This window comes from Salinivibrio sp. IB868, assembly GCF_001995655.1.
Classification (GTDB): domain Bacteria; phylum Pseudomonadota; class Gammaproteobacteria; order Enterobacterales; family Vibrionaceae; genus Salinivibrio; species Salinivibrio siamensis.
The window spans coordinates 1-57,671 of the sequence record NZ_MUEW01000014.1 but is presented as its reverse complement, the minus strand read 5'-3'; the positions used below and the strand labels follow the sequence as shown (position 1 = coordinate 57,671).

Sequence of the window (57,671 nt, the reverse complement as noted above, 5' to 3'; positions counted from 1 at the left end):
CTGCCTAACGGTACAGGCCGTGACATCCGTGTTGCTGTGTTCACACAAGGTGCGAACGCTGACGCGGCGAAAGAAGCGGGTGCTGATATCGTAGGTATGGAAGATCTTGCTGAGCAAGTGAAGAAAGGCGAAATGAACTTTGACGTCGTCGTCGCTTCACCAGACGCAATGCGCGTTGTTGGCCAGCTAGGTACCATCCTAGGCCCACGTGGCCTGATGCCAAACCCGAAAGTGGGTACTGTCACGCCTAACGTTGCTGAAGCGGTTAAAAACGCGAAAGCAGGTCAGGTTCGTTACCGTAATGATAAGAACGGCATCGTTCATACCACCATCGGTAAAGTTGACTTTGACGCAGACAGCCTGAAAGAAAACCTGGAAGCGCTGTTGGTGGCACTGAAGAAGGCGAAGCCAACTTCAGCTAAAGGTACTTACATCAAGAAAGTTAGCCTTTCAACAACCATGGGTGCTGGTGTTTCTCTAGACCAGAACTCTTTGGAAGCAAGCGTTAACTAATTGCGACAAGCGAGTGAGTAGTTTATACTCTCTCGCTTGACAATTTTATGGCTGAGTTTGCTTCGGCAAACTTCGTCCAAGACCGTAGGCGTTCATTACGAACTTAATATTTCCTACGTAGACGGTGCCAGAACATGATAGATTTCTCGTCTTTCTTGGATCTGCACCGTACAAGCTCTCTCTGCAAGGCTGTAGAGAGTGGTGTTAAACAATCCAGGAGCAAATCCAAATGGCTTTAAACCTTCAAGACAAAAAAGCAATTGTTGCTGAAGTCAACGAAGCTGCCAGTGGAGCCCTGTCTGCAGTAGTTGCTGATTCTCGCGGTGTTGCCGTTGACGCAATGACTTCTCTACGTAAAAAAGCGCGTGAAGCGGGCGTTTACATGAAAGTTGTGCGTAACACACTGGCTCGCCGTGCAGTTGAAGGCACTGAGTATGAGTGTCTGCAAGACACTTTTGTTGGCCCAACTCTGATTGCGTTTTCTAACGAGCACCCAGGTGCCGCTGCGCGTCTTTTCAAAGACTTCGCAAAAGAAAACAAAGAGTTTGAGGTTAAATCTGCTGCATTCGAAGGCGCGATCACTGACCCAGAGGTACTGGCGACACTGCCAACGTACGACGAAGCAATTGCACGCCTAATGATGGGCTTGAAAGAAGCTTCTGCCGGCAAGCTGGTTCGTACTATCGCCGCTGTTCGCGATCAAAAAGACGCGGCCTAATCGCCCGTTTAATTTGGTTGCTTAATCCTTTTATTGTTGACTTTAAAGAGAATTGTTATGTCTATCACTAACGAGCAAATCCTAGACGCAATTGCAGACATGTCTGTAATGCAAGTTGTTGAGCTTATCGAAGCTATGGAAGAAAAATTCGGCGTATCAGCGGCAGCAGCCGTTGTTGCTGGCGGTGCTGCTGAAGGCGGCGCGGCTGAAGAGCAAACCGAATTTGACGTTATCCTAACTGAAGCGGGTGCGAACAAAGTAGCCGTTATCAAAGCGGTACGTGGCGCAACTGGTCTAGGCCTGAAAGAAGCGAAAGCGCTTGTTGACGGCGCGCCTGCACCTCTGAAAGAAGGTGTTGAGAAAGAAGAAGCTGACGCGCTTAAAGCTCAGCTAGAAGAAGCTGGTGCTTCTGTTGAAGTTAAGTAATTTATACTTAATTTCCTAGCCTGAAAAGGCATTGGCTGGTGGCTAAAAAGCCACCGGCCTTTTTGCGCTGTAGGGCAGTAGTGAAATTTTCACCCCGTTTTATCACTGCTGACCATGCAAAAAAAATCAAAGCAAGCGCTTTGATTTTCCTACACTAAACGGTGGTTGTTTAGTCACTGTCCCTTGTACTGGACAGTTTGGGTCACTTATCAGCGAGCTGAGGAACCCTATGGTTTACTCTTATACCGAGAAAAAGCGTATCCGTAAGGATTTTGGTAAGCGTCCGCAAGTTCTGGACGTGCCATACTTGCTGTCGATCCAGCTTGAATCTTTTAAGAACTTTATCGAGCAGGATCCAGAAGGGCAATACGGTCTTGAAGCTGCCTTTCGCTCTGTCTTTCCAATTCAGAGCTACAACGGCAATTCCGAGCTGCAATACGTTAGCTATCGTCTCGGTGAGCCAGTTTTCGATGTCAAAGAATGCCAAATTCGCGGCGTAACCTATTCGGCCCCACTACGCGTCAAACTGCGCTTGGTGATGTTTGATAAGGATGCCCCGGCTGGTACCGTTAAAGACATCAAAGAACAAGAAGTCTATATGGGCGAAATTCCGCTCATGACTGAAAATGGTACCTTTGTCATCAATGGTACTGAGAGGGTTATCGTATCCCAGCTGCACCGTAGTCCGGGCGTCTTTTTCGACAGCGATAAGGGTAAAACCCATTCCTCAGGAAAAGTGCTATATAACGCACGCGTGATCCCATACCGTGGTTCATGGTTGGATTTCGAATTCGATCCTAAGGATATCGTATACGTTCGTATCGATCGTCGTCGTAAGCTGCCAGCTTCGATTATTCTGCGTGCGCTGGAATACACCACTGAAGAGATCCTAGACCTGTTCTTCGAAAAAGTTGTTTTCGAAGTAAAAGGCAAGTCTCTGGTGATGGAACTGGTGCCTGAGCGTCTACGTGGCGAAACCGCCAGCTTTGATATCGAAGCGGACGGTAAAGTCTACGTGGAGCAGGGTCGTCGAATCACTGCGCGTCATATCCGTCAGTTGACGAAAGATAACGTTGATCACATCGAAGTGCCAGTTGAGTACATTGCGGGCAAGATTTCTGCGCGTGAGTATGTCAATCAGGACACAGGTGAAGTGATTGTCTCGGCTAACCAAGAGGTCAGCCTGGAGACACTGGCGCAGTTGTCGCAAGCAGGTCACAAACGTATCGAAACCCTGTTTACCAATGACCTGGACCATGGCCCGTACATGTCCGATACCTTGCGTATCGACAACACCACGGATCGTCTCACGGCGCTAGTCGAAATCTATCGCATGATGCGTCCTGGCGAGCCGCCAACGCGTGAAGCAGCCGAGCAACTGTTTGAGAGCCTGTTCTTCTCAGATGACCGCTATGATTTATCATCTGTTGGTCGTATGAAGTTCAACAGCTCGTTGGGTCGTGACGACCTCACCGGGCCTGGCGTACTGAGCAAAGAAGACATCATCGAGGTGATGCGTAAACTTATCCATATCCGTAACGGTATTGGTGAAGTGGACGATATTGATCACCTGGGTAACCGCCGTATTCGCTCTGTGGGTGAAATGGCAGAAAACCAGTTCCGTGTTGGTTTGGTACGTGTAGAGCGTGCCGTTAAAGAGCGTTTGAGCTTGGGCGATCTCGATAACGTGATGCCACAAGACTTGATTAACGCCAAGCCTATCTCTGCGGCAGTGAAAGAGTTCTTTGGTTCTTCGCAGCTGTCACAGTTTATGGACCAAAACAACCCATTGTCTGAGGTGACGCATAAGCGTCGTATCTCTGCCTTGGGTCCAGGTGGTCTGACGCGTGAGCGCGCCGGCTTTGAAGTGCGTGACGTTCATGCGACGCACTACGGTCGTCTTTGTCCGATCGAAACACCGGAAGGGCCGAACATCGGTCTGATTAACTCACTGTCTGCGTTTGCGCGTTGCAACGCTTATGGCTTCCTCGAAACACCTTACCGGAAAGTCGTTGACGGTAAAGTGACGAATCAAATCGATTACTTGTCAGCAATTGAAGAAGGTCACTACGTCATTGCGCAGGCAAACGCCGCGTTAAATGAAGATGGCTCATTCACTGACGAACTGATCACGGCGCGTAAGACAGGCGAATCAGGCTTGCACCCACGAGACCATGTCCAGTACATGGACGTTGCGACCAACCAGGTCGTATCGGTGGCTGCTTCTCTGATCCCGTTCCTTGAGCATGACGATGCGAACCGTGCCTTGATGGGCGCGAACATGCAACGTCAGGCCGTGCCAACATTGCGTGCGCAAAAGCCGCTGGTTGGTACGGGTATCGAGCGTAATGTCGCCGTTGACTCGGGTGTTACCGCGGTAGCAAAACGTGGCGGTACCATTCAGTCCGTTGACGCCTCACGTATCGTAGTAAAAGTGAATGAAGATGAATTGGTACCAGGCGAAGCCGGTATCGACATCTACAGCTTGATCAAATACACACGTTCTAACCAGAACACCTGTATTAACCAGCGTCCAACAGTGATGCCGGGCCACGAAGTGGCAAAAGGTGATGTACTGGCTGACGGCCCATCGACTGACTTGGGCGAGCTGGCACTGGGTCAGAACATGCGTATCGCGTTTATGCCGTGGAATGGTTACAACTTTGAGGATTCCATCCTTATTTCTGAGCGTGTTGCTCAGGAAGACCGTTTGACCACTATCCACATTCAAGAGCTGTCTTGTGTGGCGCGTGACACCAAGCTGGGTAGCGAAGAAATCACCGCGGATATTCCAAACGTGGGTGAAGCTGCGCTGTCTAAGCTGGATGAGTCAGGTGTGGTGTATATCGGTGCCGAAGTGAAAGGCGGCGATATCATGGTCGGCAAAGTGACGCCAAAAGGCGAAACACAACTGACACCAGAAGAGAAGCTGCTGCGTGCCATTTTCGGTGAAAAAGCGTCTGACGTGAAAGACTCGTCACTGCGTGTACCGAATGGTGTGTCTGGTACGGTTATCGATGTACAAGTCTTTACTCGCGATGGCGTAGAGAAAGACAAGCGTGCACTCGAAATCGAAGAAATGCAGTTGAAAGAAGCCAAGAAAGACCTGACCGAGGAGTTCTCTATCCTTGAAGGCGGTCTGATGGCGCGTGTTCGCACACTGCTTTCTCAAGCCGGTTATACCGACAACCAGCTCGACGGCATGGATCGTCAGACCATGTTGACGCAAACGCTGGATGATGAAGCACAGCAAACCCAGCTTGAGCAATTGGCTGAGCAATACGACGAAATCAAAGCCGACTTTGATAAGAAATTCGACACCAAGCGTCGCAAGATCACTCAAGGTGATGACCTTGCCCCAGGCGTGTTGAAGATTGTTAAAGTCTACCTTGCGGTGAAACGTCGCATTCAGCCAGGCGATAAGATGGCCGGTCGTCACGGTAACAAAGGTGTTATCTCTAAGATCAACCCGATCGAAGATATGCCTTACGACGAGTCAGGCGAGCCTGTTGACTTAGTGCTGAACCCACTGGGTGTTCCTTCGCGGATGAACATCGGTCAGATCCTAGAAACACACTTGGGTCTGGCGGCGAAAGGTATTGGTGACAAGATCAATCGCATGCTCAAAGAGCAGCAGGAACTGGCGAAATTCCGTGAGTTCTTGCAGAAGGTCTATGATCTGGGTGAGACCCGTCAGGAAGTGGACATCAGTAAACTGACTGACGAGGAAGTTCGCACGTTGATCAATAACCTGCGTGATGGTCTGCCAACCGCGTCTCCTGTCTTTGATGGTGCGCCTGAGCCGGTTGTCAAAGAGCTATTGAAACTGGGTGATTTGCCAGAGTCAGGTCAGCTTGACCTTTACGATGGCCGCACGGGTGAGAAGTTTGAGCGTCCAGTAACCGTGGGTTACATGTACATGCTGAAACTCAACCACCTTGTTGACGATAAGATGCACGCCCGTTCAACAGGCTCTTACAGCTTGGTAACTCAGCAGCCGCTGGGTGGTAAGGCACAGTTCGGTGGTCAGCGCTTCGGTGAGATGGAAGTATGGGCACTGGAAGCATACGGTGCTGCCTATACCCTGCAAGAAATGCTCACCGTGAAGTCGGATGACGTTAATGGCCGTACCAAGATGTATAAAAACATCGTTGATGGCGACCATCGTATGGAGCCGGGCATGCCGGAATCTTTCAACGTATTGCTGAAAGAAATCCGCTCGTTGGGTATCAACATCGAGCTGGAAGACGAGTAAGCCACGCGCTACTCTCTCCGGTAAGAATATGAAGGCGCTGCCGGTCAGCGCCTTTATGGGTCAACTCCTCACAGGAGCCGATTGTGAAAGACTTACTTAAGTTTCTGAAAGCACAACATAAGACCGAAGAATTTGATTCAATCAAGATCGGTCTTGCCTCACCTGACATGATTCGTTCATGGTCGTTTGGTGAAGTGAAAAAGCCAGAAACCATTAACTACCGTACCTTTAAGCCTGAACGTGACGGTTTGTTCTGTGCACGTATCTTTGGCCCGGTCAAAGACTATGAGTGTCTTTGCGGTAAGTACAAGCGCCTCAAGCACCGCGGCGTCATTTGTGAAAAATGTGGCGTTGAAGTTACTCAGACCAAAGTACGCCGTGAGCGTATGGGTCACATTGAGCTGGCTTCTCCTGTTGCCCACATTTGGTTCCTGAAGTCGCTGCCATCGCGCATCGGCTTGCTGATGGACATGCCACTGCGTGACATCGAGCGCGTGCTTTACTTTGAGTCGTACATTGTTATTGAACCAGGCATGACCAACCTCGAGCGTGGTCAGATGATGTCTGAAGAACAATATCTAGACGCACTCGAAGAGTGGGGCGACGAATTTGACGCGCGCATGGGCGCTGAAGCAGTCAAAGCACTGCTGGCGAACATGGATCTGTCGGTTGAGACAGAACAAATGCGTGAGCAGCTCGAAGAGACCAACTCTGAGACCAAGCGTAAGAAGATCACCAAGCGTTTGAAGCTGGTTGAATCCTTCTTGCAATCAGGTAACAACCCTGAGTGGATGATCCTGACCGTGCTGCCTGTGTTGCCGCCGGATCTGCGTCCATTGGTGCCGTTGGATGGTGGTCGCTTTGCGACGTCAGATCTTAACGATCTGTATCGCCGCGTGATCAACCGTAACAACCGTTTGAAGCGCCTGCTTGATCTTGCTGCCCCAGACATCATCGTGCGCAACGAAAAGCGCATGCTGCAAGAGTCTGTGGATGCGATGCTGGATAACGGCCGTCGTGGTCGTGCGATCACCGGTTCGAATAAGCGTCCGCTGAAATCGCTGGCTGACATGATCAAAGGTAAGCAGGGTCGTTTCCGTCAGAACCTGCTGGGTAAACGTGTTGATTACTCTGGCCGTTCGGTGATTACCGTGGGTCCATACTTGCGCCTGCATCAGTGTGGTCTGCCAAAGAAAATGGCACTTGAGCTGTTTAAACCGTTTATCTACGGCAAGCTTGAGACCCGTGGTCTGGCGACCACCATCAAAGCCGCCAAGAAGATGGTTGAGCGCGAAGAAGCCGTGGTATGGGATATCTTGGATGAAGTCATCCGTGAACACCCTGTGCTGCTAAACCGTGCACCAACGCTTCACCGTTTGGGTATCCAAGCGTTTGAACCTGTGCTTATCGAAGGTAAGGCGATTCAGCTACACCCATTGGTGTGTGCGGCCTATAACGCCGACTTCGATGGTGACCAGATGGCGGTTCACGTACCGCTGACGCTGGAAGCGCAGCTCGAAGCGCGTGCGTTGATGATGTCAACCAACAACATTCTTTCGCCAGCATCGGGTGATCCTATCATTGTACCGTCTCAGGACGTGGTACTGGGTCTTTATTACATGACCCGTGAGAAGGTGAACGGCAAAGGCGAAGGCATGTACCTGGCAGGTCCAGGCGAAGCTGAAAAAGTTTACCGTACCGGTCATGCTGAACTGCATAGCCGTGTAAAAGTGCGCATCAAGCAAATCGATATCGATGAGATGGGTGCACGCACTGAGAAAGAAGCGCTCGTCGATACCACCGTCGGTCGTGCCATGCTGTGGACTATTGTTCCGGACGGCCTGCCCTACGAGTTGGTTAACCAGCCGCTAGGCAAAAAGCAAATCTCTAATTTGCTCAACACGTGCTACCGTAAGCTGGGTCTGAAAGATACGGTTATCTTTGCTGACCAAATCATGTACACCGGTTTTGCCTATTCCGCGCTATCGGGCACCTCTGTCGGCATCGACGACATGGTGATCCCACAAGCGAAATACGATCTGATTGAAGCGGCTGAAAGCGAAGTTGCGGAAATCCAAGAGCAATTCCAGTCGGGTCTGGTGACCGCTGGTGAGCGCTATAACAAAGTGATCGATATTTGGGCGGCGGCGAACGAGCAAGTCGCGAAAGCCATGATGGATAACCTGTCTAATGAGACAGTGATTAACCGTGACGGTGAAGAAGAGACGCAAAGCTCGTTCAACAGCGTATATATGATGGCCGATTCCGGGGCGCGTGGTTCTGCCGCACAGATCCGTCAGCTGGCGGGTATGCGTGGTCTGATGGCGAAGCCAGATGGCTCTATCATCGAAACGCCAATCACCGCGAACTTCCGTGAAGGTCTGAACGTACTGCAGTACTTTATCTCTACGCACGGTGCGCGTAAGGGTCTCGCCGATACCGCACTGAAGACAGCGAACTCAGGCTACCTGACGCGTCGCCTGGTTGACGTTGCCCAAGACGTGGTGGTGACCGAAACCGATTGTGGTACCGAAGGTGGTATCCACATGATGGCGGTTATCGAAGGTGGGGACGTAAAAGAAGCCCTGCGTGAGCGTGTGCTGGGTCGTGTGGTGGCTGAAGATGTGCTTAAGCCGGGCACAGAAGAAGTGCTGGCGCCACGTAACACCCTGTTGGACGAGAAATGGTGTGACATTCTTGAGCATCACTCTGTCGACAAGGTAAAAGTGCGCTCTGTCGTGACCTGTGAAACTGACTTTGGTTGTTGTGCGAACTGTTACGGCCGTGACTTGGCACGTGGTCACTTGGTTAACCACGGCGAGTCTGTGGGTGTTATCGCCGCACAGTCTATCGGTGAGCCAGGCACACAGCTGACCATGCGTACCTTCCACATCGGTGGTGCGGCATCGCGTGCAGCAGCAGAAAACAACATCCAGGTGAAGAACAAAGGTTCTATGCACCTGCACAATGTGAAATCTGTGACCAATAGCGACGGTAAGCTAGTGATTACCTCGCGTGCGTCAGAGATGACCATTGTGGATGAGTTTGGCCGTACCAAAGAGAGCTACAAAGTCCCTTACGGTGCCATGCTGAGCAAGCAAGACGGCGAAGCCGTTGAAGCCGGCGACGTGGTAGCTAACTGGGACCCACACACCATGCCAATCATCACTGAGGTAGAAGGTAGCCTTCGCTTCGTGGATATGATTGATGGTGCGACTATGCAGCGTCAAACGGACGAGCTCACGGGTCTGTCTTCTATCGTGGTTATGGATGCCTCTGAGCGCCCATCATCCGGTAAAGACAAGCGTCCTGCGGTGAAGTTGGTGGATGCACAAGGCAACGATGTGATGGTACCTGGCACTGATATGCCAGTTCAGTACTTCTTGCCTGGTAAAGCGATCGTTCAACTGGACGACGGCGCAAGCGTTGGTATTGGTGACACCCTTGCTCGTATCCCGCAAGAAAGCGGCGGTACCAAGGATATCACTGGTGGTCTACCACGTGTTGCTGACCTGTTTGAAGCACGTAAGCCAAAAGAGCCTGCTATCTTGGCAGAGATCACAGGTACTGTTTCCTTCGGTAAAGAAACCAAAGGTAAGCGCCGCCTGATTATCACGCCAGAAGAGGGTAAAGCTTACGAAGAGATGATTCCAAAATGGCGTCAGCTCAACGTATTCGAAGGTGAAAAAGTCGAGAAAGGTGATGTGATCGCAGACGGTCCTGAATCACCACACGACATTCTGCGTTTGCGTGGCATTCACGCGGTAGCAGAATACATCACTAACGAAGTCCAAGACGTTTACCGTCTGCAGGGTGTTAAGATCAACGATAAGCACATCGAGACCATCGTGCGTCAGATGCTGCGTAAAGTGACCATTAAGTCTGCCGGTGATACGGAGTTCTTGGAAGGCGAGCAGGTGGAATACTCACGTGTGATGATTGCTAACCGTGATCTCGAAGCGGAAGGCAAGCAGCCGGCGACCTTTGGTCGTGATCTGCTGGGTATCACCAAAGCCTCGTTGGCGACTGAGTCATTCATCTCAGCGGCATCGTTCCAGGAAACCACGCGCGTGCTGACTGAAGCAGCCGTGGCAGGTAAGCGTGATGACTTGCGTGGTCTGAAAGAGAACGTGATTGTGGGTCGTCTGATCCCAGCCGGTACCGGCTTCGCGTATCACAAAGACCGTCAAGCAAAACGTGCCGAGCCAGAGCAGCCAGTAGCCCCTCAGGTCGATGCAGAGCAAGCTTCGCAAGATCTTGCTGCACTACTGAACGCGGGTCTGAACGACGATAGCTAAGCGTGGAAGCGTTGATAACATCAACGCCCACAGCGAAATAAAAAGGCACCTCTTCGGAGGTGCCTTTTGTTTATCTGGCGTGTGGGGTTGTCAGTGACGACAGCAACAAAAAAGCCGCCTAGGTTGGCGGCGTTATACAGCTGACAGGCAGGTTGACTTACGCACCCGGTGGGTGAGCAAGGCTGTCGGCAATGACGCGAATTAGGGTATCTTCTAACTCAAAACGCTGCTCTAACCACTCGCCAATCGCAGACATATCTTGATCGAAATCCGTGGCGTCATAATCATCATCGTCGAGGTCGATCGCGCTAAATTTATCGTTGTAGTCCAACAGTGGATCGGTCGTATCGACAATACGGAAATAGAGGTTGTCGGTCTCTTTGGTGGCAGAGAAGCCTGTCGACTGCCAACGCTCCATGACCATGTTATAAATTTTGAAGTGACCGGTGGAGATGTAATCGACTAGGTAGTCACAAAAACGGTCAAGCTCGGCTTTGGTTGGCAAGGCTTGCTTCTTTTTCGCGGCCACGCCGGCCACATTGTAATACTCCACCAACAGTTGGCGACGTAGCTCGAGCCAGTAATCGATAACCTCGTCGTAACCGCTCCATTGTGCTTTGGTTCGTTCGAGTTGTCTCAGCATGATCGGTATCCTCGTGATCGATCAGCGAATGAATGGCACTATAAAAGGCCAGCTGAAAATTAACGGGCTGCTCAATCCTTTGCATCACGTTATAAAGCTAGATTGCCAGTATTCAAGTATAGCTGCAAGGCTAAGGAAGTGACCATGTCTCAGAATCAACAAGCCGTCTATGTGTGCGCGATTACCAAGGGCAAACTCTGGCTACCCAAAGGGGAGCTGCCATGTATCCCCTTGTCGCAGTTACCCTTTTCTGGCGGTGAAACCGTAACAGTCGGTGATTATCAGCACACGCCCGTCGTGGGGGTATTTAATTGTAACCCGATGCTTCCCCATGATGAGATGGCGGGTTTACGAGACTTACTTCCCTCCCTGTCAGCCGACTTATTTGCATTAGTGGGGTGTGTGGTTCAGCTCGATTATATGCGCCAGCAGCAAGCATTCTGTGGTCGTTGTGGTCAGCGCACTGCGTTCGACGCTCAGGCGGTGGCGATGCGGTGCGCTAACTGTCAGCGTCACGATTATCCGCGTGTCTCGCCGTGTGTGATTGTGGCGGTGCGCGATGATAAGCGGTTACTACTGGCACAACATCCAAGGCATAAAACCGGGATGTATACCGTGATTGCTGGGTTCGTCGAGCCCGGAGAAACGCTCGAACAGTGTGTGGCGCGCGAGGTCGAGGAGGAGACGGGGATTCAGGTTAAAAATATCCGTTATATGGATAGCCAGCCTTGGGCGTTTCCCTCTAATTTGATGATGGGCTTTTTAGCAGAGTATGCGGGCGGTGAGCTAAAGCCTGACTACGAAGAGCTCAGTGACGCACAATGGTTTGATTGCGACGCCCTACCGCCAGTGGCGCCAAGGGGGACGATTGCCCGACGCTTGATTGAGGCCAGTTGCACCTGGGCGCAGGCATAAAAAAACCCGGCCGTAGGGGAGCCGGGGTAAGATGCGAACATATTGTCTTTCGTAGACCTATTGTCGTTATGGGTCGGTTGTAACATGCGGTTAAATGATCAGCAATCCTTTGCTGCCCCTAGGTGACAGTTTTATGATCCTGTTAACAAAGCTTGGCTTTTGTTGCTACCGCACAGTGATACAATGAGCGCCACTATTCGCACACAGGTTTAACACAATGACCGAATTAAAAAACGATCGTTATTTACGCGCCCTTTACAAGCAGTCAGTCGATTGCACCCCCGTATGGATGATGCGCCAAGCGGGTCGCTATCTACCGGAGTATCGTGAATTGCGTGCGCAAGCGGGGGATTTTTTGTCATTGTGTAAAAACGCCGAGCTGGCTTGCGAAGTCACCATGCAGCCACTGCGTCGTTTCGATTTAGATGCGGCGATCTTGTTCTCAGACATCCTCACCATTCCGGATGCGATGGGGCTCGGGCTGTACTTTGAAACGGGCGAGGGACCCAAGTTTTCCCGCCCCATCACTTGTAAAGCCGACGTGGATAAAATTGGCATGCCTGATCCCGAAGGGGAACTGCAGTATGTAATGAATGCGGTACGTACCATCCGTCGTGAGTTAAACGGTGACGTGCCGTTAATTGGTTTTTCGGGAAGCCCGTGGACCTTGGCGACCTACATGGTGGAAGGTGGCACCTCAAAAGCCTTTACCAAAATTAAGAAGATGATGTATGCCGAGCCTCAAACTCTGCATGCCTTACTCGATAAACTCGCTGACAGCGTGACCAGTTATTTGAATGCGCAAATTAAGGCCGGCGCTCAGTCGGTTATGGTGTTTGATACCTGGGGGGGCGTGCTCACGCCACGCGACTACAACGACTTTTCTTTGCAGTATATGCAGAAAATCGTTGATGGCCTTATTCGCGAAAATGACGGTCGCCGTGTCCCTGTTACCTTGTTCACCAAAAATGCGGGGATGTGGTTAGAGCATATCGCGGCCACAGGGTGCGACGGTGTGGGACTAGACTGGACCATTAACATTGCGGATGCCAAAGCGCGAATTGGCGACAAAGTGGCGCTGCAAGGCAATATGGATCCATCGATGCTCTATGCGAGCCCAGAGCGCATTCGCCAAGAGGTCGCCACCATCCTCGAAGGGTTTGGAGAGGGCACGGGCCATGTGTTTAACCTTGGGCATGGCATTCATTTGGATGTGCCGCCAGAAAACGCAGGCGCCTTTATTGACGCGGTGCATGAACTCTCGCGCCCTTACCACGATTAGTCAAACACGCTCGCCGTCTGGCGAGCGTTGTGCTTTTTAGCCTCAATCGTATAAAGCCTGTTGAACGTGATAACGCATGGCGGGCACCACCTGCTCTTCAAACCACGGATTGCGGCGCAGCCATAAGCTATTTCTGGGAGAAGGGTGAGGCAGTGCAAAGGTATGAGGGGCCCACTTTTGCCAGTGCTTGACGGTCTCGGTCAAAGTTTTGGGTTTATTGGCTAAATAGTACTGCTGTGCATATTGGCCAATCAGCAAGGTTACCGCAACATGAGGAAGGTGCGCTTTGATTGCCTGGTGCCATACGGGGGCGCAGATACGCGCCGGCGGTAGATCGCCCGATTTACCTTTGCCGGGATAACAAAAGCCCATAGGCATGATGGCAAATAAATCCGACTGATAAAACTGCTCACGTGTGACCCCCAGCCATTCACGCAGGCGGTCGCCACTGGGGTCATTAAACGGCAGCCCACTCTCATGGACACGTCTACCTGGTGCTTGGCCGATAATCAGAACGCGAGCGTCAGCACTGGCCTGGATCACCGGCCGAGGGCCGTCTGCTAGCCAATGCTGACACAAACGGCATTCACGTGCTGCGGCTAAAGCCGTGTCTAAATCCGGAAAGAGCATTAGTACCCTTTGTCAAAGTCGACAGTGTGAATCAGAGGCTGGCCTGCATGCCAGCGACGATAATTATCCGCAAAGAGCGCAAAAACCTGCTCAGGAAAACTGACGGCAGCAATATGTGGCGTCACGCTCACGTTGGGGTGTGTCCAAAAGGGGTGCTGCTTCGGCAGCGGCTCTTGTTGCATCACATCCAAGACCGCCAGGCGTAGTTTTTTGTTGTCTAAAGCGTCGAGCAGGGCGAGCTCATCCACGGTCGCGCCACGGCCAACGTTAATAAACAAGAGATGTTGCCCATGCTGCCAAAAAACTGCATTCAGGCATTGGTATGTGGCTGGCGTCGCGGGCAAGGTACTGACCAAAACATCTACCTCGCCCAAGCGTTGCTGTAATGCTGGCAGCGTCAGTGTGTGATCAAAGCTATCGACTGGCCGCCCATCTTGGTTGACGCCAAGTACCGTCATGCCAAAGGCGTGTGCGACGGTCGCGATATGCTGGCCAATCGCCCCTGTGCCTATGATGGCGAGCGTTTGCCCTCGCAATGACTGATAGGGCTGAGGCTGCCAGTGACACTGCGCTTGTTGCTTCGCGTACTGACCAATATGTCGGCTTTCATTGAGCACAAACCCGAAGACATATTCGGCCATCAGTGCCCCGAATATGCCGCGCACGTTGGTGAGTTGATAATGACGGAAAGGGGCTTTAATCAGGGCATCGGTACCGGCAAAGGTCGACTGGAGCCAACGCAAGGCCTTGGCTTTGGGCAATAGCGGGGCCGCAAGCGGCGGATCGGCCAACCAGATACTGGCCTCCTCTGCGGATGAGGTGATAGCGAGATCGGGGAGCTGAGCCGTTTCAATCAACTGGTGATAAGTCTCGGCATGCTCGCTGACAACGTAAATTTTATCCACAAAGGCTCCTTTTTATGGTGGGGGGAATCAAGTACACTGAGCGCATTCTATGAGGATAACACTCCTTCTCGCTATTAAAGATCAACTGGCTATGTTACGAAACCCTTTACAACTACGTTTGGAAAAATGTGAGAATTGGCAGCATATTTGTTTTATGGCTGCGCTGGTGGAGCGTATGGTGCCCAACTATGCCCTTTACTGTGCGCAAACCGAGTTTGCTGATCCCCAAGCGTTTCGCAATATTCTCGATGCAGTGTGGGAGTCGCAAACAGTCAAAACGGCCAAGATTGATTTTGAGCGGCAGCTGGAGAAGCTGGAGCCATTGATCCCGGTGGCTGACGATGAGGCCATTTACCTGACCTACCCGGCAATTGATGCTTGCATCGCCTTGTCTCAGCTTCTTCACGCCCTGTTGGATCGTGATGAAATACTCCCTATTACCCTGAAAGTCTCTCAGCAATCTATCCACAGCGTAGCGCAGCTAGAAGAGGCGCAAACGGGTGAGGCGGTGACGGATGAGAATCAAAAGACGTTTGAAGCGGTTTGCGAAGAATGGGATGCCCAATGGGCCATTTTTCGCGTGCTGAAAAGTGCGGAAAGCCGTGATGTGGAGATGATCAAAAGCATTCGTCAAGAGCTGCGTGAGGCGGGCGTGAGTAACCTTGGGTTAAGTGTCGAGTAAGCACACTTTATCCGAGAAAAGGCGGCGCAAGCCGCCTTTTCTGATCATGACTCATCCGTATGTCGCTGCACCGGTGGTTCATCGTCATCTTGGCTTTCAATCATGTTGTGCTGCTTCTTCCAAGCATCCCAACGCTGATAAGCGAGTTGTTGCATATCGGTGACCGTGTCCGCCTCATCGATGATTTCTCGCCCCGTTAAGTACTCAAACACATCCTCCAAGGTGATAATACCTTGCACCGTGCCATATTCATCGACAATCATCGCCAACTGGGCGCGGCGGATCATCAATATATCAAACGCTTGCAAAACACTGTTGCCGGGAAGGATCACCGCGAGGGGGCGCATGAGATTGCCTATCGGCGTTTGGCCAGCGCCTTGGGTTTTGGCTTCATAGATATTGGACTTGTGGACAAAGCCTAGAATATCGTCACGCTGTTCACCGTAAACCAGTGGGCGAGAGAATGGGCAGTCACCGTGTTCGTCGAGGAAGGTATTCACATCCATCTCGGCAGGAATGCGAAACAGGACCGGGCGCGGTGTCATCAGCTGTGTTGCGGGCAGGTCACGTAACTTCAGCATGTTATGAAGCATTTGCGTTTCGTCCTCACCCATTTCTCCACTTTCTGAGGCCAGCATCGCCATCGCTGAGATTTCGTCCCGCAGTTTAACATGGGTAGTGTCCGCACTAAGTCGCTTGGTAATTTGTTCAGACAGCCAAACGAATGGCGTCAGCGCCCACACCATCCACTTGAGTACCAGCGCCGCGCCAGGTGCCAATTGCGGCCAGAAGTTCGCGCCAATGGTTTTAGGGATGATTTCTGAGAGAAGCAGAATCGCAAGCGTCAATACGGCAGAGAAAACCCCGACCCACGCATCGCCAAACACGTGAGCCGCTTGCGCCCCCGCGCCAGCTGCCCCGACTGTATGGGCGATGGTATTGAGGGTTAAAATGGAGGCCAAAGGGCGATCAATATCCTTCTTAAGCGCATTGAGCCGCTCGGCAGCAGGATGCGCTTGATGGCGCAGGTTCGCTATGTAGCTGGGGGTGATACTAAGCAAAATCGCTTCGAGCACAGAGCAGATGAATGAGACACCAATAGAAAGCGAAATAAAAAGAACCAGAATGAGCATAGGTTTCCGGAGTTAAAAGCCAATCAACACCCTAAAGATCAGGCCATTGGCGGGCTTTTACAACCATTCAACTGAGAAAAAACGCAACAAATTGTGAGATCGCGCTCAGTTTGTGGTTAAAGAGCCTCCATATAGTCTCACCAAGCGCCACAAACCTTTGCCAGCCGGGCTTCTTTTGAATTAGAGTGACTTCGTCTCTAAAAAACCTAGAAGGGAAGACATAATGAACAAGACCCAACTGATCGACCTGATCGCGGAAAAAGCAGACCTTTCAAAAGCACAAGCGAAAACAGCTTTGGAAGCGACTTTGGGCGGTATTGAAGGCGCCTTAAAAGAAGGCGAGCAGGTACAACTGATTGGCTTCGGTACGTTTAAGCTTAACCACCGTGCAGCACGCACCGGTCGTAACCCACAAACGGGTCAAGAAATTCAAATCGCTGCAGCAAACGTCCCTGCGTTTGTCGCAGGTAAAGCGTTAAAAGACGCGGTTAAGTAAGCACGCATGCTGATGTCGCCATAGCCTCCTGCTATGGCGTTTTTGTCTCTGAGCCCGCCATGCGATTTTACCTCTGTATACTTGTCTTAGTAATGGCACTGACAGGCTGTTCTAGCGGTAAGCCGCCAAAGCCCGTCACTCATACTACCGCATTCTCAGCGGGAGATTATCGCGCCGTTTATTGGCTAGATAGCCAACAAGGGCAGGTTATCGGTTTAGCGGAGAAAGCGTGGCAAGGCGATTACGGTCAGTACCGCAGTGAATATGCTTGGCGAGCGGGTAGTCTGCGTGCGTTAAAGCGTGAAGGGAAAAAGCTGGTCGATAACCGCTTGGTGCCCTTTTCGATGCACGTACGGTTTGACGCCAATGGTGAGCCGGTTTTCCAGCGCTATCATCAAGGTGATGCGCTGTTGCCTTTAGACAGTGCGACTTTATCCCGCCTGTATCAAGAAGCGAATCAAATTGAGCACCAAGCGCAGGCGCAATTAGCCAACAATGTCTCGGTGCTGCAAGCGCAGCGACAAGGTGAATATTGGCTTGATTGCGACGACGACCGTCAGCGTTGGGCGTTTCCCGAGACGATGACACCGTCTTTAGTGCAGCGTCTCAACCAGCCTGGCACGTTTGTGATTGCAGGAGGGAGCCCAAGTATCGGTCGCGACCAGATAGACTTTTTGGTACATGTCGAGGGGGAAAAGCGTTGTTTACAGCGCCCTCGCTTACTGGATGAGTAAAGTGAAGAGCGGTGAAAAAATGCGCCTACTTGGCGCATTTTTTATATCATGTGTTGCGACAATTATGCCATTTGCTCGCGTGAAACGGCGCGGTGGGCGATGTCACAGCGGTAGAAACAACCGGGCCAATGAATCAAGGCCGCGAGCGCGTCAGCCCCTTGTTTTGCCGTGGTCACATTCTCACCTAATGCGGTAGCACAGAGTACACGCCCGCCAGCGGTCACGATATCGCCGTCTTTTAGCGCGGTACCTGCGTGAAACACTTTGGCCGTCTCACTATCGGTGGGCAACCCAGTGATACGATCGCCTTTTCGATACTCACCTGGATAGCCGCCAGCGGCTAAGACCACACCCACGGCTGCACGCGGATCCCAGTGAGACTCGACCTTATCAAGGCGTCCCTCTGTGCCCGCCAAGCAAAGCGCAACCAAGTCAGATTGCAAGCGCATCATAATTGGTTGGGTTTCCGGATCGCCGAAGCGACAGTTAAACTCGATCACTTTTGGGGTGCCATCGGCGGTAATCATGAGTCCTGCGTACAAAAAGCCGGTGTAGGGCACACCGTCTTCGTGCATCCCTTTCACGGTGGGCATGATCACCTCTTCCATCACGCGTTGGTGAATCGCATCGGTCACCACAGGGGCGGGTGAGTATGCACCCATCCCGCCGGTATTCAGGCCGGTATCGCCTTCACCAACCCGTTTGTGATCTTGGCTGGTGGCCATGGGGAGCACATGCTCGCCATCCACCATGACGATAAAGCTTGCTTCTTCACCTTGCAGGAATTCCTCGATGACCACACGGTGGCCTGCTTCACCAAATGCATTACCCGAGAGCATATCGCGTACCGCGTCGGTGGCTTCTTGCTCGGTCATTGCCACAATGACGCCCTTACCGGCGGCCAAGCCATCGGCTTTGACCACAATGGGCGCACCTTTTTCAGCGATGTAGGCTAGCGCGGGCTCAACCGTAGAAAAGGTTTGGTAGTCAGCGGTGGGAATACCGTGACGTGCCAAAAAGTCTTTACTGAAGGCTTTTGAGCCTTCAAGTTGTGCCGCTGCTTGAGTAGGGCCAAAGATAGCCAAGCCGTGTTCACGGAAGGCATCGACCACGCCCAAGACCAGTGGCGCTTCTGGGCCCACGATGGTTAAGCCAATCTGTTGCTCGCGCGCAAAGGCCAGCAATCCCTCAACGTCATCAGCAGCAATGGCGATATTGCTGACTTTTTCCTCGTGGGCGGTGCCGGCATTGCCCGGTGCGCAATATACGATTTCAACGTTTGATGACTGCGCGGCTTTCCACGCCAGGGCATGTTCACGGCCACCGCCACCAATCACTAATACCTTCATGTTTTCTCCTTCATACCCACTTAGTGGCGGAAATGGCGCATACCGGTAAAGACCATCGCCATGCCATGCTCATTGGCGGCGGCAATCACTTCTTCATCACGCATCGAACCACCCGGTTGGATCACGCAGGTGATCCCAGCGTTTGCCGCAGCATCAATGCCGTCACGGAAAGGGAAGAAAGCATCGGAGGCCATCACGCTACCGGCCACTTCGAGATGCTCATCGGCCGCTTTAATACCGGCTATTTTCGCCGAGTAGACGCGGCTCATTTGGCCGGCGCCGACGCCAATGGTCATGCTGTCTTTAGCATACACAATCGCGTTCGATTTCACGTATTTTGCCACTTTCCAGCAAAATAGCGCATCGTTTAGCTCTTTGTCTGTGGGCTGGCGCTCAGTGACAATACGCAAATCGTCTAAGCCGACCATGCCTTGGTCGCGGGCTTGGACTAACAAGCCGCCGTTAACCCGCTTGCTATCCCAACCTGTGGTGCGCGTTTGCCATTGACCACACTCGAGAAGACGTACATTCTTCTTCGCTGCGACCACCGCTTTGGCGGCGTCACTGACGCGAGGGGCGATGATCACTTCAACAAATTGACGTTCGACAATGGCGTGTGCCGTGTCGCTGTCCAGTTCACGGTTAAAGGCAATAATGCCACCAAATGCTGAGGTAGGATCGGTTTGATAAGCACGTTGATAGGCGCTGAGTAAGTCTTCACCGATGGCAACGCCACAGGGATTGGCGTGCTTTACAATCACGCAAGCAGGCTGTTCAAACTCTTTCACGCACTCTAATGCCGCATCGGTGTCAGCGATATTGTTATAAGACAGCGCCTTGCCCTGTAGTTGGGTCGCCGTCGCTACCGAGGCCTCTTGCGGTTGAGTTTCAGTATAAAACGCGCCTGCCTGATGGCTGTTCTCGCCATAGCGCATGTCTTGCTTTTTGACCCAATGTTGCGTCAGGGTGCGCGGGAATGGCGAGTCTTGGCTCTCTTCGGCGTGATGGTAGGCAGGGACTTGGGTGCCAAAGTAATTCGCAATCATGGCATCGTAGGCCGCGGTGTGCTCAAACGCGGCAATGGCTAAATCAAAGCGCGTGGTATGTGTCAAAGAGTGCTGATGCTGATCCATCTCGGTCAGCACGCGATCATAGTCTTGGCTGTTCACCACAATGGTGACGTCGGCATGGTTTTTCGCCGCTGAACGTACCATGGTCGGACCGCCGATATCGATATTTTCGATGGCTTGCTCACGTGTGCAGTCTGGGTTGGCAACGGTTTGTGCGAACGGGTAGAGATTCACCACCACCATATCAATTGGTGCGATCTGATGGCTTTCCATCACCGCATCGTCTTGACCGCGTCGGCCCAAAATGCCGCCGTGAATTTTTGGATGGAGGGTTTTCACGCGGCCATCCATCATTTCTGGGAAGCCGGTATGCTCGGAGACTTCGGTGACCGCAAGGCCGTTTTCTGCGAGTAAACGGGCCGTGCCGCCGGTCGAAAGCAGTTCGACACCGCGTTGGGCGAGTGCTTGAGCAAACTCGACCACACCGGTTTTATCAGACACGCTCAGTAACGCGCGACGAATAGGACGCAGATTTTCCATGGCTTAGTTCTCTTCACTGACAGATTGAATGCTTATCAAAGCCCATCGTGTCTATCAACATGGATAAGCTTTATTAAATCGCCAATTGTCAAAGCGGCGATATTCTATCTGATTTTGTTTGCGCAATCGATTGCTATTTGCTGATGGCGACACTTTTATTGTTTTTACACTTCAGCTTTTTCTGGTTCTCATGCAATGCTGGTCATAAGGTCGCGGCTTTGCTACAAAAAGAAGGATCAATCGCATTACGATAGAGGAGCGGTGATGACCAAATTGCTGCAAATTGGCGAGCTTGCCAAGCACTGTGGTGTCTCTACCGACACACTGCGTTTTTATGAAAAATCAGGCTTGCTGGCGCCGAGTGCGCGCACCGAAGGTGGATACCGGCTTTATGCCGATGAGGCCATTAGCCAAGTGATGTTCATTTTGCGCGGCAAAGAGATGGGGTTATCGCTTGATGAAATTCACGAGTTGTCCGACATTCGCGAAGAAGCGACCTTACACACTTGTGCAGAAGTAAAAGGGATCACCCAGCGGCGCCTGAATGAGGTCTCAGAGAAGATAGCGGCGCTTGAGCGGGTCAAGCATGCACTGACACGTTTAAATGCCGCCTGCTGCGGTATGGACGACGATGACGCGACCCATTGCTCGATATTGGAAACCCTGGCGGAGAGTGAGGACTCCAACTCATGCTGCTAAAGAGGGAGCACTTATGCGCAGTCAGAGGCAACAAAAACGGGCTAGCCGGTTGACGGTTAGCCCGTTTTATCACAACCAAACCAATGGTTGATTAGTTCATGCCGTATTTTTTCAGTTTCTTACGCAATGTACCGCGGTTAATGCCCATCATGGTGGCTGCGCGCGTTTGGTTACCGCGCGTGTATTGCATGATGGTATCCAGCAGTGGCTGCTCAACTTCTGCGAGGACAAGCTCATACAGATCGTTGACTTCCTGGCCATTCAATTGCGCGAGGTAGTTCTTCAAGGACGCTTTTACAGAGTCACGAAGTGGCTTTTGCGTAATTTGATCTTGTGAAGTTACAGTCGTTACTGTCAATGTTTCGGAAGTCAGGTTTTGTTCGAACATATTCTGTCAGCTCTTCTCGTATTTATGCAACGTTGTCGAAGTAGCCTTGCAGCGCATCGATCTGCTGTGGTGCATCTTCGATTGCGTTGAAGGTGCGGCGAAAGTCGCCAATTTGGTCATGCTCTTTTAGGTACCAGCCCACGTGTTTACGGGCAATACGTAACCCTTTGAGCTCCCCATAAAACTGATGAAGCTCTTGAACATGACCCAACAAAATTGTCCTAACCTCTTCTAGTGAAGGGGCAGGCAAGTGCTCACCTGTGGTGAGATAGTGGTGGATTTCGCGAAAAATCCACGGGCGTCCTTGAGCAGGGCGACCAATCATTACCGCATCCGCACCCGTGTAGTCGAGGACATACTGAGCTTTTTCTGGTGAGTCAATGTCGCCATTGGCAATCACCGGAATGGATACCGCTGCCTTGGCAGCCTTAATGCTGTCGTATTCTGCTTCACCTTTGTACATACAGGCACGCGTGCGGCCATGCAGTGCAAGGGCTTGGATGCCACAATCTTCCGCCATCCGGGCGATCTCAACACAATTCTTATTGTCCGGATCCCAGCCTGTGCGCGTTTTGAGTGTCACGGGAACATCCACCGCGTTTACCGTGGCTTTGAGGATTTGCTCAATGAGATCAGGCCGCGTTAGCAAGGCAGAGCCTGCTAACTTTTTATTGACCTTCTTCACCGGACAACCCATGTTGATGTCGATAATTTGCGCCCCGTTTTCAACACAAAACTGCGCTGCGTCAGCCATAAGCTCGGGTTCAGCCCCCGCGATTTGCACTGAACGCAGGCCGGATTCGTCAATATGAACCATGCGCTTTTGCGATTTGCTCGTCCGCCACAACGCTGGATTCGACGACATCATTTCGCTAATAGCCATGCCCGCACCATGTGCAAGACATAACTCACGAAATGGTCTATCTGTCACGCCTGCCATTGGGGCAACGATCAAGGGGACATCCAGGGTGTAGGGTCCGATACGCAAAAGCTCTAAATCCTCTTCAGCCGCTCTGAGTCAGCAAGGGCGCGCATTTTACGCATTTTTTCAGCATCTGAAAAGGACAATATTTGAGCATTGATGGCTTGATTTTTACAGCAGTTTTTGTATCGATGGTGTTTCGCTGATTAATCAAGCAGTTCGAGTAGCACGTCAGCCATGGCTTACCGACGACAGTGAATAGGGGCGGTAAGCCAATGGCATCATCATTTGGCCAGTTACTCGGGCAAATGACCGCTGATCCGGCACCACTCTTCGCGCTCGACAATCGGATCGATAGTGAGACTATCACGGTAATGGTTCGCCACGTCATCCGCTTGAGTTTCTAGCACGCCAGACATCGCCAGCTGACCACCGGGTTTGATCAGGCCTTTGATGACACTCGATAATTCACGCAATGGTCCGGCAAGAATATTGGCCACCACCACATCGGCGTTTAAGTCAGCCGGTTGATCGTTAGGAAGATACAGGTGAAGTTGGTCGGCGACACCATTGCGCTCGGCGTTATCTTTTGATGCCAGCAGCGCTTGTGGGTCAATATCAATACCAATCACACGCTCGGCCCCAAGTTTAATCGCCGCAATCGCGAGAATGCCGGAGCCACAGCCAAAATCAATCACGGTTTTGCCGCTTAAATCCAGACTATCAAGCCATTCCAAGCATAGTGCGGTGGTCGGGTGCGAGCCGGTGCCAAAGGCGAGGCCCGGGTCGAGCATCACGTTCACCGCGTTGTCATCAGGTACCTCACACCAAGTTGGACAGATCCACAACCGCTCGCCAAATTGAATTGGCTTAAAGTTATCCATCCATGCGCGTGTCCAGTCTTTGTCTTCCAACTGCTCGACTTTATGAGCAAAGTTTTCAGCCAGCAATGGACTGGCTTGTAATACCGCTAACACCGTGCCCATATCGGCTTGAGCATCGAACAAGGCCATGATGTCTGTTTCGCCCCACAAGCGCGTTTCGCCGGGTAAAGGCTCAAATACCGGGGTGTCTTTGGCATCTAAGAAGGTGACAGATAGGGCGCCCGTTTCTTCCATTAGCAGGTCGCCAATCGCTTCGGCGTTGTCAGACGTTGCATTCAGTTTGAGTTGGATCCAAGGCATGGTGTGTCTCGTGTCGGAAAAGGAATACGTCAATTTTACCAGATCCATACTGTGCTCGCTGCACAAGATGATGACAGCATGATGAGCATTGAGGGTGGGTGGGATTTTTTGCAAGTTAGCGCGGGTTTTATGCAAATAGCCCTTTATTTATTATGGCTATTGACTACATTATTGCTCCGCGACTGGTCGCAAGTTTGGCGGCTTTGCGCCTCACTGTCATGGATAAGCGAAGGATTGGAGAATGAGAGATACGGGACCAGTGACACAAAAAGAGGTGATGTTTAACGGTTTAGGAGAACTGGTATCGAAAACCGATCTTCACGGCAAGATACAATACGCCAATGATGCCTTTATCGAAATATGCGGTTATAGCCGTGATGAGCTAATCGGCAGCGACCATAATCTCGTTCGCCACCCTGATATGCCACCGGCCGCGTTCAAGGACCTTTGGCAGACCATTAAGGCCGGTAAAAATTGGCGCGGTATGGTTAAAAATCGGTGTAAAAACGGTGACCACTATTGGGTAAACGCCTTTGTGTCACCGGTAGTAAAAGACGGGAACATCGTTGGTTATCAATCTGTGCGCAGCGAGCCTAGCCGCAATGAAGTTGCGGAGGCTGAGTCGCTGTATCGCAAGCTGAGAGACAACCCGACACGCCCGCTCCCCCCGGCTCCTCTGATGCAGCGTCTTCAGTTGCGATTCTTTTTCAACCTTTGTTTTGTGTTGGCGTTGGCGCTATGTACTTTAGGTATGGGACTGGCGCTCAGGCAGGGGCAATTCTCTTTGTTCGGCGTGATGGCGACACTGCTGCTGCTCACGGCAGGTATGACTTGGGTGATGCAAACCCGTGTAATTGGCGCAATCAAAGAGACCAGTGAGGCGTTGAAACACTTAGCTTCAGGGAACCTTGTCTCTGGGGATGAACCGGTTCGTCATGATGAATTGGGTGAACTCAATGATAATTACCGCATGGTGAAAGCACGGTTTGGCGCGATCATCGGTCAAGTGGTGGAGAACACCCAAGTGCTCCTCGCACATGCGGATCATCTGGCGGCACGCGGCCGTAGCGTGCAAGACAACATGAGCACGCAATCGTCACAGATCACCCATGTTGCCAGCGCGATGACGCAAATGAGTGCCACCATTGAGCAAGTGGCACAAAACATGAACCGTACTGCCGACATTATCTCCCTCACGCAAGGGCGTGCGAGTGAGGGGGCCGATGTGGTCGGCCGTGCGACCACCAGCATGACTGACTTTATCCAAGAGTTGGAGCAGACCATTGCACACATTCAAGCCAGTGCTGAAGAAAGTCAAAAAATTACTCAGGTGACACAAACAATCAGTGACATTGCCGAGCAAACCAACTTACTGGCTCTGAATGCGGCTATCGAGGCTGCGAGAGCCGGAGAGCAGGGGCGAGGTTTTGCCGTCGTCGCCGATGAAGTACGGAGCCTAGCGCAGCGCACCCAACAGGCGACCCGTGATATAAAAACCATGCTAGAGGGGCTACATACGGGGATCCATCACTCCTCTGAACGAGTGCTAAGTAATAACCACATGGCGCAAGAAACGCTGGCAGTGGTGGCGGAATCGCGCGCGGTACTGGCAGACATCTTTGATAAAGTGAATCAAGTTAAGGTAATGGGGAGTGAAGTGGCGACAGCGGCGGATGAGCAGGCCAATGTGACCAAAGACATGAGTGAGTCGGTGGAGCAAATAAATGGTCAAAGCCACACCGCCAGTGAGCAGGCGACGCAAACGGCAGATATTGCGGCGCAACTGATGAGTCAGTCGTTGTACCTAAAAGAAACCTTGAATGATTTTAAGTTGGCCGGTCAAGCGAGAGATAAAGGTCAGCCTGCAAAGGCTTAAGAGAGCTCGCAAGATAATCACGCTAAAAAGGATAAAAAAACCGCCGATTGACGGCGGTTTTGTGCTTACCTTGAAGCGGTTATATCGCTTCTAGTGCCAAGATGCCATTACGACAAACCAAGCTTTTTCTCGAGGTAATGAATGTTAGCGCCCCCATGTTGGAAGTGCTCGTCATTCATAATATCGAGTTGTAGAGGAATATTGGTTTTAATCCCATCAATGACGGTTTCCGCGAGGGCATTACGCATGCGCGCAATGGCGACATCGCGGTTCTCTCCGTAACAGATAAGCTTGCCGACCATGGAGTCATAGTGGGGCGGTACTTGATAGCCTGCGTACACATGTGACTCCCAACGCACGCCCATCCCACCTGGCGAGTGGAAGCGTTCAATCTTCCCTGGACTAGGGATAAATCGCTCTGGATCTTCAGCGTTGATCCGGCATTCAACCGCATGGCCACGAATTTGGATGTCGTCTTGGGTGAACGACAGAGGTTGACCTGCTGCAATACGCAGTTGCTCTTTGACCAAGTCAACCCCGGTCACCATTTCGGTAACGGGGTGCTCGACCTGAATGCGAGTGTTCATTTCAATAAAGTAGAACTCGCCGTTTTCATATAAGAACTCAAAGGTACCTGCGCCGCGATAGCCAATTTCAACGCATGCGCGGCAGCAACGTTCGCCAATGAATTTTCGCATCTCTGCGGTAATACCAGGGGCTGGCGCTTCCTCAACCACTTTTTGATGGCGACGCTGCATCGAGCAATCTCGCTCACCCAGGTGAATCGCCCCGCCTTGACCGTCGGCGAGCACCTGTACTTCAACATGGCGTGGATTTTCCAGGAATTTTTCCATGTAAACCATGTCGTTGCTGAATGCCGATTTGGCTTCAGCACGGGTCATCGCAATCGCATCAACCAGTTCAGCTTCGGAGCGAACCACGCGCATTCCCCGGCCACCGCCGCCGCCTGATGCTTTGATGATTACCGGATAGCCAATGCGCTTAGCAATGGTTTTGTTTTTTTCCTGATCGCTGCCCAATGGACCGTCTGAACCAGGCACACAGGGCACCCCTGCTTTTTTCATTGCTTCAATGGCCGACACCTTATCGCCCATCAGACGGATGGTGTCAGCTTTGGGGCCGACAAAGACAAACCCTGAACGCTCAACTTGTTCGGCAAAATCCGCGTTTTCGGATAAGAATCCGTAACCGGGGTGAATCGCCACCGCGCCGGTAATTTCAGCCGCGCTGATAATGCGGGGAATGTTGAGGTAACTTTGGTTGCTTGGCGCCGGGCCAATACACACGGTTTCATCGGCGAGCAACACGTGTTTAAGATCACGGTCTGCGGTAGAGTGCACCGCGACGGTTTTAATCCCCAGCTCTTTACACGCACGTAAAATGCGCAGTGCAATTTCACCGCGGTTAGCAATTACAATTTTATCTAACATGCGCCCTCGCTTATTCGATGATCACGAGTGGTTCGTCGAATTCAACGGGCTGACCGTCTTCACATAGAATCGCTTTGACCACACCGCTCTTGTCGGCTTGGATTTGGTTCATCATCTTCATCGCTTCGACAATGCACAGGGCATCGCCTTCATTCACCTGGCTGCCGACTTCAACAAATGCGGCAGACTCAGGGCTTGGAGCGCGATAGAAGGTACCGACCATTGGGGAAAGCACTTGGTGTCCCGTCGGTTGTGGTGCACTTGCAGGCTCAGCAGCCGGCGCTTCAGGGGCGGCTGGCGCGGGGGCCGGGGCCGCTGGTGCCGCGTATTGCGGGGCGGCCATTTGTACCGGTGCAGCAGGGGAAGAGCGGCTGATACGAACTGACTCTTCACCTTCGGCAATTTCTAGCTCGGAGATGCCAGACTCTTCAACAAGTTCGATCAGTTTCTTAATCTTACGGATATCCATGATAGGTCTCTTCTATATGTTTTGTTTTACTCAGCCGCAAACGCTAAATGACGCGCGGCCGCTGTTAAGGCGAATTCATAACCATCAGCGCCAAACCCGCTGAGCACCCCGACGGCTTTGTCTGATAAGTACGAGTGATGCCGGAAGGGCTCTCGGGCATAAACATTCGACAAATGCACTTCGATAAAGGGGATACTCACACCCAGTAAAGCGTCACGCAGGGCTACGGAGGTGTGGGTCAGCGCGGCTGGGTTGATGATGATAAAATCCACGGTCTCCATCGCTTGGTGGATTTTATCGATAAGGCTAGCTTCGCTATTGGATTGAAAGTGTTCAAGATTGAGCCCCAAGGTCGTGGCTTGTGCCTCGAGAGCCGCCATGATTTGGCCAAGCGTTTGGGCGCCGTAATGTTCGGGCTCACGCTGACCGAGCAAATTAAGGTTTGGGCCATTTAACACTAAAACTTGGTTTCTTGTAGACATCTTGACGCTTACTTCTCCTATTCGCTGTTATTGTGCAGCTTAACGCGGATTCCAGCCGATGGACATGTTATGACGGCGCATACCATGCAATTTTGTCCTTACTGACAGCAATTATAGAGACTTCAGCGCAAATCGCAGCAAAATACTGGTCTAATCAGCACAGTTTGTCTGTTAGCGATATCAAAAGGGTTGCTCGTCGGCGGTTTGATGCGGGATGACACCGCAAGTCCCTACTTTTTGTGTGATTGCGAGGGAGGGAAAGAGTTCAGTTTACCGTGTGCTGGGGATCAAAAAAGCCGCCCGAAGGCGGCAAAGGTTGCTAAGCAATCTTTCGTTAGGGTTAAACCACACTTTCTTTTTCTGCGATAAGCTTATCGACCACACTAGGATCGGCCAATGTGGAGGTATCGCCAAGACTACCGGTATCACCGGTGGCGATTTTGCGCAGAATGCGACGCATGATCTTGCCTGAACGGGTTTTAGGCAGTGCATCCGTCCAGTGGATGAAGTCGGGTGTCGCAATGGGGCCAATCTCTTTGCGCACCCACTCTTTGACTTCCTTGTGGAGTTCGGCGCTGGGCACTTCACCCGCATTGAGGGTGATATACGCATAGATCGCTTGGCCTTTGATATCGTGTGGCACACCAACAATCGCGGCTTCGGCAATTTTATCGAATGCGACGAGCGCCGACTCGATCTCTGCCGTTCCCATCCGGTGCCCCGAGATATTGAGGACATCATCGACACGGCCGGTTATCCAGTAATAGCCATCTTCATCGCGACGCGCCCCATCGCCGGTAAAGTACATCCCTTTAAAGGTGGAAAAGTAGGTTTGCTCAAAGCGGTCATGATCACCGAAGACGGTGCGCATTTGTCCTGGCCACGAGTCAAGCATGACCAGATTACCCTCGGTGGCACCGTCGAGTATATTGCCCATGTTATCCACTAATGCAGGCTGTACGCCAAAGAAAGGACGGGTTGCTGAGCCTGGTTTCAACGCGGTGGCGCCCGGTAGCGGGGTAATCAAGATCCCACCGGTTTCTGTTTGCCACCAAGTGTCGACAATCGGACAGGCTTGGTTCCCTATGGTGCTGTGATACCACTCCCAAGCCTCTGGGTTGATGGGTTCACCCACCGAGCCCATGATCCGCAGTGAGTCGCGTTGGGTGCCAGCGACCGCTTCGTTGCCTTTTGCCATCAGTGCGCGAATCGCGGTGGGCGCGGTGTAAAGAATATTCACTTGGTGCTTATCGACCACTTCGCTCATTCGTGCCGTGCTTGGATAAGTGGGGACACCTTCAAATAAGATTGTTTTCGCACCATTGGCAAGCGGACCATAGACAAGGTAGCTGTGACCGGTGATCCAGCCGACATCTGCGGTACACCAGAACACGTCTCCCTCTTGATAGTCGAAGACATACTTAAAGGTCATCGCCGCGTACACCAGATAGCCACCGGTCGTGTGCAGTACCCCTTTTGGGGTGCCTGTGGAGCCTGATGTGTAAAGAATAAACAAAGGGTCTTCGGCTTTCATCTCTTCGGCGGGGCAGTCGTCTGACACCTTCGCGGCGGCCTCGTGCCACCACACATCACGATGACTGTGCCAGTCAATGTGTCCCCCGGTGCGTTGGTACACCACCACTTTTTCAATCGATTTCACTTTGGGGTTTGCTAGGGCATCATCGACGTTTTTCTTCAGGGGCACCGCACGGCCACCACGTATCCCTTCATCGGCTGTCACCACCACTTTGGCATTGGAGTCAATAATCCGACCGGCCAATGCTTCGGGAGAAAAGCCGCCAAATACCACGGTATGCACCGCACCGATACGGGCGCACGCCAGCATCGCGACGGCGGCTTCCATCACCATCGGCATATAAAGACACACCACATCGCCTTTTCTTACGCCGTTATCTTTTAGGACATTGGCAAATTGGCATACCTGCTGGTGGAGTTGGTGATAGGTGAGCGTGGCATCGTCTTTGGGGTCGTCGCCTTCCCAAATCAAGGCAACCTGATCGCCTCGCGCCTTGAGGTGACGATCGATACAGTTGGCTGCGACGTTGAGTGTGCCATCTTCAAACCAGCGGATATCCACGTGGCCGGTATCAAACGAGGTGTGTTTGACTTTGGTATAAGGCGTCATCCAATCCAGAATTTGCCCGTGCTCGCGCCAAAAGCCTTCTGGGTCGGCCACTGACTGCTGATAGAGTGCTTGATACTTGGCTTCATCCGCGTGTGCCTTTCGTGCTATTGAAGGCATGACGGGGTATACGTGACTATCGCTCATCCTGTTTCTCCTCGTGTCCGCGATGCTCCACGCGGCGCTTCCATGTCATGAGATGTCAGGCGTTACCGCTGCCTGGCAAACGAAAACCATGCAGTAAAGGTGTGACATATCGGGACTTCCGACAATTAGACTTTAGGATGACCCCATTGATTTTTAAGCGATTTGCGCAGTTGTCAGGCCAGATAGTGGGGGCTAGATCCCACTTTGTCTTTGCGTTCGTGCGCAAGTCGCGGCTTCGATGCGTTATTTGGATTGCAGCATGGGCATCTCACCTTGGGTGAGGCGGACATAAATCAATGCGGCGGCGAGCGCATCATCCAATGCATCATGCCGGGCCGGCAAAGGGACATCGAGGTGACGACTAATGGCTTCCATGCTGATGTCGTGATAGGCATTAGGTAGCAGGCGATCGAGTTTGCGTTGATAAATATCACTGACTTCAATCAGAGGGTTGGGGAGAGGAAAGCCGAGAAAATGCCGCGCGTAGCGATCGAGAATACTTTTATCATAACGAATGTGATAGCCGACCAATGGATGATTACCAATAAAGTCGACCAGTGCGGTGATTGCTTGATCTGCAGTGACACCGTGAACCAGATCCTGGTGGCGCAGACGATGAATTCTGACCGAGCCGGCGCTCAGACTCTCTGGCGCGGCCAGTGTCAAGGTGAGAGCGTGACTGGTGAGGATCCGATTGCCTTTAATCGGAGTGGCCGCAATCGTAACCAGCTCTGCACGGTGCGGATCCAAGCTGGTCGTTTCACAGTCCAGTGAAATCAGCGTGCTTGAGTCAGGGGGCAAAAATAAGTCCCGATAGGGTGAGTGTCGTAGACGATGACGGTACCAATGCCGAGTCAGCCAATTCAAATTAATCCCTCACGTGATAATGGAAAGCGAGTGACTCTTTGAACTTTTTCACCACATGCAGCCCGTGGCGCAGTAAGTCGCGTTCGCTAGAAGGGAGTTGAGCTACGTCGAGGTAGTTGCTTTGTGGTTCGCCACTCAATTGTTGTCTTAAACGTAATCGGATAAATAGCTTCAAGGCTTCGGAGAGGTTTTCCGCCGTTTCTTCCGCCAGTGCCCCTAGGTTGGCAAGCTGCTCCAGCCGCTCAAAGGTGTTGGTGTGTGGTACACCTTTTTCCAAGCTCATGGTACGTACGCCATGGACGATGGGAAAAATCCCCCCTTTTTTGATATCCAGCCCTTCTTTGCTGCTTTTGAGGGAGCCAAATACGGTCAAAGGAACGCGAAAGGCTAGCGCAGGACGGACAAAGGTGTTGAGCGTCAACATATTGTCGGTCAAGCTGTCTTTGAGTGGTGCTTGGATCGCATCAATCAGACTCAGATCGCCAGCGATCGGCTGGCTGTCAGCAAGGATCGCCAAGTCCATGACACTTTGATGGTTGGCACTTTGTGCCAGATTACGCACGGTTTGCTGCCATTGCGTGGCGGTTTTTACCCACTTGGGATTACTGACCATCACGTGACCCGGACAGGGCGGGTAACCGAGTTGATACAGTGTATGTGAAAAGGTCTCCATCACTTGCTGGCAATCGGGCCAGTTGAGATCGTCGGCGAGAATCAAGGCGTTGTCTTGGTCGGTTTTGAGTACTTGCTCGCCGCGCCCTTCAGAGCCCATGACCACCAAGCAGCACTGACGTTGGTAAGCCTCGGGCACTAACAAGCGAAAGGCTTTTTCCATGATTTGCTCATTCACCGTGGCGATAAGCTGCATCACAAAGCGGGTATGAATGCCATTGTTAAATAAGGTGTGTACCAGCTTGCTCTGGCTGTTTGCGGCGATCACCAGTTCGTCGATGGTCTGTGCGCGGGCAATCTGTAAGTTAAGCACGTGAGAGTGAGTCGAAAAGAGGCTCAGTACCTGAGGAAGATCGAGCATCCCTGCGGTGTTTCCGTGTTCATTGACGACCCGGACACGTTTTACGCGCTGGCGTGTCATCTTAATCATGGCGTGAAAGAGAAAGTCGCCGCGTTCCACACTGATCACCGGACGTGTGGCCACTTCGCCAACAGGCACGGATTGATCGTAGCCCTCGAGCACGAGCGCATGAAGCAAATTGGTGCGGGTGATAATACCGCAGTCGCCATTTTCATCATCGACCAAGGCGCAGTCACAGCGCTCCGCTTTCATCTGGGCGGTAGCGGCATACAGGGGCACGTCGGGGGAGACACACAAGGCAGGTTGAATATTGCTGTCATCAATTCTTGTCAGCATAAACTCGGCGAGATTTTGTTGCTGACGAGCTTGCACCATCAGTGCTTGTCGGCGCTGAAGGTTGGTATCAAAGTAGCCTCGAAACGCGTGATTATGATGATAAATGGCGAGGAACACCTCGGCGGGTAACAGGTGGCAGAGGGTATCTTCTAGCGCGCGGTATCGATGTTTGGCGGTGCCATTAAGCAGTGCTGGCACGTCGAATAAGTCGTCGGTGGTGTAATGAGAAAACACTTCCTTGCCGTCTTCTGACACTTCTTCCACGCTGCCTTTGATAATGATAAAGAGCTGCTCGCCCGTATCACCGGGCTGGATCAGGGTGTCGCCACGGCGAAAGTAGGCAACGTCGAGTGCTTGGCGGCATTGTTTGACTTGTGATGCGGTTAGGCAGTCAAAGGGCGCATGAGAGGTGTCAAAAGGTTCAGGCATAGTCGCACTCCTCACTGTGATATTCACAGTGTGTCTCACCCTTTCCGATCTCGCTAGCCGACTTTAGTCTAGCCAGTCATGCACCTGGACTGGTCACCACCATGTATTTGTCGACAATCGTGGCGCGCGTGTCTTTTTTTCCTCGCACAGAGCTGCGACACTTAGCGGGTATCTATCTTAATGTGAAGTAATGAGATGACCTTAACCCAATGTTCCCCGTTTCGCTGGCTGTCAGAATACTTTGGCGGTTTCTTTTTTTCCTATGGTGTGTATCTCCCGTTTTGGGCGGTTTGGTTTGAGTATCTTGGTCTCAATTCAGGCGTGATCGGCACCTTGATTGGGCTTGGTTTTGCAACCCGTTGTGTGGCCAACTTAGTGTTCACACCGCGCGTACAACAGGTTGAAGCCTTGTTGCCGGCCCTGCGGGCCTTGACACTCATGGCGTTAGTGACGTGTGCCTTGCATCCTATGATGGGTGCCAATGTGTGGTGGCTGGCTTTGGTGACCGTGTTATTTAATTTAGCCATTGGTCCCTCCGTCCCGCTGTCAGATGCGCTCGCCAACTATTATGCGCGCCATAAAGTTATCGACTATGGTCGAACTCGCCTTTGGGGATCGATAGCCTTTATTGTTGGGTCGAGTTTGACCGGATGGCTGGTGACCGAGCAATCGGCGGCGATTATTCCCTGGATCGCGATTGGCGGCTTGTCTGCCTGTTTGCTACTGACGTTGCGTCGACCGACATTGATGCCACAAAGCGAGCACGATATGACCAATAGCAAAGTCTCGATGCGTCAGCTTTTCCGCGACCGTCAGGTGGTCGTGTTCTTGTTAATCGCCTCCCTGCTGCAAGGCAGCCACGCAGCGTATTACAGTTTTAGTGCGATCTACTGGAAGCAGGCTGGATATAGCGAGAGCATCGTGGGCTATTTGTGGAGCCTCGGGGTTGTCGCGGAAGTGGCAGTATTTGCCTTGGGGGCGCGGCTTTTTAATGGCTGGTCATCAAAAGCCTTGTTCCAATTGGCGGCTGTGGGTGTATTGCTGCGCTGGGGGATCACAGGGACGACGACCGCTGCGGTGCCTGTGATACTGGTGCAACTGCTTCATGGCATTACGTTTGCCGGCGCACACCTTGGCGCGATGCAGTACATTCAGCGCGAGTGTGGGGCGCGATTGGTGGCCACACAAGCGGCGTACAATGCGCTACCAATGGGCGCAGTGGTGGCGGCGCTGACCACGGCAAGTGGGTGGATTTATGCTGTATCGCCCTCTGGCACTTTTTATACCATGGCGCTGCTTGCGTTGCCTGTTTTCGTTTTACCCCTGCGTGAGCCGGCATTTTGGCGTGCCAAGCAAGCTAAGGTGGCATAAACAGGCCTAAGCTGTAATAAACCACGATTAGGCTTGCAGTAAAGTTAGCTAAGGTGCCCACAAAGCGAATACGAGACGATTGAGTGGGCGCCGATACCGTGTTACACCCAGCTCAAGGGTTCGGCAAAGGATTGCGTCAGGAAGGGAGCCATGACACAAGGCTGGGTAATTGTCTCTGTTTCACTGCTTTATATGGGCGCACTGTTCGCGATTGCTTGGTATGGTGATCGTCAACCGCGCTGGTTACGCTCATGGCGCCCGTGGATTTATAGCCTTTCTATCGCGGTGTATTGCACCTCTTGGACCTTTTTTGGCACGGTTGGCCAAGCGTCCAGCTCACCATGGTCATTCCTACCGATTTATCTTGCCCCTATCTTGGTGTTTACCCTTGGGTGGCGTTTTCTTGCCCGAATGATCTTGATCGCCAAGCGCGAGCACATTACCTCCATTGCCGACTTTATTGCGGCGCGATATGGCAAATCGCAGGGCTTAGCGGTGATGGTGACCTTGATTGCCGTGGTCGGTGTGCTGCCCTATATCGCGTTGCAACTGCGCGGTATTGCCATGGGGCTCGATGTTCTGTCGCCAGAGCTGGGGCAAAGCATTGGCTTGGCACAGCCCCAAATCGCCTGGCTCGTGTGTATCTCCTTGGCCGCATTTACCGTGTTATTTGGTACGCGTCATATTGACAGTACGGAGCACCACCGAGGGATGATGATGGCGGTCGCTTTCGAGTCGATCGTCAAGCTGGTCGCGTTTCTCGGGGTGGGTATTTTTGTGGTATGGCTGCTATTCCAAGCGCCCAGCTTGCCCGTGAGTCTTGAGGACTCTGGCGTGATTGGTCGCCCGGATGTGGGCAGCTTAATCATTCACACCTTGCTCACAGGGGCGGCAATCATTTGCTTGCCGCGCCAGTTTCACACCATGGTGGTGGAAAACACGCGCGCGAGTGATTTGAATACGGCGCGTAAAGTCTTCCCGACCTATTTGTTACTGATGCTGATTTTTGTGCTACCGCTCGCCTATGCGGGGCAAGCGTTGTTACCTGGGGCACCTGCTGATACGTATGTGATTCGGCTGCCGCTATCGGTAGGGGCTGAGGGGATGGCGCTACTGGCTTTTATGGGGGGCGCATCGGCTGCCAGCGGGATGGTGATTGTTTCAACCATTGCGTTGGCGATCATGGTATCGAACGATCTGGTGATGCCACTGTTGTTGCGGCGAATGAAGCTGAAATCCCGTAACTTTGCGCAGTTCTCTGGGCTGTTACTTAATGTTCGCCGTGCGCTGATCTTTTTGATCTTAATTGCCGCGTGGGGCTTCTATCATCTGATCCTCACTGTGCCCACGTTATCGGAAATTGGCTTTCTCTCCTTTGCGGCCATTGCTCAGTTTGCCCCTGCGATGATTGGCGCCTTGTACTGGCGTCAAGGCAACAAAAAAGGCGTATATGCTGGCTTACTCGTGGGGTTTTCACTGTGGTTGGTGACCATGATGACCCAAACCGGCATGCTGGCAGGAGATGGCCAATCTAACCTATTGATTTGGCTTATCACCCCTCCCGATTTTTCACCGTTTACTCACCTCAATACTGTGGATTGGGGCCTGGCCTTCAGTGTGTTAATGAATGCTCTTGGCTTTGTGGTGGTTTCTTTACTCACGCGACCATCACTGAGTGAGCGTTTACAGGCCGCCGCGTTTGTTGGCATGCCACTGCCGGAAAACGATGATGCTCGCTTGTATCAAAGCCGGGTGACAGTGGCGGAGCTGGAGATGCTCGCGGCTCGCTTCGTGGGTCGCCGGCGCATGCGCCAGGCGTTTAGCCAATTTGCAGAGCAGCGTGGTGAAGAGCTGRTGCCCCAACAACAAGCCAGCGCACCGCTGATCCGTCATACCGAGCGGGTGTTGGCAGGCGTGTTTGGTTCGTCGTCGGCACGCTTAGTCCTTTCATCGGCCCTTCAGGGGCGCAATATGCAGTTGGAAGAAATTGCCACCATTGTTGATGAGGCCTCTGAGCTGTTTGATTTCTCGCGGGGATTACTGCAAGGGGCTATCGAGCATATCAACCAAGGGATCTCTGTGGTGGACAAGCAACTGCGGCTGGTGGCATGGAATCAGCGCTACATTGATATGTTTCAATTTCCACCTGGGCTTATCCAGGTCGGGCGACCGGTCGCGGACTTAATCCGATTCAATGCTCAGCGCGGACTTTGTGGGCCGGGTGATCCGGAAGAGCATGTCAGCAAGCGAGTGCTGCACTTAACACGACGAAAACCGCATACCTCTTCGCGAGTGCATCCAGACGGACGAGTGATTGAGCTGCAGGGCAACCCGATGCCGGGCGGTGGTTTTGTAATGACATTTACCGATATCACCGCGTTTCGGGATGCGGAAGCGGCGCTCAAGCAGTCTAATGAAACCCTTGAAGCGCGGGTGACTGAGCGAACGCGTGAATTAGAGCGGCTAAATAGCCGATTGATTGATGCGACCCGCAAGGCTGAATCCGCCTCACAGTCGAAGAGTCGCTTTTTGGCCGCGGTCAGTCACGATTTGATGCAGCCACTTAATGCTGCACGTTTGTTTGCTTCGTCACTCAGTGAGATGGCGGCAAACCGAGATACTGAAGCCGTTGCTCAGCACATAGAAAGCGCACTAGAAAGTGCGGAAGTGTTGATTGGTGATTTGCTCGATATCTCACGCCTGGAGTCGGGCAAAATGAAAGCACGTATCGAGACCTTTGCATTAAGCGAGGTGTTTCATGCGCTAGAGGCGGAGTTTGGCGTACTGGCTCGCCGCCAGGGGTTGGACTTTCGCGTTGTGACCAGCCAGGTGTTTGTTCAGTCTGATAAGAACTTGCTGCGCCGGGTGCTGCAAAACTTTTTGACCAATGCCTTTCGCTACAACCCTGAGGGCCGAGTGTTGTTAGGTGTGCGACGGGCAGGGCGCGACTACCGCATTGAGGTGTGGGACGATGGCGACGGGATCCCTGTCGATCGTCAGCAAGATATCTTTCAAGAGTTCACACGCATTGATCACGAAGGCGCCGAGCAGGGGTTGGGCTTAGGGTTGGCGATCGCGAAGGGCATTAGCCAAATCCTCTCTCAGCCTCTGGCGTTGAAATCCTGGCCGGGTCGGGGCACGGTGTTCTCAATGACAGTGAATGCGAGCCAAGCGGAAAAGGTCGAGCCAAGTCCTGTGGCGCCTGCCACCTCATCGGCGCGAGAGCTCGAAGGTTGCCGTGTCTTATGTGTGGACAATGAGCAAGACATCTTGGATGGGATGGCGCAGCTTTTATCACGGTGGGGATGCGACGTTCGCTGCGCCCCTGACGTGAGTGGTGCGATCAAGACGATCGGCGAGCAATGGCAGCCTGAGTTTGTCCTGAGTGACTATCACTTAACGAACCAGCAAACGGGGTTGCAAGTGCTACAACAATGCCAACTAAAAGTAGGGTGCTGCTTTCAGGGGGTGATCATCAGTGCTGACCGCAGCGCCGAGACACAACAGACCGTGACTGGACTAGGCTTTATGTATCTCTCTAAACCGGTAAAGCCGCTTAAGTTGCGTGCATTATTACAACAGCGAGGAAAACGATGACCCCTTTTACCCTACCGCGCCTAGAAACAGATGTGGGTATTGTTAAAGTGGCAGGGCACTTTAACCCTGTTGATGGGCATATCGAGGTTGATGAATTGGCACACCTAGACGGTGATGGGTGGGCGGATGTGAGTCATTGGCTGACAGAGCAAGCGTATGAAAACAAAATCGCCACCATCGTAGCGGCGATCCGAACATCGTTGATGTCAATTGACGCGTGAATGGCAACCGTCTCACATTATGACGCATCCTGCGCCTGTTGGTGCTCGGTATAAAACGTTTTATGTTCGATAAAGGTCACTGGCGTTTCGGCATAATAGTGGCTCCCTTTCATACTCACGGCCAGGCGGATTTGCGTCTCTTCGCTGCGTGGTGCTGGCAGAGAGACCGTCCAGGTCATGCCTTGTTCATCGCGGATTTGCATGGTTTGCGGTGCGATGTTTGTCAGGCCGATTTGTGCGCCTTCCAGGGGCAGCTCGCTGACCAACCGCAGCGTTAGCCGGTTGTTTTCGACGCCTTGCGATTCCAGTTTGAGTTTCATATCGCCATTTTCGAGCTGACAAAACCCGCTGGTATAACGGCAATTAGAACGGACCGCCAGCGGATAGCTTTGCCCTGGCTGAGCGGCTTTGGGCGTCTCAGACACACTGGCATCGACGGCAAAATAGGCGATCACCGCTAACACTGGCGCAACCAGCATCGCAATAACCACATGTTTATTGGTGAGTAAACGCGTGACCGTTGACATCATGCCTCTCCTTGGCTGGTCGTAACCAACAGTATAAAAGCCCCCGCAGGGGCTTGATAGGTTAACACGGGATTAGTGTGATTGCGCATCACCGGCTCCAGACGGCATACGAACATGCTCGACCAAATCTTGCACCTCTTGCGGTGTTTCTTTCGTCATGCGCGAGACAATGATCGCCACGGCAAAGTTGCACACGGCCCCTACTGCGCCAAAGGCATTTGGCTCGATACCCAGTATCCAGTTGCTACCGAGGCTTTCTAAGTATGTCCAGTCAGAGATAAACAAAATCCCCTTGTGTTGGAATACGTAGAACAGGGTGACGCTGATCCCCGCGACCATACCGGCAATCGCCCCTTCTTTGTTAATGGTCTTGGTAAAGATCCCCATCATGAGTACCGGGAAAATCGATGACGCGGCTAAGCCGAACGCCAGTGCCACCGTCCCGGCCGCAAAGCCTGGTGGGTTGAGCCCTAAGTAGCCGGCCCCAGCGATGGCTAATGCCATAGATATCCGGCTTGCCAGCAGCTCGCCTTTTTCGCTGATATTCGGATTGACGACCCCTTTAATTAAGTCGTGGGATATGGCTGACGATATCGCAAGCAACAACCCGGCGGCAGTCGACAGTGCCGCGGCTAAGCCACCGGCGGCGACCAGGGCAATCACCCAGTTAGGTAGCTTGGCAATCTCTGGGTTGGCCAGCACCATGATGTCGCGGTCAACACGTAGCTCATTGGTTTCTGCATTCGAGGTGTATTGAATTTTCTGATCACCGTTTTTGTCTTCAAAGCCTAGCAGCCCGGTGGTTTCCCAGTTCTTAAACCAGTCTGGACGCTGGTCATAGGCGAGGTTGTCACCGTTCGGTAGATTCACCGTGTCCATTAAGTTCAAGCGCGCCATTGCCGCCACCGCAGGTGCTGAGGTATACAAAATCGCGATAAAGAACAGTGCCCAACCGGCAGATGTCCGTGCATCACGCACCTTAGGGACGGTGAAAAAGCGAATAATAACGTGGGGTAAACCGGCCGTACCTATCATCAGTGACATGGTGTAGGCAAACATGTTGAGTGTACTACCCCGCACGGCGGTGGTGTATTCGACAAAGCCGAGTTCGGTCACCACCTGATCGAGTCGGTCGAGCAAGTACTGATCCGTCCCCGCCATGGTGCTACCTAAACCAAGCTGTGGGAATGGGTTACCCGTCAGTTTGAGGGAGATGAAGATTGCGGGAATAGTGTAAGCTAAAATGAGCACGCAATACTGAGCAATTTGGGTGTAGGTAATGCCCTTCATCCCGCCCATCACGGAATACATAAAGACAATGACCATACCGATTAATAGCCCGGTGGAATAGTCGACTTCCAAGAAGCGGCCAAAGGCGACGCCCACCCCTTTCATCTGGCCGATAACATAGGTGACGGAGGCGATGATCAAACAAACAACGGCAACAATGCGCGCGGTTTTTGAATAGAAGCGTTCACCGACAAACTCTGGCACGGTAAACTTGCCAAACTTACGTAGGTAAGGGGCGAGCAACAGTGCGAGGAGCACGAAGCCGCCCGTCCAGCCCATCAAAAAGACCGAGCCCCCATAGCCCATAAACGCGATTAAGCCGGCCATAGAAATGAACGAGGCAGCTGACATCCAGTCGGCAGCGGTCGCCATCCCGTTCGCCACTGGGTTCACCCCGCCACCGGCGACATAGAACTCTTTGGTGGAGCCTGCGCGTGCCCAGATCGCAATCCCAATATAGAGGGCGAACGTGAACCCGACAACAATATAAGTAATGGTTCTTAAATCCATGTGTTAGTCCTCTTACTCGTCGTCCACGCCGAACTCGCGATCGAGTTTGCGCATTTGTTTGGCATACACAAATATGATGCCGAGGAAGGTATAAATCGATCCCTGCTGAGCAAACCAAAACCCAAGTTTGTAGCCACCAATTTGAATAGTATTGAGGGCATCCACGAATAAGATCCCACAGCCGAATGAGACAACAAACCAGACAATCAGCAGACTGATCATCAGTTTTACGTTTCTGTCCCAGTAGGCTTTCGCGTGTTCCTTGCTTTGAAACGCCATCGCCTTCTCCTTGTTTAGCACGTTAATGGAATGTTACTTGAAGACGATAGCAGGGGATGGACGAAGCGACATTGCAACTTTAGTCGAGCGCAGTCAGCGATAATGAGCGGAAAAAGCAGGGTTTTTGTGAGCTAGGTACGGCTGACTCGGGTTGAGCCAGCCAAGTCTTTCGCCAAAGGTCTAACTGAGGTGATAAAACTTTTGGATGCCTTCGAGTAAATTCGCAACGGCGACCGAGGCAAGGATCAGCCCCATGACGCGGCTGATAATCGACGCCCCCACATTCCCAATCACTTTGTGAATCACATTGGCGCCGAGGAGTAAGACCAAGGTCGCGACCAAAACAACAAACATCACTCCAGCGGTCACCGCTTGTTCCGCAATGGCATACCGATTGTTATCTGTGAGCATGACTACCGCCATCATGGCACCGGGGGAGGCAATAGAAGGGACGGCGAGTGGATAAACCGCGGTGGCGGCAATTTCTGCTTTATCAACGTCTTCACTCAGCATTTTGGCTTCTTGGCCGGGTTTTCCTTCACCGAAAATCATGGTGAGGGAAAACAATAGCAACACCAAGCCACCGGCCGCTTGGAATGCGGGTAACGGGATTTGCATGGCTTCAAGCAAAATCTGACCGACAATTAAAAAGAACAGCAAAATGGCAAAGGCAATTGCCACGGCTTTCACCGCGACGCGGCGCTTTTGTTTGGCGGACATGTGGCTGGTTTGCGACAGATAGATGGGCACGCTACCGACAGGGTCGATCACGGCCCATAAAATCACGAATTGCGTAGCAAGAATACTTAACATAGGCGCTCCAAAGTCGGTGTCTAGAGCGCTAGCGTATCAAAGTTCGATATTAGATTGCTGCAATAAAATCACCGCCTGAGTGCGGTTTTTCACGCCCAGTTTGCGAAATATAGCCGTCATGTGGGCTTTAATGGTCGCTTCGGATACCGCTAAGTCATAAGCGATCTGCTTATTCAGCAAGCCATCGCAAAGCATTCGCAATACTTTGTACTGCTGTGGGGTCAGTGTGGCGAGTTTGTCAGATAAGCTTTCGCTCTCATCGTCTTCGCCGAGATTATCTGGAAAGCAAGGCGTGCCGTCGAGCACTTGGGTTAACGACTGTACCAACGCACGCATATCGCTGGATTTGGGAATAAAGCCAAAGGCGCCATGAGCGCGTACCTGACGGATCACACTCGGCTCTTCACTGGCAGAGATCACCACAATCGGTAGGGTTGGATACTGGTGACGCAGCGCAATCAGCCCTGACATGCCATTCGCGCCAGGCATTTTTAGGTCGAGCAGCACCAAGTCGACCTCAGCATCTCGCGCTAAGATTTGATTTAAACTGTCTAAGCTGTCTGCCTCTAGCAGGTTGGCTCCGCTTATCGCCATATGCACGGATTGAAAGAGGGCGTTCCGAAACAGTGGATGATCATCAGCGATAACGATGGTGTGTTGCGCTTCCATAATGCGGCTATCTTCCCTTTGTTTTCAATAAAGCTACCACCAGATATGGGGTTTATCAATTTTGTAACAAGAGAACTAAGAGATTGATCATTGCTCGCTTTTTACTTCATGTTTCAATCCATACTGGCGTAGGTGAGTAATGAAAGCTTGAGGTGCTAAAAAGCCGGTAATGCGAGCTGTCGCATGACGCTCTCCATTGGGCAACCAAAAGTCGAGTGTGGGTAGCCCGGCCACGTCTTGGGTGCGCATTAACGCAAAATCATCAGGACGATTTTCACTCAGATCCACTTTAATGCGGTGCATACGGCTGAGCTGCTGAGCCACAGCCGGATCCGTGAAGGTTTTTTGGGCGAATTGTTTACACGGAATGCACCAATCGGCGTAGTAATCAACCAAGGCGATTTGTTGATTAGCCGCAGCGCTGGCGAGCTCTGCATCAAGTGCTTCTTGCGAGTTGACGGTGATAAATGGCGGTGCGGTAGCAGAGGTTGTCGGTGGCACTGTCGCTTGGTGGGTTCGCGCAATATAAAGCGCACTGGCACCCAGTGCAGCAATCAATAATCCAGCAGCCAGCGTGAAGCGACGACCCAGTTTCATACTTTTTCCTTTTGCGGCAGATAGGATGAGTATACACACATACCATGACTCGCCTCGAAAAAGGAAATGATGACCTCAAGATGTGCTCACATCGTGAGGCACTGCCACATCAGTGGCAGTGCGTCGCCGACGCTTAGCTGCGTTTTTTTGCGCGGCCTTGCACCGCCTTAAAACGTGGATTGGTTTTGCAAATGACGAACATGCGTCCGCGACGCCGAACGACTTGACAGTCAGGATGGCGTTGACGGGCACTTTTTAGTGAATTGACGACTTTCATGCCTGTTCCTTTTTGCGGCGACCGACTTGGCCAAACTTACGCGCAAAGTGGGCAACACGGCCTTCTTTGTTCGTCGCTCGTTGCTTTCCGGTATACACCGGGTGTGATGCGCTTGAGATATCTAGCGGGTAGTAAGGATAGGTTTTGCCATCTTGCCACTCGATGGTACGTGATGTTTGCAAGGTTGAGCCGACAATAAAATAGGCGTCAACGCTGGTGTCATGAAAAACGACAGAACGATATTCGGGGTGGATATTGGCTTTCATAACGACTCCCTATTGCTTGTTATGATATAACATAACACTTACTAAGGAGGATGAAAAGTCCATCAGTGTCTAGGTGAAAGATCTCAATTTCTGAACTTTTTGTTGTCAGTTCGCGAAAAGTGTTACTTTTTCTTACCTGAATCAACATGCGCGTGACTGTACCTGGTTAGGATTTGGCCATGGTGCTGAGCGCGGTTGCTCACATCTCCCACCAAGGATGGTGCTTATCGGTGGTGGTAAGCAGACGGAGGAATCGTCATATCGTATCTACGCCCCAATACGCCCTGTGCGTGCCATAAGACAATGAATGCATGTGAACGGGCGTGTGGGGACGTCTATCCAAAGTAGGAGAAAGTTATGTTCTTGGTTGAGTTATTAGTGGTACTCAGCTGCATCTTAATCGGTGCCCGTATCGGCGGCATTGGTTTAGGTGTGATGGGCGGGGTCGGGCTCGCGGTACTCAGTTTTGGTTTCGGTTTGCAACCCACGCATCCACCTATCGACGTGTTGCTGATGATCATGGCGGTGGTCGCCGCTGCAGCAACCATGCAAGCTGCAGGTGGCTTGGATTTTTTAATTAAAATTGCCACCAATATATTACGTAAAAACCCACGTCACATTACCTTTGTTGCCCCTTTAGTGACTTATGTCTTCACCATGATGGCGGGAACCGGACACGTTGCCTATTCGGTATTGCCGGTGATTGCTGAAGTCAGTCGCAAAAGCGGCATTCGTCCGGCTCGCCCTTTGGGTATGGCGGTCATTGCCTCGCAATTTGCGATTGTAGCCAGCCCCATCGCGGCAGCGGTGGTTGCCTGTGTGGCCTTTTTAGAGCCGCAAGGCATTACCCTTACCGATGTGCTGTCGGTCACCATTCCTAGCACCTTTATTGGCCTTGCTTTGGCGTGTGTGATCGTCAATAAGCTAGGTAAAGAGCTTAAAGACGATCCTGAATATCAACGTCGCCTGCAAGACCCTGACTTTCGCCGAGAAATGGAAGCGGATTTGGCCGTTGAAGATATCGAAGTCACGCCAGCAGCGAAGAAATCGGTTGGCTTGTTCTTATTTGGTGCTTTAGCGGTCGTCGTCATGGGGGCATTCCCAACCCTGCGACCGGCCTTTGATGGCGAGCCAATGGGAATGGCGCATACCATTGAAATCGTGATGTTGTCAGTCGGTGCACTGATCATTTTGACCTGTAAGCCAGATGGCAATGCGATTAGCCAAGGCTCGGTATTCCATGCTGGGATGCGTGCCATTGTCGCTATCTTTGGTATTGCGTGGCTAGGTGATACCTTGATTGGTGGCCATGGTGAGATGGTGAAAGAGGCGGTGTCTGGCTTGGTAGAAATGGCGCCATGGACATTTGCGTTTGCGCTGTTCGCCTTGTCAGTGATGGTGAACAGTCAAGGTGCCACGACAGCGGTATTGGTGCCGGTGGCGATTACCTTGGGGCTGCCGCCTTCGATGATTATTGCGACCTTTGTAGCGGTGAATGGCTACTTCTTTATTCCTAACTACGGGCCTATCATTGCCTCCATCGACTTTGACCGAACCGGCACCACGCGGATAGGTAAGTACATTTTTAATCACAGCTTTATGGCACCAGGCTTGCTGAGTATGGTGTTCAGTATCGCTTGTGGTTTGCTGATTACGCAGGTGCTGTAACGGCGGTTTACGGTATAAAAGAAGGGCGCTTTCAGCGCCCTTTGTTGTCTCTATCGGTCGTCGGTGTCTGTTGTGAGTGACCCACTACGATGACTGACCCACTACGCGTTAAAACGTTTACCGCGATACTTAGGATGCATCAGGTTTTCAACCGAGAAGATCTCGTCCAGCTCCCCCTCGGTCATTAAACCGCGTTCGAGCACCACTTCTTTAACGCTCTTACCTGTTTCAGCACAAATCTTACCGACAATATCGCCCTCGTGGTGGCCGATAAAGGGGTTAAGATAAGTGATGATGCCAATCGAGTTATGCACATAGTGCTCGCACACCGCTTGGTTAACGGTAATCCCGCTCACACATTTTTCACCGAGATTGCGGCAACCATTGGCTAAAATCGAGATAGACTCAAACAGCGCCTGCCCAATGACGGGCTCCATCACGTTAAGCTGGAGCTGACCGGCTTCGGCGGCAAAGGTGATGGTGGTGTCATTCCCCATTACCCGGTAGCAAACCTGATTCACCACTTCTGGGATCACCGGGTTAACCTTAGCGGGCATGATGGATGAACCGGCCTGCATTTCGGGTAGGTTAATTTCATTGAGCCCCGCACGTGGGCCCGAGGAAAGTAGACGGAGGTCGTTACAAATCTTCGATAGTTTCACTGCCAGGCGTTTTAGCGCACCATGCACCATCACATAGGACCCACAGTCTGACGTGGCTTCAATCAAATCTTCGGCCGGGATACAGGGTAAGCCCGTGATTTCAGCCAGGCGTTTTACCGCCAGTTGTTGATAGCCTTCGGCGGCATTCAACTTAGTACCAATCGCGGTCGCGCCGAGGTTTACCTCTAACAGTAACGCTGCGGTGTATTTGATGTTTTTAATCTCCTCGCGCAGTAGCACTGAGAAGGCTTTGAACTCTTGCCCGACCGTCATCGGCACCGCATCCTGCAGCTGGGTGCGGCCCATTTTGATCACGTGTGCATAGGCTTCGGCCTTGGCGTCGAATTCTTTTTGCAGATAATCAATCGCATCCATTAATTTTAGAATGCTGTTGTAAACGGCAATACGAAAACCGGTGGGGTAGGCACAATTGGTCGATTGGCTCTTATTGACGTGATCGTTGGGATTAATCACATCATAGTCACCTTTTTCGTGCCCCATCAGCTCAAGCGCAAGGTTGGCAATCACCTCATTGGCATTCATGTTGACTGACGTCCCAGCGCCGCCTTGAAAGACGTCCGAGGGGAATTGATCCATGCATTTGCCTGTTTGTAGGATTTGGTCGCAGGCTTTGATGATGTAATCGCCGACATCTGCGGGGATCACGCCGAGCTCTTGGTTTGCCATCGCGGCGGCTTTTTTGGTGTAAACCATGCCGCGTACGAAATCGGGGATATCAGAAATCCGGGTGCCGGAAATAGTAAAGTTTTCGATCGCCCGCAGCGTATGGATGCCGTAGTAGGCATCGGCAGGTACCGCGCGTTGGCCGAGTAAATCTTCTTCTAAACGGGTTGCTGTGGTTAGGGTTGAGGTTTCATTGGGTGTTATAATCGTCTGAGACATGCGTTGGCCTTAACATCAAGTTATTATAATGATTAAAACGTCGCCACAAATTTTGCTGTAGAATCCATTCCTCAGAGATTTTGGCTGGATGTATTATCTGTTACATCCTTTCAGCCGCCATTACAGCATATAATGCGGTGAAAAGGGCTGACCCCGGTCACAGCTGTAGCATGGCGCACAGACAAAATGCGCTTTCTTGCACTTTGATTCAAGGGCTAAATTCGGTTTCGTTGTTCGGCTTTTGGCGGATTTTGATGTTAGGATGAACAGTCCATTTCCAGCGCGAGGTGAATCGTGTTTCCAATCTTATTGCTGCTATTTATTCTGGTCCCAGTGATTGAAATCGGCCTGTTCATTCAGGTTGGTGGTTGGTTGGGATTGTGGCCAACACTGGCGCTGGTTTTGATCACCGCATTCGTCGGCGCCTCTTTGGTACGGAGTCAAGGACTGATGACTCTGGCTTCGGTGCAAGATAGGCTCAACCGCGGTGAGTTACCCGCCCAGCAAATCCTTGAAGGCGTGATGCTGGCCGTCGCCGGTGTGCTGCTGTTAACGCCAGGTTTCATGACCGATGCGATGGGGATGTTGGTGCTTTTGCCTGGGCCGCGAGCCGCGCTCGCCAAACAAGTGATGAAGCGCGTCACTGTGTCTCAAGCGAGCTTTAGCCAAGGTAACTTCCATCAAGGGGGCAATGCGCAAGGTCCTTTTGGGGAGGACCCGTTCCGTCGCGGAGGCCGTGGTGACGATGGCAACACCTTTGAGGGGGAATATGAGCGTAAAGATGACGATGATGATGACCATCGCCTGCGCTAAGTCATGTTGGGGCTAAACCCAGCCGAAAGGCCGCATGAGGATGCGGCCTTTTTCGATCATGGCTTCCCGCTTACTCGGTGAGCTCGGGGCGCTGACGGTATTGGTCGAGTGATGCTGGGTTGTCCAGCGCACTTAACTGCGCCACGTCTTGGCCATGGACCACATCGCGCACCGCTAACTCGGCCAGTTTCCCTGACTTGGTTCGTGGAATATCGCTCACCTCGGCAATTACGGCGGGAACGTGACGCGGCGTGCACTGGGTGCGGATGGTTTTTTTGATGGTTTGCTTGAGTGACTCATCCAGTGTCACTCCGGCGGCGAGTTTGACGAATAGCACCACGCGGACATCATTTTGCCATTGCTGACCAATGACCACCGAATCCATGATCTCGCTAAGCTGATTCACATGGCGATAGATTTCCGCCGTACCAATTCGTACCCCGCCTGGGTTTAATACCGCATCAGACCGGCCATAGAACACCATGCCACCTTGTGCGGTCAGGCGTACATAGTCACCATGAAACCAGATATCATCAATCTTGTTCCAATAGGCATTGTGGTAGCGGCGGCCATCGGTATCGTGCCAAAAGCCAACCGGCTGATTGGGGAAGCTATTACAACACACCAGCTCCCCTTTCTGCTCTTCAACCGCTTGCCCTTGGGCGTTAAACACTTGTACATCGAGCGCCAAGCCTCGCTTTTGGCTTTCGCCGCGATAAACCGGTGACAGTGGGCTGCCAAGAACAAAACAGCCACAAATGTCGGTGCCGCCCGCAATCGAGCTTAACTGCAGATCGGACTTTATCTTTTGATAGACATAATCAAACTGCTCGGGCGCAAGTACCGAGCCGGTCGAACACAGGACACGTAACGACGCCAGCGAGTAATCATCTTTTGGCGCCACACCTTGTTTTTCCAATGCCTCTAAGTATTTCGCCGCCGTGCCAAAAAGGGTGAGCTGGTGCCGCTCGGCCAGTCGCCAAAGTACTCCCGCATCCGGATAAAACGGCGAGCCATCATAAAGCACCAAGGTCGCGCCACTTGCTAAAGCGCTGACTTGCCAATTCCACATCATCCAGCCGCAGGTGGTGAAATAGAAAAAGCGATCGCCGGGGCGCACATCCGAATGGAGCTGATGCTCTTTCAAATGATTGAGCAATATCCCCCCCACCGAATGAATAATGCACTTGGGCTTACCCGTGGTGCCGGAAGAGTACAGCACAAAGAGTGGAGCATTGAACGCCACGCGGGTAAAGCGAAGCGGCGGCGCGTCCTTGGCTAATAAGTCTTGCCAGTTATCCACGCCAGCAGGTAAAGAAGGTCGATCGCCATCAAAAGGGATCACCACTAAGCGCTCAATGGCTGGCACATTATCCACCACCTGCTGCGCTTTATTCAGGCAGTCATAGGTTTTGCCGTTGTAATGATAGTGATCGGTGGTAAACAGCACTTTGGGCTCGGTTTGGCCAAAACGGTCTAATACACTGTCGACGCCAAAGTCCGGTGAAGTTGAGGTCCAAATCGCGCCTAGTGCCGCGGTGGCAAGCATCGCAATCACGGTTTCCGGTAGGTTGGGTAAATAGCCGGCAACCACATCGCCTGGTTGAACGCCTTGCGTATCTAGGTAGTGACGGATGGCCGCCACCTGATCGACGAGCTCACGCCAAGTGAGGGTGCGTGCTACCTCATGCTCACCGCTAAAAATCATCGCCGGTTGGTCGGCATATTGCTCTGCGTGCTTGAGCAGGTTTTCGGCATAGTTCAGACGTGCGGTGGGAAACCACTGGCTATCCCGATTAGGGTGCTCGGGGTCGATATCGCACACTCTCTCGCCCGGATCGCCGATCACGCCAGCAAATTGCCATAACTGTTGCCAAAAATCGCCGCTTTGGCGTACTGACCATGCATAAAGATCGTCATAGCCACTCAGCTGGGTGTCGTGATCTTGATTCACGGCACGGATAAACGCGGCGAGTAAGGTGTGGGTTTGACGTTCCTTATCCGGCGCCCACAACAATCCGTCTTTCATGTCCTCTCCTTAGCTCTTATCAGGGTGTGCCTGTATAAATGCATCCAGCGCTTGGCATTGTGATTCAATGCGCGTCAGGGTTGGGTAGGCCGTTAAATCAAACGCAAATCGGCGTGCATTAAACAGCTGCGCGACCAAACAAATATCGGCCAAATTGGGCGCTTCGCCGCCAATAAAGGAGCTGTCTAATCCTTGTAATTTGGCTTCCAAACCATCGAACCCTTGTTTTAGCCAATGGTGATACCAAGTGATTTTGTCGTCATCACTGTGGCCAAAGGGGCCGGTTAAGTATTGCAGAACCCGCAAGTTATTGAGTGGATGCACATCACAGGCAATGTCGAGCGCCAGTGATCGACACTGGGCTTTTTGCACTGGATCACTGGGGAGCAGTTTGACCTGTGGATAGCGCTCGTCGAGGTATTCGATAATGGCGAGCGATTGGCTCAAGGTGACGTCGCCATCGACCAAGGTAGGCACTAAACCGGCGGGGTTGAGCGAAAGATAGGCGTCGCTGTGCTGGTGTTTATCCAGCAGGGACACGGTTTCTCGTTGGTAGGTGAGGCCTTTAAGGCCAAGGGCGATGCGGACGCGGTAGGCCGCGGTCGACTTACTGTAATCATAAAGCAGCATACAAGCTCCTAGGCGGCGTCAACGTAAAGCGCGCCCAGAGGTACTAGGCGCGCATCAAGGTTACTCCGGGATGTAACGGGTCACAGTTTGCTCAATGGCGCCGAAAATAGACGCATCTTGGCTGTCGCGCATATCGATGGTGACGCTATCGCCAAAGGTCATAAACGGAGTTTTTGCCTCGCCTTGGTCGATAATTTCCAGCATGCGCTTTTCGGCTAAGCAGCACGAGCCTTTGCTGCGATCGGTGTTGGACACAGTACCGGAGCCAATAATGGTCCCCGCACTGACATGGCGGCTTTTCGCCACATGCGCGACCAGCTCGGCAAAATCAAAAGTCATATCGACACCGGCCTCGGGTGACCCGAACCATTCGCCGTTGAGGGTGACATGCATCGGTAAGTGGACTTTATGATCGCGCCAGTGATCGCCCAGCTCATCTGGGGTAACCGCTACCGGTGAAAATGCAGAGGCGGGCTTGGATTGGAAAAAGCCGAACCCTTTGGCAAGCTCGCCGGGGATCAGGTTGCGCAGTGAAACGTCGTTGACCAGCATCAGCAGTTTAATGTGTTGGCCCGCTTTGTCAGCACTAAGGTGCATGGGCACATCATCGGTGACGACGGCAAGCTCGGCTTCAAAGTCACAGCCCCACGCATCATCGACCAATTCAATCTCGTCACGTGGGCCGAGAAAGCCATCAGACATGCCTTGATACATCAGTGGGTCGGTCCAAAAACTCTCAGGCATTTGTGCGCCGCGTGCTTTGCGCACCAGTTCAACGTGGTTAACGTAGGCACTACCATCCGCCCACTGATAGGCGCGGGGCAGTGGTGAGTCGCAGACACTTGGGTCAAAGGCAAAGGACTCACTGACTTGGTTGTCGTTGAGCGCGTCGTAGCGCTGAGTCAGTTTGGGCGCAAGGGTCGCCCAGTTATCGAGCGCCGCTTGTAGTGTGGGCGCAATATCGTCGGCGTGGACGGCGCGAGTAAGGTCACGAGAGACCAAAATCAATTTGCCATCACGTCCGTGTTTGAGTGAAGCCAGTTTCATTGCTTTCTCCTTCGCTATTCTGCGTCACTTGGCGTGCGCCAAGAGTAAACATAATCGGTCAGCTCGGTGGCTTTCGCCGCGTCGCCCATATCAAGTGGCATGCGGGTATCGATCATCACCGCCACTTCATCGGTCTCTTTTTTCTGATGCTTTTTGCCCGCGGCAAAGGCTTTTGGGTGAGGACCATGTGGGAAGCCACAAGGGTGTAAGGTCACCATGCCGGCATCAATGTTATCGCGGCTGAAAAAGTCACCTTGGTGATAGAAAAGCACCTCATCATAGTCATCGTTATTGTGGTAGAAAGGCACCTTCAGTGCGCCAGGATCGGACTCGATCGGGCGGGGGACAAAGGTACAAATCACAAAACCTTGCGCGACAAAGGTAGTGTGCGCCGATGGCGGCAAGTGATAACGATGGCTCATTAACGGACGGATATCTCGCCAGTTGAGTCGGAATACGGTGAGGTTACCTTTCCAGCCCACCGCATCGAGTGGGTTGTAAGGATAGGTGACACGGTTAAGCTGCTGGCGCGATTTGATCATCACCTGCCAACTTTCGCTGTCGGATTGCTGGGCTTTAAAGCTATCGTCAATGCGTGCATGTTCTAACACCGCGGGGTCAAACACCGCATGTTCGCCGACAATGCCTCGTTCGGCGCTCATGTAGGAGCCGTGTGTCGCTTCAATCATCAACAAGGTGGTGGCCTCATCCGGCACCAGTCGCCAGCTGGTGGCGCGAGGAATGATCAAATAATCGCCTTTGCTATAGCGCAAGTGGCCATAATCGCAATACAGCGAGCCTTCGCCCTGATGGACAAACAAGCAATCGTCGCCATCGCTGTTGCGCACCAGATAAGACATGGCGGTATCGGTGCGCCATAAGCGAACCTGAACGTTGGCATTGGATAACAGCACCGGTGCATCCATTGGCGACGTGCCTTGGGTTTCAACTCGGTTGGTGTCAAAAGCATGCGGTCGCAATGGCCCTTCCCACTCGCTCCAGCCCGTCGGGGGATGGCGGTGATACATATGACTGGCCGGGCCAAAAAAGCCTTCTTTGCCACACTCGCGCTCGTAGGTTCCCTCGGGAAAGTCGCAGTGGGCTTGACGAGAGGCATCCCCTTCACGAATGGGGAATGAAAACCACTTTCGCATAACTCGCTCCTTGTGCTGGGCGGCCGAGCTCACTGGGACCGCCAAATAGTTTCAAAAGAAACAATCTATCTGTTTATACTAGCGATCAGAGACGAGAAAAAGCAACGTGGTGTTAACAAATGTTTTACCTTGTGTGTTCAGTATTTTTGCCGCTTAAAAACCTTAAGTGTAAACAAAGCACTACCTTTGCATCTTATCGAAGCCTCTCGTAAAGTAGGTTATATGATTTCACTTGAAACTAATTGATATGACCCTTCCTCATTTAACGCTCGATAGCTTTTTGCCTTATAAGCTGGTTCACACGGCGGAGTTGGTGGCCGATAGTCTTGCGGCACGTTATGAAGCAGAGTTTGGATTATCGCGCCCTGAGTGGCGCGTGCTGGCCTCTTTGGGGGCACGGGATGGCGTGATGGCGAAAGATTTAGCCGCAGAAACACGGCTGGATAAAGTGAAAGTGTCGCGCTTGCTTACCCGTTTAGAGCAGCATCAGTTGGTAGAGCGACGCGCATGCCAAGGTGATCAACGCGCCGCGTTAGTCCATTTGACCGACAAAGGCCGCACCCATTACCAGACCATTGTTCCCAAAGTACTGGAGTGGGAAAAAGCCATGCTCGAGGGACTCAGTGCGGCGCAGTATCAAGCGCTTTATCAGGCGCTAGATGCTCTGCAGCATCGCGTTCAAGAGCTGGCTCAGACGGGCAATGATGCCGCGAGTGTCTGACGGCGCAACACCACAGCATAGAGGTACGCCATAATACCCGCCAGCAGGTTGGCAATGGCGATGCCCGCAAACAGGCCATGGGTGCCGTTGATCATGCCGCCCAACCATGCACAGGGCACCAAGAAGACAAACAAACGGACGAGGTTGCAGGCGAACGAATGCAGCGAACGCTTCATCGCATTCAGGCCGCCGACCAATAACATCAAGGTGCCTTGTAAGCCGTAACTTGCCGGGACCACCATTAAATAGTGGGCAATTTCTTGTTGAACCCGTACATCGTCACTGAATACATCCGCAATCAAATCGATAAAAGGCCACAGCGACAAGTACAAGGCAAATTGAAACAAGATGGCAAAGCGCATCGCGCTAAACAGCGCTTGAAAGGCCCGTTGATGGTATTGCGCACCAAAGTTTTGCGACATTAAGGGCGTGAGCGATGACGTCATCGCCATCATCACAATTAATAAAATGGCTTCAATACGCTGAGCGGCGCCATAGGCGGCAACGCTTTCTGTTCCCTGTGAGGCGAGCATCATCATTAAAATGGCGCCTGCGGCTGGGTTTAAGGCATTGGTCATTCCAGCCGGCATGCCAATTTTGAGGATCTGACGCACGTCAGTCGCTAGCTTGGTCCATTGCGGCGCCATCAGCAGTCGCTCACGGCGAATTAGTATACTCAGCGCGGCAACTAATGCCCCCGCCCAACTGACGGCACTGGCGATGGCCGCCCCTTGCACTCCCAGTTCTGGAAATGGGCCCAAGCCAAAAATCAGTAAGGGGTCGAGCGCTCCATTAATCAGGCCGGAGACCATCATGATTTTCGCCGGCGTTTTCGTATCGCCCGTGGCGCGGATAGCCGCGTTCCCTGCCATCGGCACGACGAGCAATGGAATAGTGAGATACCACACCTGCATATAGTCGTGGATTAACGGCAATAAGTTGTCGCTTGCCCCGAGTGCGGAGAACACCGGATTGATGGTAGCGGCCCCTAACCAGCCGACGGCCATTACCATGAATACCGCCAAGATCAAACCGTGACTCGACACCCGCGCGGCATCTTGATGATCGCCCTGGCCGAGTAATCGCGCGACCAAGGCAGCAATACCCACGCCTAATCCGAGCGTGATGGAGTTGACCGCAAAGGTGATGGGAAAGGTGAAGCTCACCGCGGCGAGTGCTTCCGTGCCAAGCAGTGAAATAAAGAAGGTATCCACCACATTGAACATGATGATCGCGAACAGCCCAAATACCATGGGTACGGTCATCTTACGCAATGTGAGGTTGATCGGGGCGGATAGCAGCCCGTGTTTGTCGTTCATAATCGCTTATCACTGGGTTGGGACGGCTTACCCTAGCGGATCCTCACAATTGGAGAAAGTTGCCAGTCTAAAAAAACAAAAAAATTGCTGTAAAACCCTTGGGAAAGAAAAAGGGCGTCCCCACATAGGGAGTTACATCAGGAACCGGACGCATGTACGGCCTGTGTGCATACTTACTTCATCAAACGGAACATCATTACTAATTCAGGAGACGACCGATGAACATTCGTCCACTACATGATCGCGTTATCGTTGAGCGCCAAGAAGCTGAGTCTAAATCAGCAGGCGGCATCGTGTTAACTGGTTCTGCTGCAGAAAAGTCTACCCGCGGCAAAGTGCTGGCGGTAGGCAAAGGCCGTATTCTTGAAAACGGCAACGTGCAGCCATTGGACGTTCAAGTGGGTGACACTGTTATCTTCTCTGAAGGCTTTGGCACCAAGACGGAAAAAATCGAGGGTCAAGAAGTTCTGATCTTGTCTGAAAGCGACATCATGGCAATCGTTGAATAATTCATTTCACCTCCAATCAATAAATTAAGAAAGGAATAGAATCATGGCTGCTAAAGACGTTAAATTTAGTGACGACGCGCGTGCGAAAATGCTCGAAGGTGTAAATGTTCTGGCTGATGCCGTGAAAGTCACACTGGGCCCTAAAGGCCGTAACGTAGTACTAGACAAATCATTCGGTGCCCCAACCATCACCAAAGATGGTGTCTCTGTTGCCCGTGAAATTGAACTGGAAGACAAGTTCCAGAACATGGGCGCACAAATGGTGAAAGAGGTGGCGTCGCAGTCAAACGACGCGGCGGGTGACGGTACGACAACTGCAACTGTATTGGCGCAATCTATCGTCAATGAAGGCTTGAAAGCGGTTGCAGCGGGCATGAACCCAATGGATCTGAAGCGCGGTATCGATAAAGCGGTTGTGGCCGCGGTGGAAGAGCTGAAAAACCTGTCAGCGCCTTGCACCAGCAATAATGCCATCGAGCAAGTGGGCACGATTTCAGCGAACTCTGACCACACCGTTGGTAAGATCATCGCTCAAGCGATGGAAAAAGTGGGTCGTGACGGCGTGATCACCGTGGAAGAAGGTCAATCACTGCAAGACGAACTGAGCGTCGTAGAAGGCATGCAGTTCGATCGTGGTTACCTATCTCCTTACTTCATCAATAACCAAGAAGCCGGTAACGTTGAACTGGATAACCCATTTATCCTACTGATCGACAAAAAAGTGTCGAACATCCGCGAGCTGCTACCAACGCTAGAAGCGGTTTCAAAAGCGTCTCGTCCTCTGCTGATCATTGCAGAAGACCTTGAAGGTGAAGCGCTGGCGACATTGGTTGTCAACAACATGCGTGGCATCGTCAAAGTCGCTGCCGTGAAAGCGCCTGGCTTTGGTGACCGTCGTAAAGCGATGCTGCAAGATATCGCAACCTTGACGGCAGGCACTGTGGTTTCTGAAGAAATCGGCATGGATCTAGAGAAAGTGACGCTGGAAGACCTAGGTCAAGCGAAGCGCGTCACTGTCACTAAAGACAACACCACTATCGTTGATGGTGTCGGTGAGGAAGCGGCGATTGAAGGGCGTGTTGCACAGATTCGTCAACAAATCGAAGAAGCAACCTCAGACTACGACAAAGAAAAACTGCAAGAGCGCGTCGCGAAACTGGCTGGCGGTGTTGCAGTGATCAAAGTCGGCGCAGCGACCGAAGTCGAAATGAAAGAGAAGAAAGATCGCGTTGAAGATGCTCTGCATGCAACACGTGCGGCGGTTGAAGAAGGCGTGGTTGCCGGTGGCGGTGTTGCCTTAATCCGTGCGGCGAGCAAAGTTGGCGAGCTGAAAGGTGACAACGAAGAGCAAAACGTCGGCATCCGTGTTGCACTGCGCGCCATGGAATCACCACTTCGTCAAATCGCGACTAACGCGGGTGATGAAGACTCAGTGGTTGCTAACAAAGTGAAATCTGGCGACAACCACTTTGGCTACAATGCATCAACCGGCGAATACGGTGACATGATTGAGATGGGCATCCTTGACCCAACCAAGGTGACACGTAGTGCACTACAGTTCGCTGCCTCTGTTGCGGGTCTGATGATCACGACGGAAGCCATGGTTACCGATCTGCCACAAAAAGACGGCGGTGCTGATATGGGCGCGGCTGCTGGTATGGGTGGCATGGGCGGAATGGGCGGCATGATGTAATCGCCTTTCCCTCAGAAATGAAAAACCCAGCTTCGGCTGGGTTTTTTCGTTGTGTGCTGCCAGGATCGATTTTAATCGTCAGTGTGTTGAAGTGGATGAGAATAAGTTCATCACGGCCACACCGGCAACAATCAGTGTCATCCCAATCACCGCCGGCGTATCGAGCTTCTGGTCGAACACCAACCAGCCAATGAGCGCTATCAATGTCACGCCCGCGCCCGCCCATATCGCATAGGCGATGCCTACAGGAATGGCGCGTAAAGTGAGGGCGAGTAGATAGAAAGAGAAACTGTATCCCACTACCACTAATATCGAAGGAACGAGCTTAGAAAAGCCGTCACTGTTTTTGAGTGATGCGGTTGCAATCACCTCTGCCACAATAGCAAACCCTAGAAAAAGCCAATGCTTCATATCGATGACTCCCAAGTGAGAAACAGGTGAGCTATGCTACCAGCCAATTTTTATGATGTATGCCTCATTTTGAGTAGAGAAGAGTGAAAGACACGATCGGACATGTAAGCCAAGGTGAACACGAGCGGCAAAATATAGCAGGTAAAGTAGGCAAAATATCTTGCTCTGTACGCTTTTTGTTCAGGTGACATTTTTTTTGCAAAAAGGGGTTGCGGGAAAAACTGAGATCTCTATACTGCGCTTCCTGTTGACGGGGCAACGAGACGCAAGTCACGAAATGCCAACCACTCAGTCAACACGCTCTTTAACAATTTGACCTATGCAATCTGTGTGGGCACTCGTTGAGAATAGACAAAAAGATTTATTCGATGAACTGAGTGACCAAACGACAACTTTTACAGTTGTTCGGCACAGTCAATTCGTTTTTCTCTTCGGAGAGAAACAGTAATCAGTATTCATTGAGCTGAAACTTCGGTTTCGAAAAAACTTWAATTGAAGAGTTTGATCATGGCTCAGATTGAACGCTGGCGGCAGGCCTAACACATGCAAGTCGAGCGGAAACGGCAGTATTGAAGCTTYGGTGGATTTACTGGACGTCGAGCGGCGGACGGGTGAGTAACGGCTGGGAACCTGCCCTGACGAGGGGGATAACCGTTGGAAACGACGGCTAATACCGCATA

50 protein-coding genes and 1 rRNA gene (1 of these 51 running past the window's edge) are annotated in these 57,671 nt (G+C 52.1%); 21 read left to right on the top strand and 30 right to left on the bottom strand.

The window, feature by feature from the left end:
* From rplA to rpoC, 5 genes are all read left to right on the top strand, one after another.
* Nucleotides 1-513, top strand: partial view of a 50S ribosomal protein L1 gene (gene rplA, locus BZG20_RS14280; RefSeq protein WP_046074510.1) — the 3' portion only. The gene continues 192 nt to the left of window position 1, outside the view; 513 of the gene's 705 nt are visible here — the last part of the coding sequence; its start codon lies beyond the left edge, outside the window; it ends in the stop codon at nt 511-513.
* 229 nt (nt 514-742) lie between these two features.
* Nucleotides 743-1,231, top strand: a complete 489-nt coding sequence (gene rplJ, locus BZG20_RS14275) for a 50S ribosomal protein L10 (protein WP_077579422.1) — start codon at nt 743-745, stop codon at nt 1,229-1,231.
* A gap of 57 nt (nt 1,232-1,288) precedes the next feature.
* Nucleotides 1,289-1,657: a 50S ribosomal protein L7/L12 gene (gene rplL / locus BZG20_RS14270; protein WP_046074512.1), complete on the top strand. Its 369-nt coding sequence runs from the start codon at nt 1,289-1,291 to the stop codon at nt 1,655-1,657.
* A gap of 229 nt (nt 1,658-1,886) precedes the next feature.
* The gene (gene rpoB, locus BZG20_RS14265) at nt 1,887-5,912 is read left to right on the top strand and encodes a DNA-directed RNA polymerase subunit beta (protein ID WP_077579421.1); all 4,026 of its coding nucleotides are present in this window, start codon (nt 1,887-1,889) and stop codon (nt 5,910-5,912) included.
* 83 nt (nt 5,913-5,995) lie between these two features.
* Complete coding sequence (gene rpoC, locus BZG20_RS14260; RefSeq protein WP_046074514.1) at nt 5,996-10,210, top strand: DNA-directed RNA polymerase subunit beta'; 4,215 nt, start codon at nt 5,996-5,998, stop codon at nt 10,208-10,210.
* Between the two features lie 157 nt (nt 10,211-10,367).
* Here the strand turns inward: rpoC and BZG20_RS14255 are convergent, their stop codons facing one another.
* Nucleotides 10,368-10,853 carry an Rsd/AlgQ family anti-sigma factor gene (locus tag BZG20_RS14255; protein ID WP_046074515.1) on the bottom strand — a complete coding sequence of 162 codons (486 nt, stop codon included), beginning with the start codon at nt 10,851-10,853 and terminating at the stop codon, nt 10,368-10,370.
* Between the two features lie 144 nt (nt 10,854-10,997).
* Here BZG20_RS14255 and nudC point away from each other — a divergent pair, with 144 nt between their 5' ends.
* Together nudC and hemE are read left to right on the top strand one after the other, a co-directional pair.
* Nucleotides 10,998-11,768 carry an NAD(+) diphosphatase gene (gene nudC / locus BZG20_RS14250; protein ID WP_077579420.1) on the top strand — a complete coding sequence of 257 codons (771 nt, stop codon included), beginning with the start codon at nt 10,998-11,000 and terminating at the stop codon, nt 11,766-11,768.
* 217 nt (nt 11,769-11,985) lie between these two features.
* The gene (gene hemE, locus BZG20_RS14245; RefSeq protein WP_046074517.1) at nt 11,986-13,050 is read left to right on the top strand and encodes a uroporphyrinogen decarboxylase; all 1,065 of its coding nucleotides are present in this window, start codon (nt 11,986-11,988) and stop codon (nt 13,048-13,050) included.
* Between the two features lie 42 nt (nt 13,051-13,092).
* Here hemE and BZG20_RS14240 read toward each other — a convergent pair whose 3' ends face one another.
* Together BZG20_RS14240 and BZG20_RS14235 are read right to left on the bottom strand one after the other, a co-directional pair.
* Complete coding sequence (locus tag BZG20_RS14240) at nt 13,093-13,680, bottom strand: uracil-DNA glycosylase family protein (RefSeq protein ID WP_077579419.1); 588 nt, start codon at nt 13,678-13,680, stop codon at nt 13,093-13,095.
* Nucleotides 13,680-14,585, bottom strand: a complete 906-nt coding sequence (locus BZG20_RS14235) for a D-2-hydroxyacid dehydrogenase (RefSeq protein ID WP_077579418.1) — start codon at nt 14,583-14,585, stop codon at nt 13,680-13,682. The genes BZG20_RS14240 and BZG20_RS14235 overlap by 1 nt, the downstream gene beginning before the upstream one ends.
* A gap of 91 nt (nt 14,586-14,676) precedes the next feature.
* Between BZG20_RS14235 and BZG20_RS14230 the strand changes: the two genes are divergently transcribed.
* On the top strand, nt 14,677-15,267 hold the full coding sequence (locus BZG20_RS14230) for a DUF416 family protein (RefSeq protein ID WP_046074520.1): 591 nt from the start codon (nt 14,677-14,679) through the stop codon (nt 15,265-15,267).
* Between the two features lie 44 nt (nt 15,268-15,311).
* Here the strand turns inward: BZG20_RS14230 and BZG20_RS14225 are convergent, their stop codons facing one another.
* Complete coding sequence (locus tag BZG20_RS14225) at nt 15,312-16,400, bottom strand: hemolysin family protein (protein ID WP_046074521.1); 1,089 nt, start codon at nt 16,398-16,400, stop codon at nt 15,312-15,314.
* 223 nt (nt 16,401-16,623) lie between these two features.
* Between BZG20_RS14225 and hupA the strand changes: the two genes are divergently transcribed.
* Both hupA and BZG20_RS14215 read left to right on the top strand, forming a co-directional pair.
* The gene (gene hupA / locus BZG20_RS14220; RefSeq protein WP_046074522.1) at nt 16,624-16,896 is read left to right on the top strand and encodes a nucleoid-associated protein HU-alpha; all 273 of its coding nucleotides are present in this window, start codon (nt 16,624-16,626) and stop codon (nt 16,894-16,896) included.
* A gap of 59 nt (nt 16,897-16,955) precedes the next feature.
* On the top strand, nt 16,956-17,630 hold the full coding sequence (locus BZG20_RS14215) for a DUF1481 domain-containing protein (protein ID WP_077579417.1): 675 nt from the start codon (nt 16,956-16,958) through the stop codon (nt 17,628-17,630).
* A gap of 62 nt (nt 17,631-17,692) precedes the next feature.
* Here BZG20_RS14215 and purD read toward each other — a convergent pair whose 3' ends face one another.
* Complete coding sequence (purD, locus tag BZG20_RS14210) at nt 17,693-18,979, bottom strand: phosphoribosylamine--glycine ligase (protein ID WP_077579416.1); 1,287 nt, start codon at nt 18,977-18,979, stop codon at nt 17,693-17,695.
* Between the two features lie 20 nt (nt 18,980-18,999).
* Complete coding sequence (purH, locus tag BZG20_RS14205; RefSeq protein WP_077579415.1) at nt 19,000-20,589, bottom strand: bifunctional phosphoribosylaminoimidazolecarboxamide formyltransferase/IMP cyclohydrolase; 1,590 nt, start codon at nt 20,587-20,589, stop codon at nt 19,000-19,002.
* A gap of 264 nt (nt 20,590-20,853) precedes the next feature.
* Here purH and zntR point away from each other — a divergent pair, with 264 nt between their 5' ends.
* Nucleotides 20,854-21,288: a Zn(2+)-responsive transcriptional regulator gene (gene zntR, locus BZG20_RS14200; protein ID WP_046074525.1), complete on the top strand. Its 435-nt coding sequence runs from the start codon at nt 20,854-20,856 to the stop codon at nt 21,286-21,288.
* 91 nt (nt 21,289-21,379) lie between these two features.
* On the opposite strand, the gene fis is transcribed toward zntR, so the two are convergent.
* From fis to prmA, 3 genes are all read right to left on the bottom strand, one after another.
* The gene (fis, locus tag BZG20_RS14195) at nt 21,380-21,676 is read right to left on the bottom strand and encodes a DNA-binding transcriptional regulator Fis (RefSeq protein ID WP_021024113.1); all 297 of its coding nucleotides are present in this window, start codon (nt 21,674-21,676) and stop codon (nt 21,380-21,382) included.
* Between the two features lie 22 nt (nt 21,677-21,698).
* A complete protein-coding gene (gene dusB, locus BZG20_RS14190; RefSeq protein WP_046074526.1) occupies nt 21,699-22,664 on the bottom strand; it encodes a tRNA dihydrouridine synthase DusB in 966 nt (321 codons plus the stop codon).
* A 230-nt stretch (nt 22,665-22,894) separates the two neighbouring features.
* The gene (prmA, locus tag BZG20_RS14185) at nt 22,895-23,782 is read right to left on the bottom strand and encodes a 50S ribosomal protein L11 methyltransferase (RefSeq protein ID WP_046074527.1); all 888 of its coding nucleotides are present in this window, start codon (nt 23,780-23,782) and stop codon (nt 22,895-22,897) included.
* Between the two features lie 241 nt (nt 23,783-24,023).
* On the opposite strand from prmA, the gene BZG20_RS14180 reads away from it, so the two are divergent.
* Nucleotides 24,024-25,658, top strand: a complete 1,635-nt coding sequence (locus tag BZG20_RS14180; protein ID WP_077579414.1) for a PAS domain-containing methyl-accepting chemotaxis protein — start codon at nt 24,024-24,026, stop codon at nt 25,656-25,658.
* Nucleotides 25,659-25,765: 107 nt separating this feature from the next.
* Here BZG20_RS14180 and accC read toward each other — a convergent pair whose 3' ends face one another.
* The 6 genes from accC to BZG20_RS14150 form a co-directional block, all read right to left on the bottom strand.
* Nucleotides 25,766-27,109, bottom strand: coding sequence for an acetyl-CoA carboxylase biotin carboxylase subunit (accC, locus tag BZG20_RS14175; RefSeq protein ID WP_077579413.1), 1,344 nt, complete (start codon nt 27,107-27,109; stop codon nt 25,766-25,768).
* A 10-nt stretch (nt 27,110-27,119) separates the two neighbouring features.
* Complete coding sequence (accB, locus tag BZG20_RS14170; protein ID WP_046074530.1) at nt 27,120-27,578, bottom strand: acetyl-CoA carboxylase biotin carboxyl carrier protein; 459 nt, start codon at nt 27,576-27,578, stop codon at nt 27,120-27,122.
* A gap of 26 nt (nt 27,579-27,604) precedes the next feature.
* The gene (gene aroQ, locus BZG20_RS14165; protein ID WP_046074531.1) at nt 27,605-28,060 is read right to left on the bottom strand and encodes a type II 3-dehydroquinate dehydratase; all 456 of its coding nucleotides are present in this window, start codon (nt 28,058-28,060) and stop codon (nt 27,605-27,607) included.
* Between the two features lie 340 nt (nt 28,061-28,400).
* Entirely contained in the window at nt 28,401-30,350 is a 1,950-nt protein-coding gene (acs, locus tag BZG20_RS14160) for an acetate--CoA ligase (protein WP_077579412.1), read from the bottom strand.
* A gap of 243 nt (nt 30,351-30,593) precedes the next feature.
* The gene (locus BZG20_RS14155; RefSeq protein WP_046074533.1) at nt 30,594-31,217 is read right to left on the bottom strand and encodes a 3'-5' exonuclease; all 624 of its coding nucleotides are present in this window, start codon (nt 31,215-31,217) and stop codon (nt 30,594-30,596) included.
* 1 nt (nt 31,218) lies between these two features.
* Entirely contained in the window at nt 31,219-33,015 is a 1,797-nt protein-coding gene (locus tag BZG20_RS14150) for a DUF294 nucleotidyltransferase-like domain-containing protein (protein WP_077579411.1), read from the bottom strand.
* Between the two features lie 195 nt (nt 33,016-33,210).
* Here BZG20_RS14150 and BZG20_RS14145 point away from each other — a divergent pair, with 195 nt between their 5' ends.
* The 3 genes from BZG20_RS14145 to BZG20_RS14135 all read left to right on the top strand — a co-directional run bounded on the left by BZG20_RS14145 (nt 33,211) and on the right by BZG20_RS14135 (nt 38,204).
* Nucleotides 33,211-34,386 carry a 3-phenylpropionate MFS transporter gene (locus BZG20_RS14145; protein ID WP_046074535.1) on the top strand — a complete coding sequence of 392 codons (1,176 nt, stop codon included), beginning with the start codon at nt 33,211-33,213 and terminating at the stop codon, nt 34,384-34,386.
* Nucleotides 34,387-34,536: 150 nt separating this feature from the next.
* Nucleotides 34,537-37,983, top strand: coding sequence for a hybrid sensor histidine kinase/response regulator (locus BZG20_RS14140; RefSeq protein WP_077579410.1), 3,447 nt, complete (start codon nt 34,537-34,539; stop codon nt 37,981-37,983).
* A complete protein-coding gene (locus tag BZG20_RS14135) occupies nt 37,980-38,204 on the top strand; it encodes a hypothetical protein (protein WP_077579409.1) in 225 nt (74 codons plus the stop codon). The genes BZG20_RS14140 and BZG20_RS14135 overlap by 4 nt, the downstream gene beginning before the upstream one ends.
* Before the next feature lie 17 nt (nt 38,205-38,221).
* Here BZG20_RS14135 and BZG20_RS14130 read toward each other — a convergent pair whose 3' ends face one another.
* The 8 genes from BZG20_RS14130 to BZG20_RS14095 form a co-directional block, all read right to left on the bottom strand.
* On the bottom strand, nt 38,222-38,734 hold the full coding sequence (locus tag BZG20_RS14130) for a hypothetical protein (RefSeq protein WP_046074538.1): 513 nt from the start codon (nt 38,732-38,734) through the stop codon (nt 38,222-38,224).
* A gap of 69 nt (nt 38,735-38,803) precedes the next feature.
* Nucleotides 38,804-40,531, bottom strand: a complete 1,728-nt coding sequence (locus BZG20_RS14125) for a sodium:solute symporter family protein (protein WP_077579408.1) — start codon at nt 40,529-40,531, stop codon at nt 38,804-38,806.
* Between the two features lie 12 nt (nt 40,532-40,543).
* Nucleotides 40,544-40,810, bottom strand: a complete 267-nt coding sequence (locus BZG20_RS14120) for a DUF4212 domain-containing protein (protein ID WP_046074540.1) — start codon at nt 40,808-40,810, stop codon at nt 40,544-40,546.
* 180 nt (nt 40,811-40,990) lie between these two features.
* Complete coding sequence (locus tag BZG20_RS14115; RefSeq protein ID WP_046074541.1) at nt 40,991-41,623, bottom strand: MarC family protein; 633 nt, start codon at nt 41,621-41,623, stop codon at nt 40,991-40,993.
* 36 nt (nt 41,624-41,659) lie between these two features.
* The gene (locus BZG20_RS14110) at nt 41,660-42,292 is read right to left on the bottom strand and encodes a response regulator transcription factor (protein ID WP_046074542.1); all 633 of its coding nucleotides are present in this window, start codon (nt 42,290-42,292) and stop codon (nt 41,660-41,662) included.
* An 87-nt stretch (nt 42,293-42,379) separates the two neighbouring features.
* Nucleotides 42,380-42,889, bottom strand: coding sequence for a thioredoxin fold domain-containing protein (locus tag BZG20_RS14105; RefSeq protein WP_077579407.1), 510 nt, complete (start codon nt 42,887-42,889; stop codon nt 42,380-42,382).
* Nucleotides 42,890-43,022: 133 nt separating this feature from the next.
* On the bottom strand, nt 43,023-43,166 hold the full coding sequence (gene ykgO / locus BZG20_RS14100; RefSeq protein WP_046074543.1) for a type B 50S ribosomal protein L36: 144 nt from the start codon (nt 43,164-43,166) through the stop codon (nt 43,023-43,025).
* Nucleotides 43,163-43,432: a type B 50S ribosomal protein L31 gene (locus tag BZG20_RS14095; RefSeq protein ID WP_046074544.1), complete on the bottom strand. Its 270-nt coding sequence runs from the start codon at nt 43,430-43,432 to the stop codon at nt 43,163-43,165. Before BZG20_RS14095 ends, ykgO begins: the two co-directional genes overlap by 4 nt.
* Before the next feature lie 357 nt (nt 43,433-43,789).
* Here BZG20_RS14095 and BZG20_RS14090 point away from each other — a divergent pair, with 357 nt between their 5' ends.
* Nucleotides 43,790-45,100 (top strand): anaerobic C4-dicarboxylate transporter, encoded by a 1,311-nt coding sequence (locus BZG20_RS14090; protein ID WP_046074545.1) that lies wholly within the window; start codon nt 43,790-43,792, stop codon nt 45,098-45,100.
* Between the two features lie 101 nt (nt 45,101-45,201).
* Here the strand turns inward: BZG20_RS14090 and aspA are convergent, their stop codons facing one another.
* Nucleotides 45,202-46,665 carry an aspartate ammonia-lyase gene (gene aspA / locus BZG20_RS14085; protein WP_046074546.1) on the bottom strand — a complete coding sequence of 488 codons (1,464 nt, stop codon included), beginning with the start codon at nt 46,663-46,665 and terminating at the stop codon, nt 45,202-45,204.
* 294 nt (nt 46,666-46,959) lie between these two features.
* On the opposite strand from aspA, the gene BZG20_RS14080 reads away from it, so the two are divergent.
* Complete coding sequence (locus BZG20_RS14080) at nt 46,960-47,478, top strand: FxsA family protein (RefSeq protein ID WP_077579406.1); 519 nt, start codon at nt 46,960-46,962, stop codon at nt 47,476-47,478.
* 70 nt (nt 47,479-47,548) lie between these two features.
* Here the strand turns inward: BZG20_RS14080 and BZG20_RS14075 are convergent, their stop codons facing one another.
* From BZG20_RS14075 to BZG20_RS14060, 4 genes are read right to left on the bottom strand one after another with little or no spacing between them, the layout of a single operon-like run.
* On the bottom strand, nt 47,549-49,507 hold the full coding sequence (locus tag BZG20_RS14075) for an acetoacetate--CoA ligase (RefSeq protein ID WP_077579405.1): 1,959 nt from the start codon (nt 49,505-49,507) through the stop codon (nt 47,549-47,551).
* A gap of 9 nt (nt 49,508-49,516) precedes the next feature.
* Nucleotides 49,517-50,137, bottom strand: a complete 621-nt coding sequence (maiA, locus tag BZG20_RS14070) for a maleylacetoacetate isomerase (protein WP_077579404.1) — start codon at nt 50,135-50,137, stop codon at nt 49,517-49,519.
* A 60-nt stretch (nt 50,138-50,197) separates the two neighbouring features.
* Nucleotides 50,198-51,184 (bottom strand): fumarylacetoacetate hydrolase family protein, encoded by a 987-nt coding sequence (locus tag BZG20_RS14065; RefSeq protein WP_077579403.1) that lies wholly within the window; start codon nt 51,182-51,184, stop codon nt 50,198-50,200.
* A 14-nt stretch (nt 51,185-51,198) separates the two neighbouring features.
* Entirely contained in the window at nt 51,199-52,338 is a 1,140-nt protein-coding gene (locus BZG20_RS14060) for a homogentisate 1,2-dioxygenase (RefSeq protein ID WP_074214047.1), read from the bottom strand.
* Nucleotides 52,339-52,570: 232 nt separating this feature from the next.
* On the opposite strand from BZG20_RS14060, the gene BZG20_RS14055 reads away from it, so the two are divergent.
* The gene (locus BZG20_RS14055) at nt 52,571-53,059 is read left to right on the top strand and encodes a MarR family transcriptional regulator (protein WP_338012965.1); all 489 of its coding nucleotides are present in this window, start codon (nt 52,571-52,573) and stop codon (nt 53,057-53,059) included.
* Here BZG20_RS14055 and BZG20_RS14050 read toward each other — a convergent pair.
* Nucleotides 53,029-54,378, bottom strand: a complete 1,350-nt coding sequence (locus BZG20_RS14050) for an MATE family efflux transporter (protein WP_077579402.1) — start codon at nt 54,376-54,378, stop codon at nt 53,029-53,031. The genes BZG20_RS14055 and BZG20_RS14050 overlap by 31 nt on opposite strands.
* A gap of 218 nt (nt 54,379-54,596) precedes the next feature.
* Here BZG20_RS14050 and BZG20_RS14045 point away from each other — a divergent pair, with 218 nt between their 5' ends.
* The gene (locus tag BZG20_RS14045; protein WP_046074554.1) at nt 54,597-54,887 is read left to right on the top strand and encodes a co-chaperone GroES; all 291 of its coding nucleotides are present in this window, start codon (nt 54,597-54,599) and stop codon (nt 54,885-54,887) included.
* 43 nt (nt 54,888-54,930) lie between these two features.
* Nucleotides 54,931-56,580: a chaperonin GroEL gene (gene groL, locus BZG20_RS14040; protein ID WP_046074555.1), complete on the top strand. Its 1,650-nt coding sequence runs from the start codon at nt 54,931-54,933 to the stop codon at nt 56,578-56,580.
* Between the two features lie 78 nt (nt 56,581-56,658).
* On the opposite strand, the gene BZG20_RS14035 is transcribed toward groL, so the two are convergent.
* A complete protein-coding gene (locus BZG20_RS14035; protein WP_046074556.1) occupies nt 56,659-56,991 on the bottom strand; it encodes an SMR family transporter in 333 nt (110 codons plus the stop codon).
* A 489-nt stretch (nt 56,992-57,480) separates the two neighbouring features.
* Here BZG20_RS14035 and BZG20_RS14030 point away from each other — a divergent pair.
* Nucleotides 57,481-57,671: ribosomal RNA gene (locus BZG20_RS14030) — 16S ribosomal RNA — on the top strand; the annotation flags it as partial.

Bases quoted from the DNA above. Each gene is read 5' to 3' on its own strand.
- BZG20_RS14095 (WP_046074544.1), bottom strand. From the start codon at position 43,432: ATGAAAGCCAATATCCACCCCGAATATCGTTCTGTCGTTTTTCATGAC.
- BZG20_RS14035 (WP_046074556.1), bottom strand. From the start codon at position 56,991: ATGAAGCATTGGCTTTTTCTAGGGTTTGCTATTGTGGCAGAGGTGATT.
- BZG20_RS14090 (WP_046074545.1), top strand. From the start codon at position 43,790: ATGTTCTTGGTTGAGTTATTAGTGGTACTCAGCTGCATCTTAATCGGT.
- BZG20_RS14225 (WP_046074521.1), bottom strand. From the start codon at position 16,400: ATGCTCATTCTGGTTCTTTTTATTTCGCTTTCTATTGGTGTCTCATTC.
- BZG20_RS14230 (WP_046074520.1), top strand. From the start codon at position 14,677: ATGTTACGAAACCCTTTACAACTACGTTTGGAAAAATGTGAGAATTGG.
- accB (WP_046074530.1), bottom strand. From the start codon at position 27,578: ATGGATATCCGTAAGATTAAGAAACTGATCGAACTTGTTGAAGAGTCT.
- BZG20_RS14105 (WP_077579407.1), bottom strand. From the start codon at position 42,889: ATGAAACTGGGTCGTCGCTTCACGCTGGCTGCTGGATTATTGATTGCT.
- BZG20_RS14045 (WP_046074554.1), top strand. From the start codon at position 54,597: ATGAACATTCGTCCACTACATGATCGCGTTATCGTTGAGCGCCAAGAA.
- zntR (WP_046074525.1), top strand. From the start codon at position 20,854: ATGACCAAATTGCTGCAAATTGGCGAGCTTGCCAAGCACTGTGGTGTC.
- BZG20_RS14075 (WP_077579405.1), bottom strand. From the start codon at position 49,507: ATGAAAGACGGATTGTTGTGGGCGCCGGATAAGGAACGTCAAACCCAC.
- rpoB (WP_077579421.1), top strand. From the start codon at position 1,887: ATGGTTTACTCTTATACCGAGAAAAAGCGTATCCGTAAGGATTTTGGT.
- BZG20_RS14215 (WP_077579417.1), top strand. From the start codon at position 16,956: ATGCGATTTTACCTCTGTATACTTGTCTTAGTAATGGCACTGACAGGC.
- fis (WP_021024113.1), bottom strand. From the start codon at position 21,676: ATGTTCGAACAAAACCTGACTTCCGAAACATTGACAGTAACGACTGTA.
- BZG20_RS14120 (WP_046074540.1), bottom strand. From the start codon at position 40,810: ATGGCGTTTCAAAGCAAGGAACACGCGAAAGCCTACTGGGACAGAAAC.
- prmA (WP_046074527.1), bottom strand. From the start codon at position 23,782: ATGCCTTGGATCCAACTCAAACTGAATGCAACGTCTGACAACGCCGAA.
- BZG20_RS14115 (WP_046074541.1), bottom strand. From the start codon at position 41,623: ATGTTAAGTATTCTTGCTACGCAATTCGTGATTTTATGGGCCGTGATC.
- nudC (WP_077579420.1), top strand. From the start codon at position 10,998: ATGTCTCAGAATCAACAAGCCGTCTATGTGTGCGCGATTACCAAGGGC.
- rplL (WP_046074512.1), top strand. From the start codon at position 1,289: ATGTCTATCACTAACGAGCAAATCCTAGACGCAATTGCAGACATGTCT.
- purD (WP_077579416.1), bottom strand. From the start codon at position 18,979: ATGAAGGTATTAGTGATTGGTGGCGGTGGCCGTGAACATGCCCTGGCG.
- BZG20_RS14145 (WP_046074535.1), top strand. From the start codon at position 33,211: ATGACCTTAACCCAATGTTCCCCGTTTCGCTGGCTGTCAGAATACTTT.
- BZG20_RS14125 (WP_077579408.1), bottom strand. From the start codon at position 40,531: ATGGATTTAAGAACCATTACTTATATTGTTGTCGGGTTCACGTTCGCC.
- groL (WP_046074555.1), top strand. From the start codon at position 54,931: ATGGCTGCTAAAGACGTTAAATTTAGTGACGACGCGCGTGCGAAAATG.
- BZG20_RS14150 (WP_077579411.1), bottom strand. From the start codon at position 33,015: ATGCCTGAACCTTTTGACACCTCTCATGCGCCCTTTGACTGCCTAACC.
- rplJ (WP_077579422.1), top strand. From the start codon at position 743: ATGGCTTTAAACCTTCAAGACAAAAAAGCAATTGTTGCTGAAGTCAAC.
- BZG20_RS14240 (WP_077579419.1), bottom strand. From the start codon at position 13,680: ATGCTCTTTCCGGATTTAGACACGGCTTTAGCCGCAGCACGTGAATGC.
- BZG20_RS14130 (WP_046074538.1), bottom strand. From the start codon at position 38,734: ATGATGTCAACGGTCACGCGTTTACTCACCAATAAACATGTGGTTATT.
- hemE (WP_046074517.1), top strand. From the start codon at position 11,986: ATGACCGAATTAAAAAACGATCGTTATTTACGCGCCCTTTACAAGCAG.
- hupA (WP_046074522.1), top strand. From the start codon at position 16,624: ATGAACAAGACCCAACTGATCGACCTGATCGCGGAAAAAGCAGACCTT.
- BZG20_RS14065 (WP_077579403.1), bottom strand. From the start codon at position 51,184: ATGAAACTGGCTTCACTCAAACACGGACGTGATGGCAAATTGATTTTG.
- BZG20_RS14060 (WP_074214047.1), bottom strand. From the start codon at position 52,338: ATGCGAAAGTGGTTTTCATTCCCCATTCGTGAAGGGGATGCCTCTCGT.
- aroQ (WP_046074531.1), bottom strand. From the start codon at position 28,060: ATGTCTACAAGAAACCAAGTTTTAGTGTTAAATGGCCCAAACCTTAAT.
- accC (WP_077579413.1), bottom strand. From the start codon at position 27,109: ATGTTAGATAAAATTGTAATTGCTAACCGCGGTGAAATTGCACTGCGC.
- acs (WP_077579412.1), bottom strand. From the start codon at position 30,350: ATGAGCGATAGTCACGTATACCCCGTCATGCCTTCAATAGCACGAAAG.
- BZG20_RS14255 (WP_046074515.1), bottom strand. From the start codon at position 10,853: ATGCTGAGACAACTCGAACGAACCAAAGCACAATGGAGCGGTTACGAC.
- ykgO (WP_046074543.1), bottom strand. From the start codon at position 43,166: ATGAAAGTCGTCAATTCACTAAAAAGTGCCCGTCAACGCCATCCTGAC.
- BZG20_RS14110 (WP_046074542.1), bottom strand. From the start codon at position 42,292: ATGGAAGCGCAACACACCATCGTTATCGCTGATGATCATCCACTGTTT.
- purH (WP_077579415.1), bottom strand. From the start codon at position 20,589: ATGGAAAATCTGCGTCCTATTCGTCGCGCGTTACTGAGCGTGTCTGAT.
- aspA (WP_046074546.1), bottom strand. From the start codon at position 46,665: ATGTCTCAGACGATTATAACACCCAATGAAACCTCAACCCTAACCACA.
- BZG20_RS14135 (WP_077579409.1), top strand. From the start codon at position 37,980: ATGACCCCTTTTACCCTACCGCGCCTAGAAACAGATGTGGGTATTGTT.
- BZG20_RS14180 (WP_077579414.1), top strand. From the start codon at position 24,024: ATGAGAGATACGGGACCAGTGACACAAAAAGAGGTGATGTTTAACGGT.
- maiA (WP_077579404.1), bottom strand. From the start codon at position 50,137: ATGCTGCTTTATGATTACAGTAAGTCGACCGCGGCCTACCGCGTCCGC.
- BZG20_RS14050 (WP_077579402.1), bottom strand. From the start codon at position 54,378: ATGAACGACAAACACGGGCTGCTATCCGCCCCGATCAACCTCACATTG.